The organism is Fictibacillus phosphorivorans (assembly GCF_007673525.1).
In the GTDB taxonomy this organism is placed as follows: Bacteria; Bacillota; Bacilli; order Bacillales; family Fictibacillaceae; genus Fictibacillus; species Fictibacillus phosphorivorans_C.
Map to the genome: position 1 here is coordinate 2430055 of NZ_VDZU01000001.1, position 57671 is coordinate 2487725.

At 39.9% G+C, this 57671-nt stretch carries 53 protein-coding genes and 1 other annotated feature (1 of these 54 running past the window's edge); of the genes, 2 read left to right on the forward strand and 51 right to left on the reverse strand.

The features are described from left to right. Positions 1–109: 109 nt before the first annotated feature. Complete coding sequence (locus FS458_RS12110; RefSeq protein ID WP_144700867.1) at positions 110–2782, reverse strand: calcium-translocating P-type ATPase, SERCA-type; 2673 nt, start codon at positions 2780–2782, stop codon at positions 110–112. Positions 2783–2879: 97 nt separating this feature from the next. Between FS458_RS12110 and FS458_RS12115 the strand changes: the two genes are divergently transcribed. Then, positions 2880–4589, forward strand: a complete 1710-nt coding sequence (locus FS458_RS12115) for an Rqc2 family fibronectin-binding protein (protein ID WP_144700873.1) — start codon at positions 2880–2882, stop codon at positions 4587–4589. A gap of 335 nt (positions 4590–4924) precedes the next feature. Here FS458_RS12115 and FS458_RS12120 read toward each other — a convergent pair whose 3' ends face one another. The 47 genes from FS458_RS12120 to FS458_RS12350 all read right to left on the reverse strand — a co-directional run bounded on the left by FS458_RS12120 (position 4925) and on the right by FS458_RS12350 (position 55339). Then, positions 4925–5584, reverse strand: a complete 660-nt coding sequence (locus tag FS458_RS12120; protein WP_260858767.1) for a class I SAM-dependent methyltransferase — start codon at positions 5582–5584, stop codon at positions 4925–4927. Positions 5585–5615: 31 nt separating this feature from the next. Beyond that, positions 5616–6254: an orotate phosphoribosyltransferase gene (gene pyrE, locus FS458_RS12125; RefSeq protein WP_144700877.1), complete on the reverse strand. Its 639-nt coding sequence runs from the start codon at positions 6252–6254 to the stop codon at positions 5616–5618. Continuing rightward, entirely contained in the window at positions 6223–6957 is a 735-nt protein-coding gene (gene pyrF, locus FS458_RS12130) for an orotidine-5'-phosphate decarboxylase (protein WP_144700879.1), read from the reverse strand. Before pyrF ends, pyrE begins: the two co-directional genes overlap by 32 nt. Beyond that, positions 6930–7868 (reverse strand): dihydroorotate dehydrogenase, encoded by a 939-nt coding sequence (locus FS458_RS12135; RefSeq protein ID WP_144700880.1) that lies wholly within the window; start codon positions 7866–7868, stop codon positions 6930–6932. Before FS458_RS12135 ends, pyrF begins: the two co-directional genes overlap by 28 nt. Further along, positions 7865–8635 carry a dihydroorotate dehydrogenase electron transfer subunit gene (locus FS458_RS12140; RefSeq protein ID WP_144700882.1) on the reverse strand — a complete coding sequence of 257 codons (771 nt, stop codon included), beginning with the start codon at positions 8633–8635 and terminating at the stop codon, positions 7865–7867. Before FS458_RS12140 ends, FS458_RS12135 begins: the two co-directional genes overlap by 4 nt. Further along, positions 8632–11838 carry a carbamoyl-phosphate synthase large subunit gene (carB, locus tag FS458_RS12145; RefSeq protein ID WP_144700884.1) on the reverse strand — a complete coding sequence of 1069 codons (3207 nt, stop codon included), beginning with the start codon at positions 11836–11838 and terminating at the stop codon, positions 8632–8634. Before carB ends, FS458_RS12140 begins: the two co-directional genes overlap by 4 nt. Further along, entirely contained in the window at positions 11831–12928 is a 1098-nt protein-coding gene (locus FS458_RS12150) for a carbamoyl phosphate synthase small subunit (RefSeq protein WP_144700886.1), read from the reverse strand. Before FS458_RS12150 ends, carB begins: the two co-directional genes overlap by 8 nt. Beyond that, positions 12925–14217, reverse strand: coding sequence for a dihydroorotase (locus FS458_RS12155; protein ID WP_144700888.1), 1293 nt, complete (start codon positions 14215–14217; stop codon positions 12925–12927). The genes FS458_RS12150 and FS458_RS12155 overlap by 4 nt, the downstream gene beginning before the upstream one ends. Continuing rightward, positions 14192–15112 carry an aspartate carbamoyltransferase catalytic subunit gene (locus FS458_RS12160; RefSeq protein ID WP_144700890.1) on the reverse strand — a complete coding sequence of 307 codons (921 nt, stop codon included), beginning with the start codon at positions 15110–15112 and terminating at the stop codon, positions 14192–14194. Before FS458_RS12160 ends, FS458_RS12155 begins: the two co-directional genes overlap by 26 nt. A 128-nt stretch (positions 15113–15240) precedes the next feature. After that, the gene (locus FS458_RS12165) at positions 15241–16560 is read right to left on the reverse strand and encodes a solute carrier family 23 protein (RefSeq protein ID WP_144700892.1); all 1320 of its coding nucleotides are present in this window, start codon (positions 16558–16560) and stop codon (positions 15241–15243) included. 182 nt (positions 16561–16742) lie between these two features. After that, positions 16743–17285, reverse strand: a complete 543-nt coding sequence (pyrR, locus tag FS458_RS12170; protein ID WP_066393489.1) for a bifunctional pyr operon transcriptional regulator/uracil phosphoribosyltransferase PyrR — start codon at positions 17283–17285, stop codon at positions 16743–16745. 195 nt (positions 17286–17480) lie between these two features. Beyond that, positions 17481–18395 (reverse strand): RluA family pseudouridine synthase, encoded by a 915-nt coding sequence (locus FS458_RS12175; RefSeq protein WP_144700895.1) that lies wholly within the window; start codon positions 18393–18395, stop codon positions 17481–17483. Continuing rightward, positions 18382–18852: a signal peptidase II gene (gene lspA / locus FS458_RS12180; protein ID WP_144700897.1), complete on the reverse strand. Its 471-nt coding sequence runs from the start codon at positions 18850–18852 to the stop codon at positions 18382–18384. The genes FS458_RS12175 and lspA overlap by 14 nt, the downstream gene beginning before the upstream one ends. A 367-nt stretch (positions 18853–19219) precedes the next feature. After that, complete coding sequence (gene ileS, locus FS458_RS12185) at positions 19220–21982, reverse strand: isoleucine--tRNA ligase (RefSeq protein ID WP_144703541.1); 2763 nt, start codon at positions 21980–21982, stop codon at positions 19220–19222. 92 nt (positions 21983–22074) lie between these two features. Next, positions 22075–22301 (reverse strand) — a binding site (T-box leader). Between the two features lie 45 nt (positions 22302–22346). Then, positions 22347–22850, reverse strand: coding sequence for a DivIVA domain-containing protein (locus FS458_RS12190; protein WP_137789726.1), 504 nt, complete (start codon positions 22848–22850; stop codon positions 22347–22349). A gap of 76 nt (positions 22851–22926) precedes the next feature. After that, a complete protein-coding gene (locus FS458_RS12195) occupies positions 22927–23700 on the reverse strand; it encodes an RNA-binding protein (protein WP_144700899.1) in 774 nt (257 codons plus the stop codon). Between the two features lie 9 nt (positions 23701–23709). Further along, a complete protein-coding gene (locus tag FS458_RS12200; protein ID WP_225218836.1) occupies positions 23710–23985 on the reverse strand; it encodes a YggT family protein in 276 nt (91 codons plus the stop codon). 25 nt (positions 23986–24010) lie between these two features. Continuing rightward, a complete protein-coding gene (locus tag FS458_RS12205; RefSeq protein ID WP_144700902.1) occupies positions 24011–24433 on the reverse strand; it encodes a cell division protein SepF in 423 nt (140 codons plus the stop codon). A gap of 12 nt (positions 24434–24445) precedes the next feature. Next, positions 24446–25126 (reverse strand): YggS family pyridoxal phosphate-dependent enzyme, encoded by a 681-nt coding sequence (locus FS458_RS12210; protein WP_144700903.1) that lies wholly within the window; start codon positions 25124–25126, stop codon positions 24446–24448. Positions 25127–25134: 8 nt separating this feature from the next. Beyond that, the gene (gene pgeF / locus FS458_RS12215) at positions 25135–25956 is read right to left on the reverse strand and encodes a peptidoglycan editing factor PgeF (RefSeq protein ID WP_144700905.1); all 822 of its coding nucleotides are present in this window, start codon (positions 25954–25956) and stop codon (positions 25135–25137) included. 72 nt (positions 25957–26028) lie between these two features. Next, complete coding sequence (locus tag FS458_RS12220) at positions 26029–26313, reverse strand: YlmC/YmxH family sporulation protein (protein WP_066289211.1); 285 nt, start codon at positions 26311–26313, stop codon at positions 26029–26031. Between the two features lie 91 nt (positions 26314–26404). Then, positions 26405–27187: an RNA polymerase sporulation sigma factor SigG gene (sigG, locus tag FS458_RS12225; protein ID WP_066240567.1), complete on the reverse strand. Its 783-nt coding sequence runs from the start codon at positions 27185–27187 to the stop codon at positions 26405–26407. Between the two features lie 121 nt (positions 27188–27308). Then, positions 27309–28031: an RNA polymerase sporulation sigma factor SigE gene (sigE, locus tag FS458_RS12230; RefSeq protein ID WP_137789730.1), complete on the reverse strand. Its 723-nt coding sequence runs from the start codon at positions 28029–28031 to the stop codon at positions 27309–27311. Between the two features lie 54 nt (positions 28032–28085). After that, on the reverse strand, positions 28086–28997 hold the full coding sequence (spoIIGA, locus tag FS458_RS12235; protein ID WP_144700907.1) for a sigma-E processing peptidase SpoIIGA: 912 nt from the start codon (positions 28995–28997) through the stop codon (positions 28086–28088). A gap of 673 nt (positions 28998–29670) precedes the next feature. After that, entirely contained in the window at positions 29671–30855 is a 1185-nt protein-coding gene (gene ftsZ, locus FS458_RS12240; RefSeq protein WP_144700909.1) for a cell division protein FtsZ, read from the reverse strand. A gap of 32 nt (positions 30856–30887) precedes the next feature. Further along, entirely contained in the window at positions 30888–32171 is a 1284-nt protein-coding gene (ftsA, locus tag FS458_RS12245; RefSeq protein ID WP_137789733.1) for a cell division protein FtsA, read from the reverse strand. A gap of 136 nt (positions 32172–32307) precedes the next feature. Beyond that, positions 32308–32661, reverse strand: a complete 354-nt coding sequence (locus FS458_RS12250) for a small basic family protein (RefSeq protein WP_066393455.1) — start codon at positions 32659–32661, stop codon at positions 32308–32310. 1 nt (position 32662) lies between these two features. After that, complete coding sequence (locus FS458_RS12255) at positions 32663–33370, reverse strand: DUF881 domain-containing protein (RefSeq protein WP_144700911.1); 708 nt, start codon at positions 33368–33370, stop codon at positions 32663–32665. Positions 33371–33375: 5 nt separating this feature from the next. Beyond that, positions 33376–34071 (reverse strand): DUF881 domain-containing protein, encoded by a 696-nt coding sequence (locus FS458_RS12260; protein WP_186320533.1) that lies wholly within the window; start codon positions 34069–34071, stop codon positions 33376–33378. Next, positions 34058–34831, reverse strand: coding sequence for a cell division protein FtsQ/DivIB (locus FS458_RS12265; protein WP_144700913.1), 774 nt, complete (start codon positions 34829–34831; stop codon positions 34058–34060). The genes FS458_RS12260 and FS458_RS12265 overlap by 14 nt, the downstream gene beginning before the upstream one ends. A 229-nt stretch (positions 34832–35060) precedes the next feature. Next, positions 35061–35972 carry a UDP-N-acetylmuramate dehydrogenase gene (gene murB / locus FS458_RS12270; protein WP_144700915.1) on the reverse strand — a complete coding sequence of 304 codons (912 nt, stop codon included), beginning with the start codon at positions 35970–35972 and terminating at the stop codon, positions 35061–35063. A 461-nt stretch (positions 35973–36433) separates the two neighbouring features. Beyond that, the gene (spoVE, locus tag FS458_RS12275; protein WP_144700917.1) at positions 36434–37534 is read right to left on the reverse strand and encodes a stage V sporulation protein E; all 1101 of its coding nucleotides are present in this window, start codon (positions 37532–37534) and stop codon (positions 36434–36436) included. Positions 37535–37570: 36 nt separating this feature from the next. Continuing rightward, the gene (gene murD / locus FS458_RS12280) at positions 37571–38923 is read right to left on the reverse strand and encodes a UDP-N-acetylmuramoyl-L-alanine--D-glutamate ligase (RefSeq protein ID WP_144700919.1); all 1353 of its coding nucleotides are present in this window, start codon (positions 38921–38923) and stop codon (positions 37571–37573) included. After that, complete coding sequence (gene mraY / locus FS458_RS12285) at positions 38924–39898, reverse strand: phospho-N-acetylmuramoyl-pentapeptide-transferase (protein ID WP_144700921.1); 975 nt, start codon at positions 39896–39898, stop codon at positions 38924–38926. Continuing rightward, entirely contained in the window at positions 39895–41277 is a 1383-nt protein-coding gene (locus FS458_RS12290) for a UDP-N-acetylmuramoyl-tripeptide--D-alanyl-D-alanine ligase (RefSeq protein ID WP_144700923.1), read from the reverse strand. The genes mraY and FS458_RS12290 overlap by 4 nt, the downstream gene beginning before the upstream one ends. Further along, entirely contained in the window at positions 41274–42740 is a 1467-nt protein-coding gene (locus tag FS458_RS12295; RefSeq protein WP_144700925.1) for a UDP-N-acetylmuramoyl-L-alanyl-D-glutamate--2,6-diaminopimelate ligase, read from the reverse strand. Before FS458_RS12295 ends, FS458_RS12290 begins: the two co-directional genes overlap by 4 nt. Positions 42741–42963: 223 nt before the next feature. Further along, a complete protein-coding gene (locus tag FS458_RS12300) occupies positions 42964–44898 on the reverse strand; it encodes a stage V sporulation protein D (protein ID WP_144700927.1) in 1935 nt (644 codons plus the stop codon). Positions 44899–44961: 63 nt separating this feature from the next. Next, a complete protein-coding gene (locus FS458_RS12305; protein WP_144700929.1) occupies positions 44962–47184 on the reverse strand; it encodes a penicillin-binding protein in 2223 nt (740 codons plus the stop codon). A 15-nt stretch (positions 47185–47199) separates the two neighbouring features. Next, on the reverse strand, positions 47200–47559 hold the full coding sequence (ftsL, locus tag FS458_RS12310; protein WP_144700931.1) for a cell division protein FtsL: 360 nt from the start codon (positions 47557–47559) through the stop codon (positions 47200–47202). 14 nt (positions 47560–47573) lie between these two features. Then, complete coding sequence (gene rsmH, locus FS458_RS12315) at positions 47574–48506, reverse strand: 16S rRNA (cytosine(1402)-N(4))-methyltransferase RsmH (protein ID WP_144700933.1); 933 nt, start codon at positions 48504–48506, stop codon at positions 47574–47576. 31 nt (positions 48507–48537) lie between these two features. Then, complete coding sequence (mraZ, locus tag FS458_RS12320; protein WP_144700935.1) at positions 48538–48969, reverse strand: division/cell wall cluster transcriptional repressor MraZ; 432 nt, start codon at positions 48967–48969, stop codon at positions 48538–48540. A gap of 128 nt (positions 48970–49097) precedes the next feature. Next, positions 49098–50720 (reverse strand): bacillithiol biosynthesis cysteine-adding enzyme BshC, encoded by a 1623-nt coding sequence (bshC, locus tag FS458_RS12325; RefSeq protein ID WP_144700937.1) that lies wholly within the window; start codon positions 50718–50720, stop codon positions 49098–49100. 80 nt (positions 50721–50800) lie between these two features. Further along, the gene (locus tag FS458_RS12330) at positions 50801–51184 is read right to left on the reverse strand and encodes a DUF3397 domain-containing protein (protein WP_186320534.1); all 384 of its coding nucleotides are present in this window, start codon (positions 51182–51184) and stop codon (positions 50801–50803) included. Between the two features lie 4 nt (positions 51185–51188). After that, entirely contained in the window at positions 51189–52076 is an 888-nt protein-coding gene (locus FS458_RS12335) for a ketopantoate reductase family protein (RefSeq protein WP_144700941.1), read from the reverse strand. A 92-nt stretch (positions 52077–52168) separates the two neighbouring features. Next, positions 52169–53707 carry an acyl-CoA carboxylase subunit beta gene (locus FS458_RS12340; protein ID WP_144700943.1) on the reverse strand — a complete coding sequence of 513 codons (1539 nt, stop codon included), beginning with the start codon at positions 53705–53707 and terminating at the stop codon, positions 52169–52171. Positions 53708–53761: 54 nt separating this feature from the next. Continuing rightward, positions 53762–53974: an acetyl-CoA carboxylase biotin carboxyl carrier protein subunit gene (locus FS458_RS12345; protein WP_144700945.1), complete on the reverse strand. Its 213-nt coding sequence runs from the start codon at positions 53972–53974 to the stop codon at positions 53762–53764. 21 nt (positions 53975–53995) lie between these two features. Continuing rightward, on the reverse strand, positions 53996–55339 hold the full coding sequence (locus tag FS458_RS12350) for an acetyl-CoA carboxylase biotin carboxylase subunit (protein WP_144700947.1): 1344 nt from the start codon (positions 55337–55339) through the stop codon (positions 53996–53998). Between the two features lie 166 nt (positions 55340–55505). On the opposite strand from FS458_RS12350, the gene FS458_RS12355 reads away from it, so the two are divergent. Further along, complete coding sequence (locus FS458_RS12355) at positions 55506–55985, forward strand: N-acetyltransferase (protein WP_144700950.1); 480 nt, start codon at positions 55506–55508, stop codon at positions 55983–55985. A 32-nt stretch (positions 55986–56017) separates the two neighbouring features. On the opposite strand, the gene FS458_RS12360 is transcribed toward FS458_RS12355, so the two are convergent. The 3 genes from FS458_RS12360 to rpmF form a co-directional block, all read right to left on the reverse strand. Further along, complete coding sequence (locus tag FS458_RS12360; RefSeq protein ID WP_144700952.1) at positions 56018–56590, reverse strand: RsfA family transcriptional regulator; 573 nt, start codon at positions 56588–56590, stop codon at positions 56018–56020. A gap of 87 nt (positions 56591–56677) precedes the next feature. Next, positions 56678–57439, reverse strand: a complete 762-nt coding sequence (locus FS458_RS12365) for an enoyl-CoA hydratase/isomerase family protein (RefSeq protein ID WP_144700954.1) — start codon at positions 57437–57439, stop codon at positions 56678–56680. An 80-nt stretch (positions 57440–57519) separates the two neighbouring features. Then, a protein-coding gene (rpmF, locus tag FS458_RS12370) for a 50S ribosomal protein L32 (protein ID WP_066240492.1) crosses the window boundary here: on the reverse strand, positions 57520–57671 show its 3' portion. It continues 22 nt past the right edge of the window; the window shows 152 of its 174 coding nt (coding positions 23–174); its start codon lies off the right edge, out of view; the stop codon is at positions 57520–57522.

Genomic DNA, 57671 nt, shown 5'->3' on the forward strand with positions numbered 1-57671 from the left:
ATCGCTCATCCAGCGTGCTTCACAGCCGCTGGACGAGCGCATAAACCCCTTGTCTTGTTAAAAATAATAGAAGCTGGTACCCAAACATACGGGAACCAGCTTTATTTGTTTATCTTGCTTCTTTTTTAAACAATTGAAAGCCTGCTAGAGCAAATGTTGGAATAGATGCCATGCCAAGAACGAGTAGCCATTGTCTTATGGAGAGCGGAACCGTATGGAAAATATCTTGCAATGGTTCTACGTACATGACCACTAGCAATAATAGAATAGATGAAATAACAGCCAAGACTAGGTAACCGTTCTGAAACGGATTTCTATGAAAAACAGAACGCTCACTTCTGCAATCGAACACGTGGATCAATTGTGCCATAACAAGTGTTGCAAAGGCTACGGATTGCGCGACGATCAGTTGATCTGGATTTTCTTTTAACGTGACCCAGAATGCAAGTATTGTCGCTCCACCGATCAAGAATCCCCTTGAAACGATCTTCCATCCTAACCCCCTGGAGAAGACCCCTTCTTTCGCTTGTCTTGGCTTTCTTCTCATAACGTCTTCTTCGGCCTGGTCAACACCTAATGCCATTGCCGGCAAACCATCTGTAACTAAGTTAACCCAAAGTATTTGAATTGGAACTAAAGGAAGTGGTAAGCCCATGATCATCGCAAAAAGCATTACCAGAATCTCACCTACATTGGACGCTAGAAGATAACGAATAAACTTTCTAATATTTTCATAGATGTTCCTTCCTTCTTCAATCGCTGAGCGGATCGTGGCAAAGTTATCGTCACCAAGAACAAGAGAGGATGCTTCTTTCGCCACGTCTGTTCCTGTTATACCCATTGCAATACCGATATTTGCTGACTTGATAGCTGGTGCATCATTGACGCCATCACCAGTCATAGCTACAACGTGACCTCTTCGTTGAAGAGACTTTACGATTTTTAACTTGTGCTCTGGAGATACTCGCGCGTAAACATAAACATCTTCTGAAACTTTGTCCAATTCATCATCGCTTAATTGAGCAAGCTCAGCACCTTCCATCACTCTTCCACCGTTAGGGAGCATGTTTAGTTTTTTCGCTATACTCGCTGCAGTTACTACATGGTCTCCCGTTATCATGACAGTTTTGATACCCGCAGTCTGACAATCCCTGATACTTTCTTCGACTTCAGGACGTGGCGGATCCATCATTCCCTGTAATCCGATAAACGTGAGACTTCTTTCTGCAAAAGAAGCTTGTGAATAGTGCTCGCCTTCTTTTAAAGGTCGGATCGCAACAGCGATCGTCCGCAGTGCTTGGCTACCCAGTGCATAGATCGCTTCTTTTATTCTTTCTTTATGAGCCTGTTTGATCAACTGTTTTTTATCGTCCCATACAATGTAATCACTTTTTTCAAGTAGGACATCTGGTGCTCCTTTTACTACGAGCATCTGATTTCCTTCTGTATCCCTTACAACGACACTCATCATTTTACGGGTAGAGTCAAATGGAAACTCATGCTGAATCGTAAATTGTTCACTTAATGATTCTTTCGTGATTCCTGCTTTGTAAGCACTAACCAGTAATGCGGTTTCTGTTGGATCACCCACTTCTAACAATGAGCCTTTCTTACCTTCTTCTATCGTGGCATTGTTACAAAGAGCGGCATATGCCAAGACTTCTGTGAGCTTATCTTCTCGTTTATTGTTTTCTTGAATACCGCCACCAATGACTTCAAAACCTTCTTCATTAACACTCCACTGTCTGCCTTGAGACCAAATACGTGTAACCGTCATCTTATTTTGAGTCAGTGTGCCCGTTTTATCAGAGCAGATGACAGTTGCACAGCCTAATGTTTCTACAGAAGGAAGCTTTCGGACAATCGCTCGTTTTCGTATCATTTTTTGAACACCTAGCGCGAGTGCAATCGTAACGATAGCTGGAAGTCCTTCTGGAATGGCAGCAACAGCTAACGAGACACCTGCTAAAATCATGCTATAGAGATCATGTCCTTGCATAACACCAGCTAAAACAACCAAGACCGTTAGCAGCAGCGCAAGAGCGATCAAAATTTTCCCAAGCTGTTCAAGTTTCATCTGAAGAGGTGTTGCAATGTTTTCAGCTGTTTGTATTAAATGTGCAATCTTCCCCATCTCTGTTTTCATGCCTGTCGCTACGACTATACCTTGTCCCGTTCCTCTAGTGACCATCGTGCCCATGAACGCCATGTTCTCTTGATCCCCTAGGTTCAAGTCTTCATTAGAAATGATGTTATTGTGTTTTTGTGCAGGAACAGATTCACCCGTTAGAGCTGATTCTTCTATTTGTAACCCTGATGTTTTTAGGAGCCTAATGTCCGCTCCCACACGATCGCCGCTTTTTACTTTTATCACGTCGCCTGCAACAACGTCTTTCGCAGCGATTGAGACCCATTTTCCTTCTCTAAGAACCTGTGCACTTGGTGCAGAAAGTTCTTTTAGTGAAGCTAAGGATCTTTCTGCTTTTCTCTCTTGAATAAAACCTAGAATACCGTTCATCACCACGATTAAAATAATGGCAATCGCGTCTAAATATTCTCCTAAGAAACCGGATAACAATGTAGCCGCTAAGAGGACGAGAACCATGAAGTCTTTAAATTGGGCAAGGAACATTAAAATGGCAGACTGCTTCTTTCCTTCTTCTAGCTGGTTCGGTCCATCTAACTTTAACCTTCGTTCTTGCTCACTTTTTGAGAGCCCTTCTTCCATCCTGCTGTTAAGAATGGATTCAATTTCGTCTTGCGGCAGCTGGTACCAATTCATAGCTTCCACCTCTGATAAGATTAGTTAATAGCATTTATATGCAGGCATGTCCGCAAAAATGCTATACTATGAATCAGAAATAAGAGGTGACCATAACATGAGTTTTGACGGAATAATGACACGTGCCATAACAACTGAACTACAAAACACACTTACTTCAGGACGTATCTCAAAAGTTTATCAGCCACATAAGACAGATCTTGTTTTTACAATCCGTGCGAATGGAAAAAATCATAAACTTTTATTATCTGCGAATCCTTCATTCGCAAGAGTGCATCTCACTGAACATACGTATGAGAATCCAGATACTCCTCCTATGTTCTGTATGCTTCTTAGAAAGCATCTGGAAGGCGCTTTTATTGAAAAAATTGAACAGCTTGATCTTGAGAGAATCATAACAATTACCGTTAAAAATAGAGATGAGATCGGGGACGAAACGACTAAAGTACTTTATATCGAAATCATGGGAAGACACAGCAACATTATTCTAGTCGACCAAAAATCACAGAAGATTGTTGATAGTATCAAGCACATTCCTAGCTTTCAGAACCGTCATCGTACCATCCTTCCAGGCTTTGAGTACATCATGCCTCCTGCGCAAGAAAAAACAGATCCTTTTACAGTGACAAATGTAGATGAATTTGTTTCTAAAATTTCTTGGAACGAAGGAAAATTGGATAAACAACTCGTAACCAGATTCAGCGGTTTCTCTCCTTTAATCGCTAAAGAAATCGTGCATAGAGCAGGACTTTCGGTTAAAAACGAAGTGGCAGACGCCTTTTTCAGTGTGATGAAGCAACTATCAGATCAAAAATATGAACCTCAAATGATCACAAACGATAAGAAAGAATATTTTTCTATTCTCCCTCTTCATCATGTGACAGGGGAGATCCGATCCTTTGATACGGTCAGTCAGATGCTCGATCGGTATTTTTATGGTAAAGCAGATCGTGACCGAATCAAACAGCAAGCAAACGATCTTGAAAAATATCTCTCGAACGAATATGACAAGATAAAGAAAAAGATAGGAAAATTAGAGAAAGAACTTCAGCAAACGCATAATGCCGAGGAGTATCAACGAAAGGGAGAACTTATCACCGCTTATATGTATTTGGCAAAAAAGGGAGATCGTGAAGTTGAGGTAGAAGACTACTTCACTGAAGATCAACCACTTGTAAAAATCACGCTTGATCCTCTTAAAACGCCTGCTGATAATGCGCAGAGCTACTTTAAAAAATATGCGAAACTAAAAAAATCAGTTTCTATTATTAAAGATCAGATCGAAAAAGCAAAGAATGAATTGCTTTATTTTGAGCGTCTGATCGTTCAGATGGATTCAGCATCCATGAAAGATGTTGAAGAAATTAGAGAAGAGCTTGGTGAAGGCGGTTATTTGAAACATAGACAAAGTAAGAACAAGAAAAAGCAAAACAAGACGCCTCAGCCTGAAAAGTTCACATCTACTGATGGAACAGAGATCTTAGTCGGTAAAAATAATAAACAGAACGACTACCTGACCTTTAAGTTATCGAGAGCAAATGAAACATGGCTTCATACGAAGGACATTCCAGGTTCTCATGTTCTGATTCGGTCGTCGAGTCCAAGTGAAACAGCTATTAAGGAAGCTGCTGTTTTGGCAGGTTTTTTCAGCAAAGCTAAAAATTCGAGTTCGGTTCCTGTTGATTTTACGTTAGTAAAACATGTGAAGAAGCCTAATGGGGCAAAGCCTGGATTTGTTATTTATGACAATCAGCAGACGCTTTTCGTGACGCCGGATGAAGATCTTGTTTTCCGTTTAAAAAAGTAGCCTTTTTTGGAAAGACCGTATGCAATGATGTTTTTGAATGTGTTGATTTCCACTTCAGGTTGCTCGCTTTCCGGGGGGCGTGCGGTGAGCCTCTTAGCGCTATGCGCTATTAAGAGTCTCACCTGTCCCGCTAATCCCCCAGGAGTCTCGCACCTTACGCTCCAATCAAGTATTCAGTGAAGTATTTTAATACATTTGAAGTCTAAATACAGGATGTTATTTAAACCGTGCTGTTTTAAATACTCTGAAACTCCTTTGCATCTATCAGAAGTAGATTATGACCATAAAAACACGTTTCAGAAAGCACTAATTAAAAAACGCAGAGCAGCTTAATTTTAGCTGTTCTGCGTTTTTTTTGCTTTACTGATAATGGCGAGGCCACCTAACACTTCATAATGTTGAACCTCAGTAAAATGCAGGTTGTGCAGTAACTCTGTCATTTCATCTGTTGAATAGCGGTGTCTTCTCGTACTTACGTTAGACCATTTTAAAAGTGCTGTTCGTTCGAACCCAGAGATACCGTTTTCCTTTGCGAAAGAAGCAGCGTTTTCTTGACTCATTTTTCCACTCGGATTCAGCATGACGATTTGACCATCATCTTTTATAACGCGATGAACCTCACTGATTCCTTTAGCTGGATCGGGCAATAAAAACATTACACAAGTGGATAATGCTAGATCAAACGAATGATCTGTAAACGGAAGATTCTCAGCATCTGCAACGATAAACTCACTTTTACCACTTAATTCATGATAAAAGAACTGCTGAATACTAGCCTTGATCATCTCTGACGACAGATCTACGCCGACAAGTCGATTCGCTTCCTCAGCTCCACGCAACAGCAATCTTCCTGTTCCGCATCCCACGTCTAGAACTTCTTTTTCACTCCATGACCCTGTTACTTCTTTTAAATGATCATGGACTTCCTTAAGCCAAGTCGTCCTTGCCATGCTATCAAAAAAGGAAACAAGCTCATCAAATTCTTCACCGTTCATTTTTCTCAAAATGTTAATCTCCTTAAGAAAACTATTTGGAAAAAGAGGCAGCTCCCCAGTGTTCTGGGTCTTGTTGCCATTCTTTTAATAAAGAAAGCCCTTGTTCACTTATCTTTCCGCTTTCTTGTGCTTCCTCTATTAATGTACTAAAGTTTGTTACGGTTTGAAAAGAAATATCCAACTCACCGAGTTCTATATCTGCCTTTTTCAGACCATAACTAAAAATGGCTACAACACCGAGCACTTCAATCCCTGCTTCACGAAGAGCTAGTACGGATTGAATAGAGCTTTTGCCGGTTGAGATCAAGTCTTCAACAACAACTGCCTTCTTACTTTTATTCGTTAATCCTTCGATCTGATTCGTTTTCCCATGAGCTTTCGCACTAGATCTTACGTAACACATCGGTAATTCCATCTGATCCGCTACGAAGGCAGCATGAGGAATACCTGCTGTTGCTGTTCCGGCGATAAGATCAGCTTCTGGGTAATGCTTCTCTATTAACGCGGAAAGCTCCCCAGCTACTTGTTTACGAATCTCGGGATACGCAATAATCAACCGGTTATCGCAATAAATGGGAGACTTCATCCCAGAGGACCACGTGTATGGATTTTCAGGTGACAGAGTTACTGCCTCAATGTTAAGCAAATGTTGGGAAGTTGTTGTTTTCATGACTATCTCTCCATTCATTTAATATTTCAGAATAAGTTGTAACAGGTGTGTCTGATTGGGTGATACTTCTGCCGATCACCATATAATCCGATCCTTTTAACGCAGCTTCTCTTGGTGTGGCAACACGAGCTTGGTCATGTGTATCAGCGCCGCCGGGACGAATCCCTGGAGTGACAGTCAAAAAGTTCTTTCCACAAACCTCTTTGATCTTCATAGCTTCCTGCACGGAGCAAACGACACCATCTAATCCTGCCTTTTTCGCAAGATCTGCATAATGAGTCACACACTCTGTCATATCAACATCCTTGATCAAGAGCTCTTCATTCAATACTTTTTCTGTTGTACTTGTAAGCTGTGTGACCGCAATTAATTTTGTATGATGAGCACCTGCTGCTAGTAAACCTTCTTTTGCAGCTCTCATCATTTGAGTTCCGCCTGCGGCATGAACATTCACCATGTCAATATTGAGTCCACCGAGGACATTCATGGCTTTATGAACAGTAGTCGGAATATCATGTAGTTTTAAATCCAAGAAGATACGAAAGTTTTTTTCTTTCAGCCATTTGATAAATGAAGGTCCTTCTGCATAAAAAAGTTCCATACCAACTTTCACATATGGAGACTGTCCTTCAAAGCTTGATAGGAAGGATTTAGCTTGATCTGCATTCTTAAAATCTAACGCGATGATAACGGGGTTTTCCATTGCTTCGTACTCCTTCCTGTCATCTCACTAATATTTTCTACACCAATTTCATCTAACAGCTTAGGAAGTTGCTCGATGATCTCAGGACAAACATAAGGATTTACAAAGTTTGCTGTACCGACTGCAACAGCTGATGCACCAGCAGACATCATCTCAAGAACATCTTCAGCTGTGCTGACACCGCCCATACCGATAATCGGAAGTGATACCTTTTGACTTACTTCATAGATCATCCGAATGGCTACAGGTTTTATGGCTGGTCCTGAAAGTCCGCCCGTCTTATTTGCCAATATTGGATGACCTGTTCTCCAATCGAGCTTCATACCAACTAGTGTATTGATCATTGAAAGACCATCAGCGCCTGCTTCCTCTACTGCTTGTGCCATCTCAACAATGTTAGAGACATTGGGCGAGAGCTTCACGTAAACGGGTTTTTCAGATACGGCTTTCACTTTTCTTGTCAGATCTGCAGCAGATTTGTAGTGTGTTCCAAACTGTATCCCGCCTTCTTTCACGTTTGGACACGAAATGTTAAGTTCTACAGCAGATATTCGAGCGGATGAAGAGATCTGTCTTGTAACTTCGATATACTCTTCTTCTGTAGATCCTGCAATATTAGCTAATATCGGAATGTTATAAGGTTCCAAAGCAGGAATTTCATTTTCTATTATTTTCTTTACGCCTGGGTTTTGAAGTCCGATTGCATTTAACATTCCGCTTTCTGTTTCAGCTACACGAGGGGTAGGATTACCGAAACGTCCCTCTAGAGTAGCTGCTTTTATCGTAATACCACCTAGTACACTTAAGTCATACCACTTGGCATATTCTTTTCCGAATCCAAAACAGCCTGATGCAGGAAGGATAGGATTTTTCATATTTAACCCTGGCAATGCAACATGCAGCCTACTCATAGTACAACCTCCCCCATCTTAAATACCGGTCCATCACTGCAGATTTTCACATATCCTGATTCTCTCGTTTCGGTTGGACATACACAGGCAAAACATGCGCCTATTCCACAGCCCATTCGTTCTTCTAATGAAAGATATCCCCGAAGACCTACCGCTCTCTCTTCTACTGCTTTCAGCATGATCGCCGGTCCAACAGAGTAGATGACAGGTTCATTTTCAACGACGTTCATCATCGCATCTGTTACAAATCCTTTTATTCCAAGAGATCCATCTACAGTAGTCACGATCGTTTCTCCGATATCTTTGAACTTTTCGATGTAGAAGCTGTCCTCAATTGATTGATAACCTAGAATAAATGTTACTTCTATTCCTTTTTTCTTTAGATGTTTACCAAGGTAATACAAGGGGGGCACTCCTATTCCTCCCCCAATGAGCAGTGCATTTTTGTTTTTATCCATATCAGCTAGATCAAATCCGTTACCTAGCGGACCTAGTACATCTACAACTTCACCTGCTGATTTTTGACTAAGCTGTTTTGTACCTTCACCTTGTGCACGGTACAAGAGTGTTACTTCTTCTCGGTCAAGATCGACATCACAGATCGAAAGTGGTCGGCGTAATAGTTTTGAAGAATGATTTCCTACAGAGACATGGAGAAACTGACCAGGTGTAGTCATGTTACCTACACCAGAGCCAGTCAATTTCATCTCAAATATATTTCTAGCGATCTCTATGTTCGATGTAACGTTCAACAAGTGCTTCTTCATACGAGCACCTTGTCTTTTTTTGTGAATGCTGAGAGCGCGTGTGCTGAGAACGAGATAGACTCAAGTACTTCTAATAGAGCGACTGACGTATCTAAGTTTGTCAAACATACTACTCCGTTCTCTGCGCATTCTCTTCGAATGCGGAATCCGTCTCTCGCCGGAATCTTCCCTTTTGTTAACGTGTTCACTACAAATTGCGCTTCGTCTTTACGAATAACATCTAGGAGATTTCTTCCTTCAGACCCGATCTTGCCAACAACGTCGACTGGGATACCTTCTTGTTCAATGATGTTCGCCGTTCCTTCTGTTGCCATAATTGTATAACCGATCTCATAAAATCTCTTTACCATCTCAAGCGCTTCTTCTTTGTCTTTATCTGCTACCGTAAAGAGTACAGTTCCGTGCGTTGGAATTTTCATACCAGATGCGATCAAGCCTTTGTAGAGTGCTTTTTGAAGATTCTTATCTCTTCCCATGACTTCACCTGTTGATTTCATCTCAGGTCCTAAATACGTATCCACACGACGTAGTTTAGCGAACGAGAACACAGGAACCTTAACGGAAACTTCATCTGCTTCCTTCTGATAACCCGTTTCGTATCCTTGACTAACTAGATTCTCACCTAGAATGACTTTTGTAGCGACGTTAGCCATCGGTACACCCGTTATCTTACTTAAAAATGGTACTGTACGGCTTGAGCGCGGATTCACTTCAAGTACATACACTTCATTCTTATGCCAAACGAACTGGATGTTCAAAAGTCCGATAATCTTCAAACCTTTTGCGATTGAAATCGTTCTGTCAATGATCTTCTGTTTGATCTCTTCAGGCAGCGTTTGAGGAGGATAAACGGCGATTGAATCTCCAGAGTGAACACCTGCACGCTCTATATGCTCCATCATTCCTGGGATGAAAACATCTTGTCCGTCTGAGATCGCATCTACTTCGATCTCTTTTCCTTCCAAATATCTATCGACTAGTACCGGATGATCGGGATTTACTTTAGCTGCGTTCTCCATATACTGCAGAAGCTCGCTTTCTTGGTACACGATCTCCATTGCTCTACCACCAAGCACGTATGACGGACGAACGAGAACAGGATATCCGATTGAATTCGCGATAGTAACGGCATCCTTAACGGAAAATGCTGTTTTTCCAGCCGGTTGCGGAATCTCTAGCTGTTTCATCACTTGTTCAAATCGCTCTCTATCTTCAGCTAGGTCCATGCTGTCTAGAGAAGTTCCGAGAATTTTAATTCCTCTTCTTTCAAGCTCTTCTGAGAGATTGATCGCTGTTTGACCACCGAATTGTACGATAACGCCTTCTGGCTTCTCATGATCGATCACATGCATAACATCTTCTACAGTTAGCGGTTCGAAATAGAGCTTGTCTGACATGCTAAAGTCAGTAGAAACTGTTTCTGGGTTGTTATTGATAATGATCGCTTCATAACCTGCTTCTTGAATCGCCCATACCGTATGAACGGTCGCATAATCAAACTCAATACCTTGTCCGATTCTGATCGGACCAGATCCTAGAACGACCACACTCTTTTTGTCAGTGATGATTGACTCATCTTCTTCTGCATAAGTGCCGTAATAATAAGGTGTAGCGGATTCAAACTCTGCCGCACACGTGTCAACCATCTTGAAGACCGGCTTGATTCTCTCGTTCAATCGGAACTGATACAAATCGTACTCGTCCATTTCCCAAGCTTCTGCAATCCAACGATCGCTGAATCCTTTTTCTTTTGCTTTCTTTAAAATGACTGCATCTTTCTTACGTTCTTTTACACGTTTCTCTAAAAGAATAATGCCATGCAGCTTTTCTAAGAAGAAATAATCAATCTTTGTCCATTCATGTATCTGTTCTACCGTAATCCCCATTCTTAGTGCTTCAGCAATGTAGAACAACCTTTCATCATCTGCTCTCAAGATTTTTTCTTGTACTTCAGAATCTGTTAAGTTTTTCTCTTTCACATCAAGGTGGAAAGCGGAAATCTCAAGAGATCGTACCGCTTTTAAAAGTGACTCTTCAAAGTTACGTCCGATCGCCATAACTTCCCCTGTCGCTTTCATCTGTGTTCCAAGCTTACGGTTCGCTCCTTCAAACTTATCAAACGGCCATCTCGGAATCTTTGAAACGATATAATCAAGTGCCGGCTCGAAACATGCATAAGTAGTTCCCGTCACAGGGTTTTTGATCTCATCGAGTGTGTATCCTACTGCGATCTTTGCTGCTAACTTCGCGATCGGATAACCTGTCGCTTTAGAAGCTAATGCAGACGAACGGCTTACACGTGGATTTACTTCGATCACATAATATTGTGAGCTTTCAGGATCTAGCGCAAGCTGTACGTTACAGCCTCCTTCAATTTTTAGTGCTCTTATAATTTTTAAGGACGCGTTTCGTAAAAGCTGATAATCTCTATCCGTAAGCGTTTGACTTGGTGCTACCACGATTGAGTCACCAGTGTGAATACCTACTGGGTCAATGTTTTCCATATTACACACAACGATTGCCGTATCGTTCTTATCACGCATCACTTCATATTCGATCTCTTTGAATCCCGCGATACTTTTTTCGATCAATACTTGTCCTACAGGACTTGCATGCAATCCAGATGGCGTAATCTCCAAGAACTCTTCTTCATTTGTTACGATTCCGCCACCTGTCCCACCAAGCGTAAACGCAGGACGGATGATTACTGGATAGCCGTTCTCGGCAACGAATGCTCTTGCTTCTTCCATGTTATGAACGATTGCACTCTCAGGCACTGGCTCGTTCAACTCTCTCATCAACTCTCTGAACAAGTCACGATCTTCTGCCTGTTGAATCGAAGGAAGTTTTGTACCTAATAGTTCTACGTTGTATTCTTCTAGAACGCCTGAGTTAAAAAGTTCAACTGCTAGGTTAAGACCAGTTTGTCCGCCAAGTGTGGCAAGCAGTCCATCAGGACGTTCTTGACGTATGATACGAGATACAAACTCTAGAGTTAGAGGTTCGATATACACTTTATCCGCCATATTTGGATCTGTCATGATCGTCGCAGGATTAGAGTTTACAAGTACAACTTCATACCCTTCTTCTTTTAAGGCTTGGCAAGCCTGTGTACCCGCATAATCAAATTCTGCAGCTTGTCCAATTACGATCGGCCCAGAACCAATCACTAGTATTTTTCGGATGTCATGTCGTTTAGGCATATTGCATCAAACCTTCTTTCTTCGTTGTTTTTATCATGTTCATGAAGTCATCAAAAATCGGATTCGAGTCTTGTGGTCCTGGTGAAGCTTCTGGATGATACTGAATTGAAAACGCTGGTTTTTCTTTGTGTTTCAACCCTTCTACAGTTCCATCATTTACGGCTTGGTGTGTTAGAACGAGATCTGAATTCTTTAAAGACTCTTCTGTTACAGCATAACCATGGTTTTGTGAAGTGAGGGCAATCTTACCTGTCTCAAGATCTTTTACCGGATGGTTAGAACCTCGGTGTCCAAACTTTAGCTTCTCAGTATCCGCACCGCATGCAAGAGCTAAAAGCTGATGTCCTAAACAGATTCCTAAGATTGGGATGGTATTTTTTAAAAGCTCTTGAATCATTGTTATTCCTGAGTGTACGTCTTTTGGATCTCCAGGTCCGTTACTCAAAAGCACACCATCAGGCTGAAGACGAATGATATCTGCTGCTGATGTGTTGTGCGGAACAACGATCACATCACATAATCTTCTAGATAACTCTCGTAACATTCCACTTTTCACTCCAAAATCTACGACTACTACTCGATAACCGCTGTTTGGTAAGTGATATGGTGTTTTTGTTGATACTTTTGTCACTTGATTCGTTATTCGCTCTTCGGCATTCAAGTTCTTTATCACTTCTTCAGCATTCTCAATAGAATTTGTCATTCTGCCTTTTAGCGTTCCATGCTGTCGAATCTTTCTTGTAAGTTTACGTGTGTCAATGCCATATAAACCTGGAATATCTTTTGCTGTCAGCCAGCTGCTTAAAGACTGCATGCCTTCATGATGATTTGGAAACTCAGCATGCTCATTCACAATGATTCCGCTCGTTGCAGGACGAATCGATTCATAGTCAGAACGGTTGATTCCGTAATTCCCCACTAGTGGATACGTAAAGCAGATAATTTGATCACAATAAGAAGGATCAGTCATCACTTCTTGATATCCTGTCATACTCGTTGTGAATACTACCTCACCACTCGATTCACGTTGTGAACCAAAAGCTAATCCGTTAAAAATCGTTCCATCTTCTAAAATTAAGTAGCGTTTCATACTAAGCTCTCCTCTCGTTGATAAACAAGCTTTCCACCAAAAATGGTAGCAACCGGCCATCCTATACAGTTCCAGCCGTCAAACGGTGTGTTCTTTCCTTTAGAAACAAAATCCTTAGCATTGATTTTTTCTTCTTTTTCTAGGTCGATGATTGTAAGATCTGCAAGTGAACCTTCTTCAAGTTTGCCGTATGGCAGATTAAAGCTTTCAGAAGGCTTCTTCGTCATCTTGTCCACAAGTTCTTGCAGCGTGAATAGATTCTTTTTCACAACAAGCTCTGTATATAGAAGAGGAAAAGCAGTCTCTAGGCCCACGATCCCAAAAGGTGCAAGTTCAACATTCTGTGATTTTTCTTCTTCACTATGTGGAGCATGGTCCGTTGCGATAAAATCTAGCGTGCCATCTTTTAGTCCCTCTATTAATGCCTGGCGATCAGCTTCACTTCTTAAAGGCGGGTTCATTTTATAATGCGTATCGTTAGCCTTAATGTCTTTATCGCTTAAGATTAAATGATGCGGTGTAACTTCTGCAGTGACTTTAATTCCTGCAGATTTCGCATCTCGTATGACTCGAACAGACTCTTTCGTACTCACGTGACAAACATGATATCTAGCATCGGCCGCTTCAGCGAGTAATACATCACGTGCGATGTGAACAGATTCACTTACAGATGGAATTCCCGGCAGGTTTTCCTTCTCTGTAAAATCACCTTCGTGGAACGCGCCTCCTTTAGGAAGAAGCGTATTGTCTTCACAATGTGCTACGATGACAGCTCCATAGCGATTTGCCTCCTTCATCGCGTCAAGCATCATCCCCGCTGACTGCACTCCCACTCCATCATCCGTAAAAGCGAATGCGCCACCCTCTAGAAGTGTTTCAAAGTCTGTGAGTTCACTCCCAATCTGTCTCGTAGTAATAGATGCGTAAGGAAGTACTCTGCAGTTTGCCGTGTCTTTGATCTTACTCTTTACATGAGCTAATGTTTCTTTACTATCTGGTACAGGTCGCGTGTTTGGCATCGCAGCAAGAGTTGTATAGCCACCCTTTATTGCCGCTTTCGTTCCTGATGCGATAGTCTCTTTATGTTCTCCACCAGGCTCTCTCAAGTGAACATGAAGATCTACAAAGCCTGGAGTTACTAACTTTCCTTCAACATCAAACACTTCATGATTCTCTATCGCGATATCTTTCTCTACTTTTTGAATTCTGTTATCCACAATTAAGATATCCGTTTGCAAAAGATTGTTGTTTCCGTCTAGAACCTTAGCGTTTTTTAATAAGTAGCTCATTGTTTATAGCCTCCTGATTCGTATTCAACGCCCATCTCAATACTGCCATTCGTATAAAAACACCATTCTGAACTTGCTTAAATATTCTTGAGCGCTCACACTCAACAAGTTCATCTGCTAGTTCAACGCCTCGATTTACAGGAGCTGGATGCATGATGATGCTGTGTGCTTTCATCCTTTTCTCTCGTTCAACCGTTAGTCCATATTGTTGATGATAATCTTCTTTCGCGAGATGCATTGAAGCGCTATGTCTTTCGTGTTGTATTCTTAGCATCATAAGAGCATCAGCTTCCTCGATTGCCTCATCCATCGGAATAAAGTCATCTTTCCATTCATCTATGAACCATTCTTCTGGACCAGAAAACAACACTCTAGCTCCCATTTTTCTAAGGACTTCTGCGTTTGACCGAGCAACACGGCTATGTAGGATGTCGCCTACAATTACAACCGTTAGTCCCTGTAGTACGATGAATTCTTGTTGAATCGTTAATAGATCTAACAGAGATTGAGTCGGGTGATTGCCACAGCCATCACCTGCGTTGATGATCGGAACATTTATTTTTTCAGCTAAGCCGTCGAAATAGCGATCTTCAGGATGCCTGATAACAAATGCCTCCACGCCTATTTCCTCTAGCGTTCGTAACGTATCGTAAAGCGTCTCTCCTTTTTGCACGGAGGAACCGTTAACTTCTACGTTTAAAGGTTTCATGCCAAGTCTGTGTTCTGCAGCTTCAAAACTGAACCTTGTTCTTGTACTTGGCTCAAAAAATAAATTCGCGATCAACTTTTGCTTGAAGATCTCATCTTGCTTTCCGCTTTTAAACTCTTCTGCTTTTCGCAATATGAACTGAATGTCTTCGTTCGATAACTCATTCATCGTTAGTAAATGGTTCATCCCAATCTCTCCTTTTGACATAAAAATAGCACCCTGAAGTTTTTTCAGGGTGCTCTAAACAGAAGAAGAACATCGTTCCTCTCATGTCGTCACCCTTTTAAGTCTCTCGTACTTAGTTAAAAGGTGTTTTATGCGGCTGTGTCGTTATCGTTTGTTTTGAACATTTTGTTTATCAGATCTTTGTCATCCTCTCGTCCTGGGAGCACCAGATTTAACATGATACCGATAAGCGTTGCTAATGCCATTCCAGCAATTTCAAAGTTCGCATTAATCTTTAATGCTGCTCCACCTATACCTGTTACTAAGATTACGGATGAGATGATTAAGTTTCTTTTGTTTCCAAAATCGATATTGTTGTCTACTAACATACGTAAACCAGAAGATGCGATGATTCCGAATAATAGGATGGATACCCCTCCCATAACCGCTGTAGGAATCGTACTGATCAGTGCTGTTACTTTTCCAGAGAATCCGAACAGAATGGCCGTTACTGCTGCCCCTCCGATCACGAAGACTGAATAGACGCGCGTTATTGCTAACACTCCGATATTTTCACCATACGTTGTTACAGGAGGTCCTCCGATAAATGAACCGATGATTACTCCCATTCCATCACCTAAGATCGAACGATGAAGACCTGGTTTTTCAATAAAGTTTCGGCCGACTACTTTTGAAAGCACGAGCTGATGTCCGATATGTTCTGCTATCGTTACCGCAGCCACTGGCATCATGATTATTGCGATGCTCCATGTAAAGTCAGGTGTATAGTTTACAAAAGGTACGAAGAAATCTGGAGCTTGAATCCATTTCGCTTCTGCTACTTTTGAAAAATCTACGATTCCTCTGAAGTACGCAAAAGTAAAGCCTGCTATGATACCGATCAGAATCGGGATGATTCCTAAAATTCCTCTGAAGAAGATCGAACATACAATCGTTACTCCGAGAGTAAATAATGCTACTGTAAAGTGCATCAAACTATATTTTTCTGTTGCCGGATCGTTCATCGCCATACCCACTGCTACGTTTGCTAATCCTAAACCGATTACGATAATAACCGGACCGACTACAACAGGTGGTAACACTCTCATCAGCCACTTAAAACCGAATCCTTTGATCAAAAGAGCTACAACTCCGTAAACCAAACCCGCTAAAAAGCTTCCTAGCATAGCTGCTTCTGGGCCTCCAAAAGCTTTTACCGTTAAGATCGGTGTTATAAAGGCAAAACTTGATCCGAGATAAGCAGGAATTTGTCCTTTTGTTACTAAAAGATAAGCTAGCGTTGCAAGTCCACTTGATACGAGTGCCACACCTGGGTGAAGACCCACTAAGAATGGTACTAGCACTGTAGCACCAAACATGGCGAATAAGTGCTGCAAGCTCAACGTTAACCACTGAACCGGTGATGGTTTATCATGTACATCTAAAATCGCTTTTGTCTGGTTTTCCATATTATTGACCTCCTGATTGGTAACACTTATATTTGCAAAGGATATAGAGTTTTCAGCTCTTTGCAATAAAAAAACCTCTTCTGCTTTTTGCAAAAGAGGCCGCGGAGGCACAAGTGTACACGTATCGTGCCACTTGATCAATACCTCCCTTGCCAGCCTCTCTGGACTGAATTTAAAGGGACTTATTTAGTTGTTGAGATAGATACTTCATCGAACCCATCTACTTCTATTAAAGAAGCGGAGATGATTTCTTCACTCGATGTTGGAACATTCTTTCCAACATAATCAGCTCGAATCGGAAGCTCTCTATGTCCTCTGTCAATGAGAACCGCAAGCTGTATATTAGAAGCTCGTCCTAGATCCATGATGGCATCCATTCCAGCTCTAACTGTTCTTCCTGTATAAAGAACATCATCTACTAGGATTATCTTTTTGTCTGTCACTTCAACTGGAATATCCGTTCCTTTTACTTCAGGTTCAGAATTATCCGTTTTGATCTTAAGATCATCTCGGTACAATGTGATATCAATGACACCTACTGAAACAGCGTTCCCTTCAATCTGTTCGATGCGTTCAGCTAAGCGCTTTGCAAGAAATTCCCCACGGGTCTTTATGCCAGCTAATACGATGTCTGTAACTCCCTTATTTCGCTCAATAATTTCATGCGCGATCCGAGTAAGTGCTCTTCTGATTGCTTGATCATCCATTAATACTGTTTTTGACATAAACTAACCCTCCTTTTAAAACTTGTTGCCTTTAACCGTTAATTCCAAAAAAAAATCCTCCCGTCACGCATGACGAGAGGATAGAGAAATCCTAAGTAAGAATTCTCATAAAAAACGTTTCCTTCTCAGCCTCACGGGACTAAAGTTAAAGGACTATTTAAGTTACATTGATTATGACAAACCCTTAAACGTTTGTCAACTTCTTTTCTCTAACAGATCCAATAGTTCAATCATGTCAGCTGGGATTTCTCGTTCAAATTCCATATATTCACCCGTGCTAGGATGATCAAATCCTAATGTTTGTGCATGAAGTGCTTGACCTTCGATCTGCAGTGTCTTTGAAGGACCATACTTCGGATCTCCGGCTAATGGGAATCCAATATATTTCATATGAACACGAATTTGGTGTGTACGTCCTGTTTCTAGCTGACATTCCACAAACGTGTAATTCGTAAACCGTTTGATCACATTAAAATGAGTAACAGCATCACGGCTGTTTTCATCGGTTACGGTCATTTTTTGACGATCACTCTTGTCTCTTCCGATCGGTGCATCAATCGTACCTTGGTCATGTGGCATGACTCCATGAACGATCGCTTTATAAACACGTGTTGTGGTTTTGGCTTTAAGCTGATCAACCAGCGATTCATGTGCCTTATCATTTTTTGCAACCATCAATAGACCAGATGTATCTTTATCGATACGGTGGACGATCCCTGGTCGAAGTACACCATTGATGCCAGATAGATCTTTGCAGTGTGCCATAAGACCGTTTACTAGTGTTCCGCTATAATGCCCAGGTGCCGGATGAACAACCATCCCGCGTGGCTTATTCACAACAAGTACATCAGAATCTTCATACACAATATCCAGATTCATCTCTTCTGGTACAACATCAAGTACTTCTGGTTCTGGAATATCAATCTCTATCTCATCACCAGTGGTACATTTATAATTTGACTTTACTGGTTTTCCTTCTAACAATACGATTTTATCTTTGATCCAGTTTTGAATCTGAGAACGTGACCAATCATCTTGTACATCAGATAAAACTTTATCAATACGGTTTCCTGCTTGTTCAGGGGTTACCGTATATTCAAATTTGTTCATTTTCTGGCTCCTTCTTTTTGCTTTCCATAAAACTTTGAATAAAAATCAAACCAACACCTACAACGAGTGCACTGTCGGCTACATTAAAAATCGGGAAGTCATAGCTGCCGATGTAAACATTCAGAAAATCAACAACTTCTCCGCGAAGCAAACGATCGATAAAATTACCAACAGCTCCTCCTAATACAAGTGCTAACGCCGTTTTAAGGAGTGTATCATGTGCGTGTTTTTGTAGGTAATAAACAACTGCACCGACAACAATAACGGTAATAATGATAAAAAAGTATCGCTGATCTTGGAGAATACCAAATGCGGCTCCCCTGTTTCGGTGAGAGGTTATGTAGAATACTTGATCAATAACAGGAATAGATTGCCCTAATTCCATATTCTTTACGATTAGCCACTTTGTCACTTGGTCGATTACCAAGATCAACAAAGCTACAAGATAATAAAACAATAGAACTCCTCCGATACAGAAATTAATGTCTTTATGAATTGTAGCACAGCCATCGGACGTTCTACAATTTAATTTGTGTCTGACATCAATGAAGTACACCATAACAAACAAAAATCCCGCAAAATGCGGGATTTTCTTAATAGGTTGTGTCAACTTTGTTGCTCTTGTAAGTAGTTGATCTCCGTTCCAGGTTACTTCGCTTTCCGCGGGGCGACCGGTGAGCCCCTTGACGCTTCGCGCCCTTAAGGGTCTCACCTGTCCGCTCGTCCCGCAGGAGTCTCGCACCTTACACTCCGATCAACTTTCAAAGAAGAAAAAGAAAGTACAAGAACTTTTATAGATTTATCTGTTTAAATCACTGATACTTTTAAGCGTAGTGCTTCTCAACGATCTCTGCGCAGCTTGCACAAAGTGTTGGATGACTCTCGTTCTGCCCAACATCTTCAGAAACAACCCAGCAGCGTTCACAAGTTTCACCTTCTGCAGAGCTAACTGAAACAGCAACATGCTCATACACACCTGCAGAGTCCGGAGCTTCTGACTTCAATCCTCCAACTTCAGCTTTAGAAACGATAAAGAGCTTATTCAAGTCCCCTACTGATTCTAACCATGGTTTTAAAGCTTCTGTCGGATAAAGAGTAATGGATGCAGTTAATGACTTACCAATTGTTTTTTGGCTTCTTGCTTCTTCAAGTGCTTTTAATACTTCATCACGAACATCCATGAATACATCCCAGTCTTTTTCAAGCTTTTCAGTACCTTGGTAGTTCTTCACTTCTGGCATTGTTGTTAATTGAACACTCACTTCATCAACGCCTGGAATGTATTCCCATACTTCATCAGCTGTATGAGAAAGAACAGGAGCTGAAAGCTTAGTAAGTGCCATTAGTGATTGATAAAGCACAGTTTGGATGCTACGACGTTTATGATCGTCTTCTGCTTGAATATATAGAGTATCTTTTGCCATATCTAGATAGAAAGAACTTAACTCAATCGTACAGAAGTTGTGAATCGTATTATATACCGTGATAAACTGATATTCTTCGTAAGCTTTTTTCACTTTAGCTACTACTTTATCAAGTTTAACCATCATGTATTTTTCAAGATCAGGCATATCTTCAAATTTTACAGAATGCTGCTTCGGATCAAATCCATGCAAGTTACCTAACAAGAAACGAAGTGTATTTCTGATCTTACGGTATACTTCAGCAACTTGTTTTAAGATGTCGTCTGATACACGTACGTCTGATTGGTAATCAACAGACGATACCCATAAACGGATGATATCGGCACCTAACTGCTTCATCACCTTGATCGGATCTAATGTATTACCAATTGACTTACTCATCTTACGTCCTTCTCCATCGAGAACGAAACCATGGCTTAATACAGCTTTGTAAGGAGCTTTACCAGTGATTGCAACAGATGTAGAAAGAGAAGAGTTAAACCATCCACGATATTGGTCAGATCCTTCAAGATAAAGATCAGCAGGTCTTACTAAATTCTCTCTCTCTTCAAGAACACCCCAGTGAGATGTACCCGAATCAAACCAAACGTCCATGATATCTGTCTCTTTTGAGAAACGGCCATTTGGGCTATGTGGTGAAGTAAATCCTTCCGGAAGCAAATCTTTTGCATCTCTTTCAAACCAGATGTTTGATCCATGCTCTCTGAACAATTCTACAACATGACTGATCGTTTCTTCTGTAAGAATTGCTTCGCCATCTTCGCCGTAAAATACTGGAATTGGAACACCCCAAGCTCTTTGACGAGAGATACACCAGTCTTCACGATCTTTGATCATGTTGTGTAAACGTGTTTCACCCCAAGTTGGAACCCAGTTTACTTCTTCAATCGCACGAAGCATATCTTCACGGATTCCTTTGATCGAAGCAAACCATTGAGCAGTTGCACGGAAGATTACCGGTTTTTTCGTTCTCCAATCATGCGGATAAGAGTGTGTGATGAATGAAAGCTTTAGAAGAGCACCCTTTTCTTGTAATTGTTCAGTAATCGGCTTATTCGCTTCATCATAGAACAATCCTTCAAATCCAGGTGCTTCTTTCGTCATAACACCTCTGTCATCAACAGGACACAATACTTCTAATCCGTATTTCTTACCTACTAAAAAGTCATCTTCACCGTGACCAGGAGCTGTATGAACACAACCAGTACCTGCATCCGTTGTTACATGGTCGCCAAGCATAACTAGTGAATCACGGTCATACAAAGGATGACTGGCTACGGCATGCTCAATGTCGGCACCTTTAAAGCGTTTCACTACTTCAGCTTGATCCCACTCAAATTCTTTCGTCAGTGATTCTAATAGTGCTTCAGCTACAACATATTTTCCATTTTCCGTTTGAACAGAAACGTAATCTAATTCTGGATGAACAGAGATTCCTAAGTTCGCTGGAATCGTCCATGGAGTCGTTGTCCAGATTACAAGTTTCTCATCTGCATCAAGAACACCTTTTCCATCCTTTACATCAAATGCTACATAGATAGAAGCTGAACGTTTATCTTGGTACTCAATCTCTGCTTCTGCTAATGCAGATTCCGATGAAGGAGACCAATATACGGGTTTTAAACCTTTGTAGATCAAATCTCTTTTGGCCATTTCGCCAAATACTTCGATCTGTCGAGCTTCGTAACCTTTATTTAACGTGATATAAGGGTTTTCCCAATCTCCACGAACACCTAGACGTTTAAACTGCTCACGTTGATGATCGACTTGTTTCAGCGCATACTCTTCACAAAGCTTACGGAACTCTGCAACTGTTAGTTCTTTGCGTTTTACTTTACCGCTTTTTGTTAGTGCTGTTTCGATCGGCAGCCCGTGAGTATCCCAACCAGGAACGTAAGGAGCATAGTGACCTGTCATCGATTTAAACCGCACGATGATATCTTTTAAAATTTTATTCTCTGCGTGCCCGATGTGGATATCACCGTTTGCATATGGTGGTCCATCATGCAGGATAAAAGGAGGTAAATCCTTCGTATTTTCTAACACCAAATTGTAGATGTCTAGTTCTTTCCACTTGTCTTGCACAACAGGTTCTCTTTGAGGAAGATTTCCTCGCATCGGGAACTCTGTTTTCGGCATTAATAACGTGTCTTTATAATTCATCATCTTTCCTCCTTCATTACGATAAAACGTGACAGATGACCAAAAGTACCATATTAAAACAAAAAACCTTCTCGCCCCTACTGCCTGCTAACAGTAGGGACGAGAAGGTTATCCCGCGGTACCACCCTAATAGGTTCGTATATAAACACGAAACCCGCTTAGTCATCCGTAGCGTGGATGAAGCGCCTAAACTTACTGCCTTTTTTCAGTTCAGGAACTCAAGGGTGATTTTCGAATACTCCTCTATACTAGGCTCACACCATTTCCTAGCTCGCTTTAATAGATAAAAGTAATTTACTGTCCCCGTCTTCGTCACATATTAATCTTAGAAAAGTATATGCGATTTTTTAAAGTAATGTCAAGCTTACGACTTTACTTCCTGTAGTTCATAGCCTTCAAGATTATCAGGTGCATTCAAAGAATCCCAGTCATCATTCTTTAACATTTCAAGTTGAGCTTCGATCAACATTTTGAAACGCGTTCGATAAACAGAAGACTGTTTCTTTAATTCATCGATTTCCATTGAAATCTTTCGAGATTTCGATAACGACTCGTTAATGATTCTATCCGCATTTTTTTCGGCTTCTTTTACAATTAAGCGAGCCTCTTTCGTTGCTGTGCGTTTTACCTCTTCCCCTGTTTCCTGAGCAATTAGAATCGACTTATTTAGAGTTTCCTCAATGTTTTTGAAATAAGAGATTTTTTCTTCAAGGTTCGCTACCGTTTCCTCTAGTTCTTTCTTTTCTCGGATCACTGTTTCATAATCTTTGATGACTTGATCTAAAAAGTCATTCACTTCATCTTCACTATACCCTCTGAAACCTCTTGTGAATTCTTTGTTATGAATATCCAGTGGTGTTAAAGGCACAACGGCCACCTCCATTGATGCATTATTTTTTACCTAATTTCGACAAATTTTCCGTCATTCCTTCTATTTAAGGAAATTATTTTAAAAGGCCGTAACGGATACGCCACTTTTCTTTCTTAGTCGTTCCCTCGATCGCGATGAGTTTACTCCTGCCGAATCCTCTTACTGAGAGCTCATCACCTTCCATCATTTCAGTTGAAACATGGTCAACGATCTTATGATTGAGCTTAACCCGACCTTGTTGGATCAAGGGGGATGCTTTTGCACGAGAAAGGTTGTACACTTCAGCGACAACCACATCTAATCGCAGAGAAGACAACGTCCCGCTCTTTTCGTTATATTCAGCCTTTACTTCTGCTAGTTCATCTTCTGAAATAGTATGTAACGTAATACCCGTCTTACCGACTTTCGTTAAGTTCAATTCAATAAATCCAGATATCTCAGTTGCACAAACGAATTGAACACAATCTCCTGAAACTAAAATATCACCATACTTCCCTCTTTTAACACCTATGTTCATTAAGGCTCCTAAAACATCTCGGTGTTCAATCGTAGAGAATTTAGCAGGATACTGAATGTTATAACAGACTAATTGGAAATCCTCGTTCTGAGCTTCATAATAATCCGGATAGATCAATGCTCTCTTCCGTTCAGAAAAAGAAGAGCCTCCCCATAAAGAGAGGCGAACTTCTGTATCGTTACCAACGATGGTTTTTACGATTTCCTGTTCTCTTGGATCAAGAAAGTCCGTCAATCTCGGACTATACCTCTCGAGCACCTCCGACTTCCAGTGCAAGACCCGATCCACAAATTCATGCTCTTCTGGTCTGTAATGCTGATAGATACTCATATCTTTCTCCTAAAGTGAACGAGCTATCATCTGTGCGATCGCCGATACACCAAAACGAGCAAAGTGCAGAGCCATTAAAGCTACGATTGGTGAGAGATCAATCATGCCAAGAGGCGGAATAATCTTTCGAAAAGGAGATAGATATGGTTCAACGAGTCTAGCGATCACTTGACCGATGGATGACTCACGAGCGTTTGGAAACCAAGATAATAGTATGTACCCGATAATCATGTAGTAGTAGATCTGAATAAGAGTTAGTACTACGTCTTCAACTGCATAGATCATATTCAATAATTTTCACCTGCCTGATTTAATCTTCTTCCATCATTTCAGAAATCGTTCCGGAAACATCAACATTTTCAGGAGTACACAAAAATGTATTCGGCCCTAACTTTTGTATGTCACCACCGATTGCATAAACAGTCCCTGATAAGAAGTCTACGATTCTTTTTGCTTGATCATGCGGAATTCTTTGTAAATTCATAACAACAGCTCGTCGATTCTTTAATTGATCTGCGATATCTTGAGCTTCTGCATATACACGAGGTTCTACAAGAACAACTTTAACTTGTTGTTGAATACTTTGAAGACTTACAACGTTCGGTTTTCCTTTTTTCGTATGAGACGGTGTGATTTCCTCTTCTTCAGGCATTGCTTCTTCCTCGTAATCGTCTTCATACTCATAATCGTCTTCCAGATCAAAAAAGCGCTTGAATTTTGTTTTAATTCCCATCTGTACCACCTCCTAAAATTCTTTTCCTACTAAACTCGTCCCTATTCTAATAAATGTTGCACCTTCTTCAACAGCAATCGAAAAATCGTTAGACATTCCCATAGATAATTCAGTACATGGAGCATGAACCAATTCTAGTTTCTGTATTTCCAATTGAAGTTGCTTTAATGTAGAAAACACGTTTCTGATTAAGGATTCATCATCAGTAAAAGGTGCCATAGTCATGAGTCCGACAACCTTAATACGATCGTAGTCTTTTAATTTATCGACAAAAGCGACTACATCTTTTACTGGCAAACCATGTTTGGAATCTTCTTCGGCTACATTAACTTGTACAAAGCAAGAAATGGGCCTGTCTGCTCGTTTTTGAATCTCACTCGCTAAACTTAAACGGTCTAACGAATGAATATAATCCACATGCTCGATCACTTCTTTTACTTTTCTAGTTTGCAGAGTTCCTATAAAGTGCCATTTAACTGACGTGTCTTTCAAAAATTCTTTTTTGGATAGCAGTCCTTCTATCCTGTTCTCACCGATATGTTCAATACCTGCTAAAACAGCGTCTTTTGTTGTTTCATTACTCACATATTTCGTCACAGCGATCAAATTAACGCCCTTTGAAGATCTGTTTTTTTTCTCGCATGCAATTTGAATTTCATTTAAGATGTGTTCTTTGTTTTCTTTGATACCCAATTTCTTAATTAATCCCCTTTCCTGCCTATATAACTCATCATTCTTCCCGTCTTGCCTCTGTCTTTACGATGTGAAAAGAACAGGTCGTTTCGACAGCTCGTACATTGATCTGAAACGATAATATTTTCAGGCAGTACTCCAGCTCTTAAGAGAAGGATTTCATTTAGTTTTTTCAAGTTTAATTGATAGTTTCCTGCTGCATTCTTCTTATAAACGGTGTCTTCATTATCTCCACCTAATGCTGCTTTTACTTCTTTAATTACTCGATCATCTACCTCATAACAGCAATGCCCTATAGAAGGACCAATTGCGGCTAATACCGCCTTCACGTCAACATTCTCTTTATCTTTCCAAGCTTTGATCATTGCTGGACCGATTTTTGCTACTGTTCCTTTCCATCCCGCGTGTGCGAGTCCGATCAAGTTATCGTTCGGCGAAAAAAAATAGAGAGGTACACAGTCCGCATACAGTGACGTTAAAAGGATGTTTTCATCTGACGTATATAATCCATCTGCATCGGGAATTGCCGTTTCAAAATCTAAAGAACCTAATCCTCTATCTTTTTTAGATACCTTTACAATATTTTCAGCATGAACTTGTTTAGAACCTACCCAATTTTCAACCGGAAAACTGATGTCATCTGAAAATAATCTGCGGTTTTTCCGAACCGTATCTGGATCATCGTTCACATGAAAACCCATGTTCATAGAATGAAAGGGCATTGTACTATTCCCGCCTTCACGTGTTGTGAAACCAGCAATAACCTTAGAATTTATCTTATGCCAAATCTGTATTGCAAGATGCTTTCCAGATTGTTCAAATGTGTTCATAGTATGTACTCCTCCTGGAAAGTTTTATCTTTATTTTACCACAATTTAAAGCAAGAAAGAAAAAAGAACCGTTTATTTCAATTGATCAAACGGTTCTTTAACATATTCATTTAATTCGCTAGCTTCCATATGTCTAACAAGAATAACATCTGCACCGATCTTAACAATATTTCTCCAAGGTATCACGATGTCGTTCTCTCTTGCAAAAAAACCAAGCATCTTTCCAGCACCAGGGATGATGATCGCATCTATCTTTCCTGTATTTAAGTTGATTTCAAGATCAGCTATATGACCTAGTTTTTTTCCATTTGCTACGTTAACCACATCTTTCACTTGAAAATCTGATATTTTATTCATCTACGATCCCCGCCTTTCTTCTTTCAGTATATGAAGGACAAAGCTATTTCATGTTTCTGTCCAAAAATAAAAAAACCCGTTAAAACGGGTTTTAGCTGCTTTGGATATTCTTATTCATCTGAGAGATCGCTGCTTTTTCAAGTCTTGATACTTGCGCCTGTGATATACCGATCTCATCAGCGACTTCCATTTGCGTTTTTCCTTGAAAGAAGCGCATCGTTAAGATCATTTTTTCTCTATCATTCAAACGTCGCATTCCTTCTTTTAAAGCAATTTCCTCAATCCACTGCATGTCTTTTGCTTTATCATCGCTGATTTGATCCATAACAAAGATCGGATCACCGCCATCATTGTAGATCGGTTCGAATAGTGAAACTGGATCTTGAATGGCATCAAGTGCAAAGACCACTTCTTCTTTCGGTACATCTAGAGCTTCTGCAATCTGTTGTGCGGTTGGCTCCCGAGATAGTTTGTTCATAAGCTGATCTCGAACTTGCAGTGCTTTGTATGCGATATCCCTTAAGCTTCTTGAAACTCTTATCGGGTTATTGTCTCGAAGATACCGGCGAATCTCACCAATGATCATCGGAACCGCATAGGTAGAAAACTTAACATTCTGACCTAGATCAAAATTGTCTATGGACTTCATCAGCCCAATACATCCTACTTGAAATAAATCATCTACATGCTCTCCGCGGTTGTTGAACCGTTGAATGACACTCAGAACGAGCCTGAGGTTTCCGTTAACCAAAGTTTCGCGTGCATCAGGATCACCTTTATGCATCTTATCAAAAAGAATACGCATCTCTGGATTTTTTAAAACAGGAAGCTTTGATGTGTCAACTCCGCAAATCTCAACTTTATTTCTTGTCAAGTCTTTTCCCTCCTGCCGGGAGCTAATTTCAAATTAAGTATCACCGAACGGAGGGAAATTTATGCAATTGTAATTTTACAGAAAACGGTCAGAACTGATTAAAAGCTATATTCAATCTGTGTTAAACCATTTTATTAAATTCTTTTTGAAGTCTCTTTATGATCCGCTTTTCCAGCCTTGAAATATAAGACTGAGAAATTCCGAGCATATCTGCTACATCTTTCTGTGTTTTTTCTTCGCCACCTGATAGACCGAAGCGAAGTTCCATGATCTGTTTTTCACGATCGTTTAATGTAAATAGTGCTTTTAATAAAAGTTTACGATCTACATTTGCCTCAATTCTGCGCGTTATTATGTCATCTTCTGTCCCAAGAACATCTGAGAGCAAAAGTTCGTTCCCATCCCAATCCACATTTAACGGTTCATCAAACGATACTTCTGACCTAGTCTTGTTGTTACGGCGTAAATACATCAAGATCTCGTTCTCTATACATCTTGATGCATAAGTCGCGAGCTTGATTTTTTTTTCTGGATTAAACGTGTTTACTGCTTTAATAAGGCCAATTGTTCCGATACTGATTAGATCTTCAATGTTAATCCCTGTGTTCTCAAACTTTCGTGCAATGTATACGACTAAACGAAGGTTTCTTTCGATCAAAAGAGATTTTGCAGCCTGGTCACCAGAAGGAAGTTTTTCAAGCAGAACCGCTTCTTCTTCTTTACTAAGCGGAGGGGGTAAAGCTTCATTTCCACCAATATAATAAATCTCATCTGACTTCAGCCCCAACTTGAATAGTAACTTATACCAGTACATCGTCATTTTTAAACGCCACTTATTAAACATGTTAACTCCCCTTTCACATTATCTTCTTTTAAGTTCTTTCACGTATCTCCTATGTTAGGACGCTTGTACATGTTGCAGGTGCATCTTTGGATGAACGATAGCATCAAACTGACCTTCGCTAGATAATACTGTCCAGCTCAAGCCTATGAGACACTGCGGAGATGCTGCCGATACTCCATCCTTTTCTATTTCTACGGCATCTGGTTTTACACAAGCTAAAAACTGTTGATGTCCTACTGCACGATAAGGCACGATTCGAAGTCTGTTCAACCAAGGGTGTTCATTGTCATCTGTATTCATTGTAAGGACGTTTTTGGCAGCAGTTCGAATGATCTCTGGAAAAGAATCACAGTGTTTGTTCATATCAAGGATCATGACAGGCATTTTAGAAATAGGATCGTATAATTTATTACCGGTATCAATAAGTCCATTTGCAGATATCAAGATCTGGTCTATTTTGATAGTAACTTTGACAAGACTGTTGGAATCCATTTTTTCCACAGAAATATCATCTACTCTTTTCTTTGAAAAGTACCAAAGTAGAGGAACACCTGCTACTACAAAAAGCCAGCTGATCGGGTCACCCATACCTGAACTTTTTGTCGTGATAACGCCATTCATAATCACAGCATCACTTTGCATAAAATAATGAAGACCGAAAATACCTCCACCCGTCACAAAAGAAACAAAATAAAACATGGCGATATTTTTCATTACAAACTTGAAACGCTTAAAGCCAAACGCCACAATCATAATAAAAATGGATAGGATAAATTTCATGATTGGCTGTGAAAATAACATTAGTTCTGGAAAGATTACTAAAAACACATAACTTGAAGCTAATAACGAAGCAGATAGGATTCTCTTTTTCGATGCATTGCGCTTAAGCACATACGCTGTCAGAGAGATTAGAACATAATCAATGCAGAAATTAAGAAACCAAATGACATCCAAATAAAGGGTCATTGGTTTTCTCCTTTCTTAAATTTGAAATCAGTATAACGTATAGGTTGTTTGAAAGTCTGTCAGTTTATGAGAGAAGTAAAGTTCTTATTTTCTCTATTTTTGTCAAAATAACTTATATGTTAGGTATACGCTTTTCGGACAAGAATATGACAAAATCTAAAACATTTTACGTTTGTTTTGTTGTTTTTGGAAGTGGTTGATTTCCGTTTCAGGTGCTCGCTTTCCGCGGGGCAGGCGGTGAGCCACATTCTTACGTTTCACTTTTAAGTGTCTCACCTGCCCGCCTGTCCTAGCCTAGAGTCTCCCATCTTACACTCCAATAAACTATTCAATGAAGCATTTTATTAATCTCTCTGTAGCATCATTCTACTTGTCAACATGCTAGTTGTAGAAAAAGACAAGGGGAATATTTTTTTGAAAGGCTGTTTTCTATAGAGTTGTTGCTTTAAATGTTTTAATCTCTTTTTGTTCTCTTCCTTTGCATGTTGATTGAAGCGTATGGTTGCCGACTCCTACGGGACGAGCGGTCAGGTGGAGACTCCTATGGCGCAAAGCGGTAGGAGGCTCACCGCACGCCCCCGTGGAAAGCGAGCAACCTGGAGCGGGGATCAACCTACTAACAAAACAAAAAAGCATGCTCTCTAAAATAGAGAACATGCTTTCATTTTTGTATTTATCTTCTTCTGTTACGGCTGCGGTTACGCAAGAATGTTGGAATATCAAGTGTATCTGAATCAGCATTCGTGTAAGAAGTATTTCTAGACTCTTGGCTTTCTTCACGAGATTGCCCTTGAGACTGACTTTGTGGTTGTGATTGAGTTTGAGACGAATGAGACTGATTAGATGTTGGAGCTTGCTGCATTCTAGGACGCTCAGCTCTCTGTTGGTTGTTCACCATCTTTTCAGTTTCATCAAATCCAGTTGCGATAACCGTAACTAGAATCTCATCTTTTAGTTCTTCGTTAATTACGGAACCAAAGATCATGTTTACTTCAGGATCTGAAGCAGATGAAACGATATCTGCAGCTTCGTTCACCTCATATAGGCTCAAGTTTGCTCCACCTGTAATGTTCATCAATACACCTTTTGCTCCATCGATAGATGTTTCAAGAAGTGGAGATGAAATGGCTTTTTTCGCAGCCTCAGCAGCACGGTTTTCACCAGTACCTACACCAATACCCATAAGTGCGGAACCGCGTTCAGTCATGATCGTTTTTACATCGGCAAAGTCAAGGTTGATCAATCCTGGTACTGCGATCAAATCAGAAATACCTTGTACACCTTGGCGAAGAACATTGTCCGCTTCACGGAAAGCTTCAAGCATCGGAGTGTTTTTATCTACGATCTCTAATAATCGATCATTCGGGATAACAATCAATGTATCAACTTTTTCTTTTAGTACAGAGATTCCACCTACCGCTTGCGTAGAACGCTTGCGGCCTTCAAAAGTGAACGGTCTTGTAACAACACCAACTGTAAGGGCACCAAGATCTTTAGCGATCTCTGCGACTACAGGTGCTGCACCAGTACCTGTTCCACCACCCATACCAGCTGTTACGAAGACCATATCAGCACCGCTAAGTGCCTCTTCGATCTGCTCTCGGCTTTCTTCAGCAGCTTTTTTACCGATATCAGGATTCGCACCTGCACCTAGTCCTCTTGTTAATTTCGTTCCGATCTGCATTTTTACAGGCGCTTTTGATAGATTCAAAGCTTGTGCATCTGTATTCACACAAATAAATTCTACACCTTGTACACCATGTTCGATCATACGGTTAACAGCGTTACTTCCGCCGCCACCAACACCAATTACTTTAATTGTCGCCAATTGATCCATATTCATATCAAACTCTAACATGAGCGTTCCTCCTAATGACTAGTTCCTTAATGTTATTCAAAAAATAAACCAAACCAGTCTTTGACTTTTGATTTCATGCCACCGGATTGTTTTTCTTGTCCCGATTTTTGGCTGGATTGTTGTTTCTTTTTCGGTAAAGGTTCTCCAGCGTTATCAGCTAACGCAGTGGCAACTTCTTTTCCTTGAACTTTAATATTTTTGTGAGTGAATTGGATTAACCCCACACCTGCTGTAAACTTCGGTTCTCTAACCCCGATATAATCCGGCAAGGAAACACGTACGTTCTGTTGGAAGATATCTTGGGCGAGCTCAAGTACTCCTGGTATTGCAGCAACTCCGCCTGTAATAACAAAACCGCCTGGCAGTTCGGAATATCCGCGCTGATGCAATTCATCATCAATCATCTCAAATATTTCAGCCATACGAGCTTCAATGATTAACGAAAGTTCGTATTGCGAGATTTCTTGTTCTTGTGAAGATCCAATTTGCGATACTGTAAATGTCTCATCTTTTGATGCATAATCCACAAAAGAATGACCATGCTTTAGCTTGATCTTTTCTGCATCTTCAGCAGACGTTCTTAATCCGATGGATATATCTTTTGTGATAAAGTCTCCACCAACAGGAAGAACGGATGTTAACTGCATGGTCCCTTGATCAAAAACAGATAGTGTAGTAGAACCCCCACCAATATCGATCAGTGCTACACCAAGCTCCATCTCATCTCGTGAAAGTGCAATCGATGATGTTGCCAATGGCTCTAAACAAATATCCGCCACTGTAAGTCCAGCTCGTTCTACGCAACGTAATAAATTATGTAAGATTGTCTTGGAACCAGTTATCACTGTTCCTTCCATCTCAAGGCGAACACCTAACATACCTCGAGGATCAATAATCTCATCTGTACCATCAACAATAAATTGTCGAGGAATCACATCTATAATTTCGCGTTCTGGAGGCACTGACATAACCTGAGCTGCCTCTATTACTCTAGCGATGTCTTCATCACCGATCTCTCGGTCTTCTCTTGATACCGCAACTACACCGTGGCAAGGCTGAAGTTGAATATGGTTTCCTTTTACACCTACGATTACAGCATTAATTGGAATACCTAACATTCTTTCTGCTTGCTCTACGGCTTTTCTTATGGAACGAACAGTTTCGTCAATATCTACAATGGAACCTTTTCTGATTCCAGCTGATTTTGCATGGCCAACACCAATAACATTAAAGGACTCACTAGTCATTTCTCCAATGATCACTTTAATATTGGATGTACCGATGTCTAAACTTACATAAATTTCATTGCTGTTCATTCTGTGGCACCTCCTTACCTTTCATCCAAAAAATCTTCTTAAATTTTTAAAAATCCCTTAATTTGCGCTTAATTATGGAATAAATTCCACAAACAACGGGTTATCCCTCTTTTTTTTTACCGTTTTTTCAAATTTTTTAGGCCTTTTTGCGCGAATCTGACCATTTGGAAATAATTAAGCGTCTAATAACAGCGATATTATTAAACAACCTAACACCAAATGCAAAAATTGCAGCTAGATACAGATCGATACCAAGGTGTACCCCTAAGTATGCGAGCCCTGCAGCCAATAAAATGTTAAAGAAAAAACCTGTAATGAACACTTTATCTTCAAAACTGCCTTGAAGATGTGCACGTATACCACCGAATAAGGTATCGAGTGCAGCTAAGACAGCTATTGATAAATAGTTTGCATATTCTGGAGGGACCCGGATATCAGACATGAAACCTAATAGTAGACCTAATAACAGTCCAAGTACCGGCAACCACATCTTACGTTTCCTCCTTTGCCGGTTTCATAAACTTCACCTTCATATCTTTATCGAAAGCTGGCAAAATAACTTTAGCCGTTTGTTTGGATTCGACGAGAAAATTTTCTCGGATAAACTCCTCTACAGCGGGTGAAGCAATGATCTTCTGATGAAGTTTTTCATTGTCTTTTGCCAAAACTCTGATTTCAATCGGAAATGATGAAACAGGCTCATTGTTTATGTAAATGTTTCCATTCACTTCCCGGATCGGGGTTTTAGATACGACGCGTTGGCCATCTATAGAGATCTCATTCGCATCATATCGGTTTAGTTCGTTTACAAGTCTTCTAAGCATATCAGGATCTATTTTAGGAACAGGTTGACCTACTCCAATTAGCTCTTCACTAAAAGGTTCGATCGTTATTACGATTCCTTGTCCGCTAATCGTTGTTAATCCTGCCTGTTTTTTTAAATCCCATAGCGCTTTTTCCATTGCTTGGATTTTTTCGTCCTTACCTTCACCTTTGTATTGGTTCAGGAGTTCACTATAGCGTTCATATTCCTCATTAAGCTCCTGCTGACGCTGTTTTTCTTTTTCCAAATCAGCTCTTAATTCCCATAAATCTCTAGTATCCCGAACAACAGGATTGTTTGTGGTCTCAAATTGGATCGCCAGCATTCCGCCAAGTATGAGGGCAATTGTTGCAAACATGAATTGTCTTTCCTTCAACTAACTCATCCCTCTTCTGTAATAAATGGCTCCATCTCGATCGCGCTTTCTTGCTCCACTCTTACTTCTACACCATCATTAACAATTTTATCGACGATGTATAGATTCAAAGATTTCTCTAGGGTTGTGGAATTACCAATTGCTGTGATAACAAAGGGTGCAGGATATTGGTTGCCATCCACAGAAACGACAGGACCGATACAAGCGATATACGTATCGTGAGAGATTCTTTGACCGTTTATAGCAATGGCTTCTGCACCCGATACGTGAAGTTCGTCAATGACACTTCTTATATGTTCTTCATGGACGATATAATCGTTAGGGTTCTCCCCTTCCGGTATATAGGAGGAATCTTGTAGGGTAACTTCTACCCCCTCCCCTTTCACTTTTACGTTTCCTACTACCATTCTGAGCTCTTTTAAATCTTCTACTAGTTTAGAAGATATCTCCTCTTGATCTGCTAGCTTATTTTCTTTCTTCTCAACATTTTGCTGCAGACTTTGAAGATCGCCTGCTAATTCTCTATTTGTTTTTTGAAGATTTAAGATTTGGCTGCGCAATGAATCTTCCTTTTTCCATTCATTGTTCTGCACAACATTTTGCTTTTCGATCTGCGCTCTCTGATAGGAGAAAGATAATATGAACCCGGTAACGAGTAGGATTAAAGATAGGAAAAGATGCGTCCCTTTAATTTTTCTCATTACTTTCCTCCACTTGGTTGTATCGTTCAAAACGTGTGCTGATTCCTAAATAGAACGTTCCTTTTTCCTCAGGCTTTAACTCGCTCACTAAAGATGGATAAGCTGTCAGCCTTTCTGAAAACTTAGAGATAGTTGTCACCACTTTGTTTCCATCCGTCATAAACAACGTTAGCTGGTTTGAACTGTTGGATGAAGGTGTATGTGTGATTTCAGATATACGATGAATAATTCCTTCAGGCAGCTTCTGCAGTTCCTGTGCCATCATCTCTAGTTGTTCTGGATCTTTCCAGCTGACGATTACAGGTGCATTTACTGGTCTCTCATTTTTCTTTAAAGGCTCTAACATTTTCCCGTTCTGAAGCATCGGGTAGTATACGTTCTCTTTCCTGAAATACCCGACTCGTTGAAATTCACTCACTTTAATTACAACTTGGTTAAAAAATTTCTTTTGGATGGATACAGAACTAACCTCTGAGATATCCTCGAGCCGCTCCATAATTTCATCTTCAGATACATTCAAATACTTTGTCTTTGTTGAAATTTTGCTTTGTTCAAGAATCTCATTGTCGGTTACAAAATAGTTGCCTGAGACGGTAATTTTCTTCACATGACTAAGATCTGATTGAAAATAAACGACGACCAACAATAACAGGAAGAAAAAGGACAAGTAATAAATAAGACGACGATTTGCTTTTTGTTTGCGATGTTCTTTCAGCTTCGGAATTCGGTCCTCAATCTTGACAACCTTTACCTTGTCCATCCTCTTCCTCCGTTTTATAAGTTAGTACAAGAAACATTAACGGTTGACCAGAAATAAAAGAACTTGGCAGATAGACGCCAAGTCTTCAAAAAGGTACTGATAACAGTCCAACTGTCAGAAGATAACGAAATGTATGGTTCGTTTCGAAACGTCAAAAGTTAATTTTTTCTTGTTCTTTGTATTATAGCACGGATAAGCCGCAATTCAGCACTATTTATCCAATTTTTTGTTAATCATTTCTACCAATGATTTCAACTTCTGTATGAAGTTCAACACCATGCTTTTCTTTAATCGTTTTTTGTATATAACTGATAAGATCCAGCACGTCCTTGGCTTTTGCATCTCCAGTATTCACAATAAAATTAGCGTGCATCTCCGAAACTTGTGCTCCACCAATTTGAGTCCCTTTAAGTCCCGATGTTTCAATGAGATGTCCTGCATAATTAGGCAGCGGATTACGGAAAACACTGCCACAGCACGGATAGTTCCATGGCTGTGTGTTTCTGCGATAATCTTTATTCTTCTTAAGCTCTGCCATGATCGTTTCTTTATCCCCTTTATCCAAAACAAGGATGACTTCAACACAGATTCCACCTGTCTCTTGGAGAACAGAAGTACGGTAAGAGAATTTCAGTTCTTCATTAGAAAGCCATGTAAGCTCACCATCAGGTAATAAAATCAAAGCTTTATCAACGATCTTTGACATATCGGATCTATGCGCACCTGCATTCATGAATACAGCTCCGCCAACTGATCCCGGAATACCTGCTGCAAATTCTAGACCCGTATAAGCTTCGCGTGACATTACAGTGGCTAGCGGAATAAGCGAATACCCCCCGCCAACTCTAATCGTGTTATCATTTTTTTCAAGGTGGTTGATCCCCTCCCCTACTTTAATGACAACCCCTTCTATGCCCCCGTCTGCAACTAGGAGGTTAGAGCCTCTTCCAATTGCACGTATTGGTGCGTTGGCTTCTTTTATATAACTTAATGCTTTTTTTAGACTTTCAATGTCTTTCGGTTCATAAAAAAGGTCAGCTGGTCCACCAATTTTTAATGTGGTGTGATTTTTTAATGGTTCATTTACAAGGACAGTTCCTAAATCTTCATTTTTTAATTTCTCAGCTAATTGGCTATACATAATTAAAAACCCCCTACGTTCATACGCATCGTTCTATTTATATGCTATGCGTTAATCTTTTCCATGTTTTCATTGTCCTTAAACATCGACAAAGTAGTATTCGTCAGAACTAACGATTTTGTTTCTTATTTTTGAAAAACTACATCTGATTATCATTGTCGCTCTTGGATGTGGTTGATTTCCGTTACAGGATGCTCGCTTTCCGCGGGGCAGGCGGTGAGCCACATTCGTACGTTTCACGTATAAGTGTCTCACCTGCCCGCCTGTCCCGCAGGAGTCTCGCACCCTCCACTTCAATCAACTGTCGAGATGACAAGAATTTAAGAGCAGAGACTAGCGTATAAGAATCAATAACATTAAAAAACAAATATAGAAAAAGAAGTTACCCTGCCATAATTGACAGGGTAACGTCTTTAAATCGCTATGTTTAGAATAAGAGAATTTCCTTTGAAACTCAAGTATTAATACCTTGAATACCGGCTAATATTGAGGATTACTCCAATTGACGCGAGCATTAGAGTTAATGAAGATCCTCCATAACTTAAAAATGGAAGTGTTATTCCAGTTACAGGCATCAATCCTGTTACAACTCCGATATTAATCATCACTTGAATAGCGACCATCCCTATAATTCCTATCGCTAAAAAGCTACCGAATAGATCTGGAGCTCCTAAAGCGATCCTGATTCCTCGCCATAAGAGAAGACTAAAGAGGATTAATACAAAAACAGCGCCGATAAAACCAAGCTCCTCCGAGAGGATCGCAAAAATAAAATCCGTTTGAGGTTCTGGTAGGTAACCGAATTTTTGTCTGCTCTGCCCTAAACCTAATCCAAGCAATCCACCTGGTCCGAGTGAATAGAGAGATTGGATAATCTGAAATCCGCTGCCTAAAGGATCACTCCAAGGATCAAGGAAAGAAGTAATCCTCTTAATTCGATAAGGAGCAGAAATAATTAATCCCGCAAGTCCGATAAGACCGATTAAAGCCATCCCTACAAAATGGGAGATACGCGCACCTGCAACAAAAACCATCACAATACTTGTTCCGACCATTACTGCTCCTGTTCCTAGGTCGGGCTGAAGCATAATCATGCCAAATGCGATCATCACTAATCCAAGAGTAGGTACTAAACCTTTTTTAAGAGAAGTGATCTTTTTTTGATGCTCTGATAGATACTTAGCCAGGAAAGTAATCATGGCCAGTTTCATAAATTCAGACGGCTGTATAGAAAAAGCACCTACACCAATCCAGCTTCTAGCACCACCACGCACCATACCAATACCTGGGACAAGAACCGCGATCAATAGCACAAAACAAATAATCAGAAGAATCTTAGACCAGACTCTCCACGTCATGTAATTGATGTTCATGATAAAAAACATCGCTGCAATACCAACACCGGCAAATAACAATTGTCGCTTTGCAAAAAAGAACGCATCATCAAACTTGTATAGCCCTAAATCTGCACTAGCGCTATAAACCATTATTATGCCGATCGATAACAACATAAGCGTAACTACAATCATTATGATATCAGGGGTTGATTTCGTTGCAGGCAAAGGGAAACACCTCAACTCTTCTTATTTGTACAAACCTTATTTAAGTTTATGCACAGAGTTGATAAACATGTCCCCTCTTTGTTCAAATGTCTTATATTGATCCCAGCTAGCACATGCAGGAGACAATAAAATGACATCTTCTTCGGCAGATAGACTGTACGCAAGGGGAACAGCATCTTCCACATTATCAGCACGTTTTATCGTTTCTATTCCTGCCTGTTCCGCTGTATCCGCTAATTTATCAGCTGTTTGACCAAAAGTAACGATCGCTTTTACATTTTTTAGTGATGGAAGCAGATCATCAAATGAATTTCCACGATCAAGACCACCAGCTAGTAAGATGACGGGTTGTTCAAATGCAGACAACGCTGCATTCGTCGCTAATATATTCGTAGCTTTTGAATCATTATAAAAACGTCTGCCATTAAACTCTCCTACGTACTGCAGACGGTGTTTAACCCCAGGAAACGAAGTTAGAACTTGATGTATCTGTTTCAACGTAGCACCTGCTAATAAGGATGCCGCGACAGCTGCCATAATATTAGACAGATTATGTTTACCTGGCAACACGACCTCACTTAGATCAATAACTTTTTGGTCCTGAAAATAAAGGGCACCATCTTCAACATAAACCCCACCATCATATTTTTTTGTTACAGAAAATGGGATATGCTGCGCTTTAGAATCCTTCATCAAATGTGAAACACGTTCATCATCTGCGTTATAAATCACATAATCAGATGGATCTTGGTTCTCAGTAATCTTAGCTTTTGCTTTTCCGTATTCATCAAGAGAACCATGATAATCTAAGTGTGCTTCAAATAGGTTCAGAAAAACGGCAATCTGTGGCTTAAAACGCTCTGTTCCCATCAATTGAAAGCTAGAAAGTTCAGCTACTAATATATCTTTCTCTGTCGACTCCGCTGCTACCTCAGAGAACACAGTACCTATATTCCCTGCTACGATAGGTGTCTTATCACTGTTTTTTAACATATCACCAATAAGAGTAGTGGTGGTTGTCTTACCGTTTGAACCTGTAATCGCAATAATTGATGCCTCTGAAATCATACCTGCTATTTCCACTTCAGTATAAACTGGAATGTTACGTTTAACCGCTTCAGCAATCAAAGGATTTTGATATGGAATTCCTGGATTCTTTACAATGAAATCCAACTTTTCATCTAGTAATGTCAGCGGATGATCGCCACATACTACTTTAATTCCAAGCTTCTCAAGTTTTTCTGCTTCCACATTACCTTCTCTAGGGCTTTTATCGTTCACTGTTAATTGTGCCCCAAACGAATGAAGCAGTTTTGCACCAGCAAAACCGCTCTTAGCTAACCCTACGATTAATATCTTTTTGTTTTTAAAAAATGTAGTGTCTTTCATCTATACCCACACCTCTAAATAAATTCCTAGTGCTGCAAATACCAATCCTACAAGCCAAAATGTAACGACGATGCGCCATTCACTCCAGCCTGACAGTTCATAATGATGATGAAGCGGGCTCATCTTAAATACACGCTTACGAGTAAGTTTAAACGATGCTACTTGAATCATTACAGAAAGCGTTTCGATTACAAAAACTCCACCGATAATAACTAGTAAAATCTCAAGCTTTGTTAGAATCGCGACCGCGCTAATCGCACCACCTAATGCAAGTGAGCCAGTGTCTCCCATAAATACTTTTGCTGGGTGTGCATTAAAAACTAAAAAACCTAGTACTGCACCAACCACTGCTACACAAAAAATAGCAGCTTCAAATTGAAGAATAGTAGAAGACAAAACAGCAAACGCACCAAAAGCAATAGCTGCTGTTCCCGCTAACAGTCCATCCAATCCATCCGTAAGGTTTACCGCATTTGAAGCACCGATTAACATGAATACAACTAATATTGGGTAAAACCATCCTAGATCAAACGAAACATCTGTTCCAGGAACCGAAATTTCTGTTGAGAAATCAATGGCTCTTAGCCCAAGGAAGAAAAGAGCTGCAATGATTAATTGACCTACTAATTTTTGTTTTGATGTTAAACCTAGATTTCTTTTCTTAACTACTTTAATAAAATCATCTAAAAATCCTATAAGTCCGTATCCTAATGTAACAAGGATAAGCAAGTGGGTCTCTGCCGTAACAGCAAAAAACTTAGCAGTCATCGCATATGTTGCGATAACTAGGGCTAAGACGATAACAATCCCGCCCATTGTAGGTGTTCCCTGCTTTTTTTGGTGAGATTTTGGGCCTTCATCCCGAATGCTCTGCCCAAATTTTAATCTTCTTAAAAACGGGATAAAAAAGGGTGAACTTAATACCGCGATTAAGAAGGATGCAACTAATGTAAATAATAAGACTTGCTCAATCATTTTTTCGACTCCTGTTCTTTCTCTACAAATTTCGAGACTAGGGTTTCTAATACCATCCCTCTTGATGCTTTAAAAAGAATAGCAGTGTCTTTTGATAATAATTTAGCAATAGGTTCTTCCGCTTCTTCTTTTGTTAGACATTGAATAACCTCAAGTCCGTCATTTTTTTGTTTCTTTAGTTCGTCTGCAATCCAAGCACCTTTTTGCCCCACGCATATCACATGAGAAATCGATTCATTCACATGCTTCGCTATGTTTCGATGCATCTCTTCTTCATTTGAACCTAATTCATACATATCTCCAAGAACTGCAACTTTATTAGAATAATCTTTTAGTTCAGCAAGTGTATCTAGAGCTGCAATCATACTCGTTGGACTAGCGTTATAGGCATCGTTGATAAGAAGAGTATCCTTCTTACCGCTTTTCATTTCAAGACGCATGGAAGTAACTTTAAGGTTCTCAAGTCCTTCTAGTATCTTATTTTCTTCGATATTCAAGTAATGCCCTACAGCTATGGCGTATGCTGCATTTTTTATATTATGTCGTCCTAACATCGGTATGCGATACACAGTTGTACCTTCTTCTAAAGAAAACGTAACACCATGTGCATCTGTCTTAAGGTTAGATAACTTCAATGTGTTGGAATCACCAAATCCAACTTGCAGAACGTTCTCACCTTTTACATGTGAAAGAAGCGGCTCATCTCCATCGATGATAAACAGCCCGCCTTGTTTTAATCCATCTGCAATCTCAAGTTTCGCTTTAGCGATTCCTTCACGACTACCAAGCTGTTCAAGATGGCTTTCACCGATATTTGTAATAACAGCAACATCTGGCTCTGCGATCTTACTTAAAAGTGATATCTCACCATAATCACTCATACCCATTTCTAGGATCAATACTTCTGTAGTATCTTCCATCGCTAGGATGGTCAAAGGCATTCCAATATGATTATTATAATTTCCTTGCGTTTTAAACGTCTTAAAGTTTTCAGAGGAAACACTTTCGATCATATCTTTTGTCGTTGTTTTTCCGTTACTACCCGTTACAGCTACTACAACAGGATTGATCTTCTTCAAGTAATATTTAGAGATATCTTGCAAAAATGTTACTGTGTCTTTTGTGTAAAGGATAGGAAAACCTTCCGGCAATCCTTCTGGAAGATCTTTTCCTTCTTGCCAGACTGTAGCCGTGCAACCTTGCTCGATCGCATTTAACAGAAAATCGTGACCATCAAACCGCTCACCGGCTATCGGTAAATATAGGGCATTCTCGCTTTTATGTCTCGTATCTTTAGAAACACCTTCTAATATTAAGTTCTCATACTTACCACTCGTACGATCTACTAATGAGACCAGTTCTTTAAAATCTAATTTCATTTTTTCACCGCCTTAATTGCTTCCCTTGCAACGATCCTATCATCGAATTCTAATATATCTTTTCCAATGATTTGATAGGTTTCATGACCTTTTCCGGCTATAAGTATAACATCGTTTGCACGAGCCTTTTCAACCGCATGTTCGATTGCCTTTTTTCGGTCAGGGATGGTCACATAATTCCCATCGTCTACACCCTCTTCCATATCTTTTAAGATTTGAAGAGGATCTTCTGTTCGTGGATTATCACTTGTGAAGATGGCATGATCAGCTAAGTTAGCCGCAATTCCTGCCATGAGTGGCCGCTTGGTCTTATCACGGTCACCACCACATCCTACGACCGCTGTTATTTTCCCGGTTGCAAACTCTTTAATCGTTCGTAATACATTCTCTAAACTATCTGGCGTATGTGCGTAATCAACGATTACCGTAAAATCTTGACCTGCAATAACAGGTTCAAATCTGCCAGAAACGCCAGTTACTTCTTTTAGACTAGCAAGAATCTGATCCAGATCTAATCCAGATAACAAACAGGCTGTGGTTGCTGCGAGCACATTATAAACAGAAAACTTTCCGATAAGCTTCAATGTAACTTCTCTTGAACCTATAGGAGTTTGCAGCTTAAACGTAGTGCCTTGCGATCCGATCATTATATCGGTTGCTCGAACGTCGCTATCGTTGTCAATTCCATAAGAAACAACCTGTGCGGAAGTCACTCTTTCAAACATTTTTGAAGCTGGATCATCATTATTAAGAACAGCGACTTTACGATCTGATCTGTTATAAGTATTACCCATTTGTGAGAACAGAAGACTCTTTGCAAACTGGTATTCTTCCATATTCTTATGGTAGTCCAAATGATCTTGTGTCAAGTTCGTGAAAACAGCGATATCAAAGTCACATCCCCATACTCTACCTTGAACGAGAGCATGCGAAGACACTTCCATTACGGCCGCTTCCACTTTTTCTTCGGTCATTTGATAAAAAGCATTCTGCAAAAATAATGAATCAGGTGTAGTATTCGCTACCTTAAAGCTTTGATCTTTTATTTTCATTTCAATCGTGCCGATCATCCCAGTGCTTTTCCCAGCATCTCTTAAAACTTTTTCAATGAGATGAGAAGTTGTCGTCTTCCCATTCGTACCGGTAATCCCAATCAAATGGAGTTTTTGGGAGGGATGACCATAAAAAGCATCTGCTAAAACCGCAAGAGCTTTTTTTGTGTTTTTAACTTTTATAACAGGAATGTTAACATCAATATCTTTCTCGGCTAAAATAGCAGCAGCTCCGTTATTCGCAACGGTTTCTGCAAAATCATGTCCATCAAACAGAAGCCCTTCCATACATACAAAGAGACAGCCTTTCCCAGCTTTCCTGGAATCCATTTCAATGGAGGTAATTTCAGGATTGGCTTGAATATCCATTTCATAGTTCACTAAATATGTAAGCAGTTCTCTTAATTCCATTAATCCTGATCTCTCCTCTAATCATCGTTAAGCGTATAGTCAAAAATAGCGAAATCTCACATGTGTTGCAGCTCATATAAAGGTCTTTTTTGGTGTTATCTTATATGCCGTTCGAATAAGTGCACCAAAATAACATCTTTCTATAAAAGAGCGTTTTATATGCATCTTTAAAGAAAATAAGCCAAGCAAGATTCCGCGCTTGGCTATGTGTACATTCTTTATTTTAATCTTCCACTTCTTTTTTGTCACCCAAAAATAAACGAATCGTTTTACCAGCTTCTAGCTTTACGCCAGCTTTAGGAGCTTGCTGTACGATGTAGTTCCCTTTTCCGGATGTTTCAATTTTGAGATTATACAGCAGGTTCGTAAGCTCTTTCGTTTGTTTTCCGACTAAATCCGGAACGACTACTTCAGGAGCATCGAGCCATGTTTTCTCTTTTTCTATCTGATCTTTTTGCTTTTTAACGCCCATAGCAGAAAGGCTGTCTTCTATAATATTACCAACGATTGGCGCTGCCACAATCCCACCAAACTGCAGTGTTTCTTTTGGATTATCTATAGCAACATAAACAACGATCTCAGGATTGTTAGCAGGAGCCATCCCGATAAAGGAGACGATATGGTTGTTCTTTAAATAAACGCCACCTTCAGCCTTTTGAGCAGTCCCCGTTTTCCCTCCAACCCGGTAACCATCAACGAATGCATTCTTTCCAGTCCCTTGAGCTACAACACTTTCTAATGCGCGTCTAACTTCTTTAGACGTTTTTTCAGAGATCACTTTTCTTTTAAGTTTTGGTGTCTGCTTACTAACGACTTTCCCAGTAATAGGATCCACTAATTCTTTAGCTATATATGGTTCGTACAGATAGCCTCCGTTTACGGCCGCAGACACAGCAGCTACTTGTTGAATTGGAGTCACAGAAACACCTTGCCCGAATGCGGTTGTTGCAAGTTCTAGCGGTCCAACACGATCTAAGGAGAATAAGATTCCTTTACCTTCACCAGCCAAATCAACACCTGTCTTTTCTCCAAATCCAAAGTCTTTAATATATTCAAATAGTTTATCTTTACCTAGACGTTGACCAAGAATAACAAACCCTGGGTTGCATGAATTTTGAACACCTTCTAAGAAGGTCTGACTGCCATGCCCTCCCGCTTTCCAGCATTTAAGCTTTCTCCCTGCAACTTCGATCGATCCAGGATCGTGAAAATGATCTTTATCTAAGTCAACTTTATCTTCTTCGAGTGCTGCAGCAAGCGTGATGATCTTGAAGGTAGAGCCTGGTTCATATTGAGCCCACACTGGTAAATTTCGATTGTATACTTCCGGCGAAACTCGTTTGTACTCTTCCGGGTCAAAATCCGGTCGTGAACTCATTCCAAGGATTTCACCAGTATTCGGATTCATCGCTATAGCGATTGCTCCATCAGGGTCATAGGTAGCTTGTGCGATATCAAGCTCTCGCTCAATAATGGTTTGAACACGTGAATCTGTCGTTAATCTGAGGTCATAGCCATCTTTCGGTTTTTCATACTTGTCCGATAACGATGGCATTCTGCGTCCCCTTGCGTCCGAGAAGAAAGAGATATGACCTTTTTCACCGTTCAGCTGTTCATCATAATAGAGTTCTAGTCCTGTGAGCCCTTGACTGTCAATACCTGCAAATCCAAGTACATGAGAAAGATAGGATCCGTACGGGTAGTGCCTTTTGCTATCTTCCGCAACAAAAACACCTGGTAGATTCAAAGCTTCAACCTCTTTTGCCTTCGTATTGCTGATCTTTCGTCCTCCATTATCGATTCTCACGATAGAGGCTTTCTTTGTGAGTCTTTGGTACACTTCTGTTTTCGATATATTTAACAAAGCAGCCAACTTTTCAGCAGTTTCTTCAGGTTCCTTAATCTGCCTTGGAACGACAAAGACGGTCGGAGCGCTAATATTTGTGGCGAGTACCACGTCATTACGATCTAGAATCTTTCCCCTTTTTGGTTCAAAAGGAATGTCTCTGCTCCAAGAATCAAGGGCTTGATCTGTCAACATATCTCCAAGCACAAATTGAACGTAGCCAAGTCTTACAGAAATAACAAAAAAGAAAGCTATTCCAAAAACAAGAACAAAAATTAAGCGCCTGCGTACAGTTACATTCGAAACTCGCACACACAATACCTCCCTTGTATGTCTCGTTTCAAATATATGCTTGTACACAAGCGCCTAGAACATTTAGTCTGTTAGCGGAAGATCTTCATCTTGTGACTGTTCCTCACTAGAACCTGGGTCTTCCACGTTCTCTTCTTCTTCAGAATCTGTTTCTGATTCTGTTACTTTAGGAGGTTCTAGTTGAACAACAAAGAAATCTCCTTCTTTAACGGGGTTTCCGGGTTTAATGCTTTGTTTTACTGCAAATCCACTTCCCGTTATCGTTTCTTTCAATCCAAGAAGCTTGCTGATCCTTAAGATATCCATGTAAGACCAGTCTTTAACATCAGGCATTTTTGCATCACCAGACGTTCTTAATATGACTCTTTCACCTTTCATAACATAAGCACCCTCATATGGTTCTTGGTTGGTGATATCCTTACCTGAACCAATGACGGAAACCTGCATTCCGAGTTTTTCTAAATCACTCTTTGCTTTCTCAGCAGATTGTCCAGTGTAATCTGGTAATTCTTTACCATAAGATTTCTTTATTTTAGAAGCCTGATTTTTCACTTTAGCTTCAGGCTGAATATTTAAATATTGGAGCCCGCTTTTCATAACGCTTGTAAAAATATTAGCTACTGGTGTAGAACCCATCTCAGGGAACTCAACCTTAGGACGTTCCACAGCTACATATACTAAAAGTTTAGGGTCATCTTTAGGAGCCATTCCCAAGAAAGAGAATACGTTCTCTCCCCAACCAGAGATGTACTTTCCGTCTTTTCCTACAATCTGTGCCGTTCCTGTCTTTCCAGCTACGCTATAACCATCGATCATATAAGGTTTACCTGTTCCATCCGTTACTACTGTTTCTAATATATCTCGTACTTGTTTTGCAGTTTCTTCAGAAATAGGTTTACCCGCTACTTTCGGCTCATTTGATAACACCGTCTTCTTCGTTTCTGGGTCCATGATCTTGTCGATCACGTATGGTCTCATCATCTTACCACCATTTGCAATAGCTGTAGCGGCTTGAATCTGTTGAATCGGAGTTACGGTCGTTCCTTGGCCGAACGCAGTGGTTACTTTTTCGATCTCATAGTTATAAAGAATTGATCCACTCTTCTCATTCGGCAGGTCAATGTTCGTCTTTTGATCTAATCCAAATTTAGAGAGATAACTTCTATATTTCTCATAACCTAGTTTTTCGCGTACAAGTTTTGAGAACGCAACGTTAGAAGAATTTTGAACTCCTTCATTATAAGTAATCGGTCCCCAGCCTCTTTTATTATGATCGTAGATTGGTCTTCCGATGTTCGGAAGCTTGTACGACCCAGATTGGAACACCTCATTACCGTTGTATTTACCTTCTTCAATGGCTGCTGCCAATGTGAAAATCTTCATTGTTGATCCCGGTTCAAACGGATATGAAACAGCGAAGTTCGTATAGTTTTTTATATCCTTTTTGTTCGGATTAAAACTAGGTGAATTACTCATCGCGAGAATTCTTCCCGTCTTCGGATCAGCAACGATGCCAGTAATCTTTTCTGGCTTATATTTCTTAGCAGCTTCTTGCACCGCTTCATCTAAGTACAGTTGAATCTTCTCATCAAGAGTTAAATAGATATCCTGACCATGTTTCGGTGGTGTGATCGATTCTTTATTTGCTGGAATCGCACGACTGAAAGCATCACCAACAAAGGAGATTTTGCCATCCTTTTCTTGTAAATACTTATCTAGGGATTTTTCAAGTCCCATCAGTCCAGTCTGGACGCCTTCTTCACCATTTCCAGTGTATCCTAGTACATGAGCGGCAAAGCCTTGGTTAGGATAATAGCGTCTAGATTCTCTTAAGAAATCTACACCCGGAATCTTCATCTTTTCGATCTGCTCTTTTTTGCGATAAGAAACTTTTCTTCCAGATGGGATCTCAACTTGAAATCTGCCTTCTTTACTCAAAAGCTCTTTTAAGTCTTCTTTGTCAGAATCTAGTACTTTTGAAAGTTTTTCTGCAGCTTCTTCTGGGTCTTTTATATGATTAGGATACTTTTTGTCGAGAATGGCAATCACGCTGTATGATGGAATATCTTGTGCTATCACTTCACCGTTCCGGTCAAACATCGTTCCACGCTTCGCATCTAAGACGTCACTCTTCAACCATTTTCTCTTACCATATTCGATCAAGTCGACCCCTTCTGCGGATTGAGAGGAAGCTACAAGAAAGAACTTACTTGTTAATACAAAAAAGAGCACGGTAAACACAACCATCAGAATACCTGCTCCAACGTTTTTTCTTTTTAATTTCATAACAACACCTGCTTTTTAGTCCTGAACCACTTTTACGTTCTTATCGTCAAAGATGAATCCTTGTTCCTTTGCCAACTTCATGATGCGTTCTGGATTGCTAAGTTCTGTTACTTGAAGGTGATAATCTTCAACGATCTTTGTTTCAGCAGTAAGGTCCTTTTGAATACTCTCAACTTCAGCAGTTGCCTGATAAACAGACGCGTATAGAGAAATGAGCCAAATCAATCCGGCAATTAAGACGACCCCCATAGCTCCCCACAATACGACTTCACCTTTTGTAAATATTTTTCGGGATGGTTGCTGTACCGGTTTTGGGTTTCTTTCTGGCTGTAACTGTACTTGTTGTTTTTGAACTTGATAGGCTAAATTGCTCACTTTAGCTCTCCTCTCTATTTTTGTTTTTCCGCGACCCTCAATTTCGCTGAGCGTGATCTTCTGTTTTCTTCAAGCTCGTTGTCTGTAGGTACGATTGGTTTTCTCGTGATGAGTTTTAATTCTGGTTTGTATTCTTCTGGTATAACCGGCAGTCCTGGAGGGAGTTCCGGACCTGTGCTTGCTTTTTTTAGTATATTTTTACACGCACGATCTTCTAAAGAATGAAATGTGATAACCGCAATCCTGCCACCGACAGCCAATAGTTCAATGGAATCATGCAGCGCATCTTCAAAAGCGTTCAATTCATCATTTACAGCGATACGAATGGCTTGGAAAGTCCGTTTTGCAGGATGGCCACCTGTTCTTCTTGCAGGAGCAGGTATAGCATCCTTTATTATTTCGACAAGTTCGCCAGTTGTTTGAATTTCTTTTTTCTCACGAGCCGCTTCAATCTTTCTAGCGATCTGTTTAGCGAATTTTTCTTCGCCATATCTTGAGATAATCTTCATCAACTCATTGAACGACCATTCATTCACAACTTCTTTTGCTGTAAGATCACTTGATTGATCCATTCGCATATCAAGTTCAGCATCATGCTGGTAGCTAAACCCTCTATCCGCTTCATCTAGTTGCGGAGATGAGACACCTAGATCAAAAAGGATGCCATCCACTTTATGTATGCCACGTTTAGAAAGCTCTTCTTTAATATGACGGAAATTGCTGCGAATAATCGTATACTTTCCTTCATGTTCCTTTAGTACCTGACGGGCGTTTTCAATAGCTATGTCATCTTGATCAAATGCATATAGATGGCCAGTTTCTAATTGAGACAGAATAAGTGCACTATGACCTGCCCCACCTAACGTACAATCAACATAAATTCCATCTGGTCTCACGTGTAAAGCATCTACTGATTCTTGTTTTAAAACGGTTATATGGTCAAACATGGAAAATTCCTCTCTGCAATAAACTTAAGGGTTATAAATCAAAATCCATCAGACTTTCTGCAATTTCTCCAAATGAGTCTTCTGATTTTGAGAAGTATTCTTCCCAAATTGATTTACTCCAAATTTCAATTCTATTCGACACACCTATCACTACGCAATCCTTTTCTAGTTTTGCATAGTCTCTGAGCGGAGATGCAATGTTCACTCTTCCCTGTTTATCTAACTGACATTCAGCAGCTCCAGAAAAGAAAAAACGAGTAAATGCACGTGCATCCTTTTTAGTGAATGGCAAACTCTTCAGTTTATCTTCGATGACTTTCCACTCATTTAAAGGATATCCGAATACACATTGATCCAACCCGCGAGTTAAGATAAACTCTGTGCCTAGTTCTTCACGAAATTTGGAGGGGATGATCATACGTCCTTTTTCGTCGATGCTGTGCTGATACTCTCCCATGAACATATGATCACCCCACTTTCTCCCCTAAATCTACCACAACGCTCCACTTTTCACCACTACAAGTATTATTCGTGTACAAAAAAAAAAATCCTGCTGTAGGACAGGATTTTTTCTAAAATATTTTATCGTTTTTAAACGTATACAATCTTATGTTTTCCATTGAATTGATAAGGGTATTGTACAAGTTTGTTTACCAGATAAGAGCCTTCTTCATTTACGAATTGATAGATGTTCCAAATCCTCTCTTGTAAGATTCCAGTTGGTTTTAATTGGAGCATGATCTCATCAAATTCGGCAAGTGGTTCTTTTACCTTTTTTCGAACACGCTGTTCTAGCTTATCCTCCATATAGTCGATCTCTGATAAAATTCTTTTCAAATTGTGATCCGCAACTGAAAGAAGCTTTGGATCTATATCTTCTGCTAGCTTTATCAGCTTTTCATAAGAAGAAGTAAACTCTGCTCTTACAGACTGCACTGTTTCATTAGTCTCGATGGGACGGTTTAAAGTAAACCACTCGCGTTTATATTCTTCCGTACCATTCTCTAAAACTTGTTTTACTGTTAATTTCTTTGAATGAAGCAATTCGTTAACCTCAGCAGTTACGAGAGTAAAGGAAAGCCTTGGTGTTAATATCGGCATCATCCTATCAAATTGGCTAAAAACCCTTCCAAGAACAGCCCAATAGGCAATTTCACCAGGTCCAGCAACAAACGATAACACAGGTAGAAGAAACTCTTGCATCAAAGGACGTGTCACGACATTATTGCTGAATTTTTCTGGGTGTTCAACCGCTTCTTCAAGTAGTTCTGCTTTTGAGATCGTGAAGTCTTTCTCTTTAGAGGAGAATCCATCTTCATGACGATACAACAAGATCCGTTCCTGATTCTTCGTGTAGAATAGATGTGCGTTGTTGTCTTGAACCTCTATCGGTGCGGAATAACCACTTTTGCACAGTTCTTCCGTACGTACGTTAAAAGCCTTATCGATCTCGCTGTTATGAAGAATCATCTCTTTTAACATCATCGATTGCAGTTTTTTAAACGCAGGATCACCAGAATCTAATACAATTAGGCCGTCTTCAGAAAACCATTTAGCAAGAAGCTTTGCGAAAAATGTAACGATTGAATCTGATTCCTTCAAGATACGTTCTGTCTCTGCAACTAGATCACTAGTAAAAGCTGTTTCACCAAAGGAACGAAATACTTCCTTCAACCAAGGTTGAACCTCATCTCTATTCCATTCCCATTGTGAGGCTGAAGATTTAATGCTGCCCGCTGACTTTAATGATACTTTTTTCGCGGTGTTGTTCTTGGGAACCATAACATGGTTGATCTCATCCATATCATGATCTTCACCAGCTATCCAGAATATTGGAACAACCGGAACATTTAATTCTTTTTCAGCTTGTTTTGCTAGTTGAATAGTACTGATGCACTTGTAGATCACTAAAAGCGGTCCAGTTAGAAGTCCTGCTTGTTGTCCACCAACCACAGCTACACTATCTTCTGCATTCAACTTTTGTATGTTTTCTATTGTTTTAGGAGAGGAACCAACCTTTTGATTATAAGAAGTCAGATAATCCGTAAGACCCTGTCTAGGAAACGAATAACGCTTCAATTCCTGTTGTCTTTTTGTCCATTCATGCTTGTCATAAGGAGATTTATAATCAAAAAAACGGACAACCTCCGCATCTCCGTTGGAGTACCCTTCTAAAAAAGGTGATGTATGAAGCTGCATTTCCTCCAGTCTCATTTATGAACTTCCTTTCTACGTATCAATTACATCCTTAACGAGTATAGCAAAGAACGATTGAAGAACATAAAAAATATGCTCTAAATGTCCAAAATACGTAAAACGATTCCATATGTCATCAACGAAAAGTAACCAATTGAAAGAACAAGAAACTGCAGACGCCAATTTAACCTAAGTATTTTTCCGATAGACAGATCCAAATCATTTTTCCAAATCACATATGTAAAAAGTAAACAGCCGAATAGAAATACGAGTAGAAGAATCCAGTAATAAGAATGGCCCCAAATTTCAATAGTCATTCTTTCAATAGCAAAAAATAAAAATAACGTTGTACTATCAACACCCGCCTTAAAGGCTTTTTTCCTTTTTTTCGTAAGCTTTAGCATGCTCTTATTAACAAGAAAAAAGACAATATAAGGAACGGTTATTAAAGTAGCAATAATCGCACCTAGAACACTTGCCAATCTTTCATCCTCTCCTATCCAATGCACTGATCGCTTCATAAGCAAAACGAGAATAAGGGGTTTGAATCTTCAATTCTTTTCCTCTCTTAATAACCTCACCCGTAATACTCTCAATTTCAGTTTGCTTACCACTCTCTACGCTCTTTAACATAGAAGAGCGGTTTAATGAAGTATTTCTGCATAGGACTAACAATTCCTTCCATAAGACTTCACGCCGTCCAGTCATATTCAATACGGAAACAGCTTCATCAAAAAGTTCTTTCATCATAGAGAATGCATGTGGGTTCGTTAAAAGTTCTCCATTTGTTATTCTTAACAACGCTGTAAGCGGATTGATGGATGCATTCATAATTAACTTTTCATAAACCATCGGCTCCCACTCTTTTTCTAATGCAATTGGAAAACGACTAGAATGAAGCAATCCGCCCCATGTCTGTTCAGAATCTCCTCTATAAGAGGAAACTTTTATCCTTCCTTCTCCAAGATGATGGACGGTTGTAAAATCTTTCTTGATCGCCCCATGCTCAACAACACCAATAGTTATTTGTTTTTGTGGCATGGTTTTCAAAAAAGATAGATGACTGATTCCATTTTGTAAAAAGAGATAGGAAACTTCACTGTATGTAATCAATTCATGTAATTCATTCATCGCCGTTTGTTTAACTGCGATGATACACGATGATTCTTCACCAAAATATTGTGCAAATGGCTTCGCATCGACCTTTACAGTTGTTTCTGAACCATTTGTATCTCTGTAAGTGAGCCCAGACTTTCTAAGTTCCTTTGCTTGTTCAGAGCTTCTTGCATATATAACAGGTTCTTGCCCGTTCTGCTTTAAGAAATAAGAAACTAATAACCCAATTGCCCCGCCGCCAATGACACTTATTCTCATAAAAAAAAATCACCTCTTATATCTCTTACTCGATATTATCATATTCTTAAATCAACCTAAAAAAACCTCCCAAGTTCGGGAGGTCCATCTTATTAAACCGGATAGACAGGATGCTTTCGTTCACTGAATACCATTTCTTTGTTTTCATAAAATGCAAAACGGTTTGCAAGTTCAGATCGCAGGGCTGAAGGCGATACAATATCATCAATGATCATCTCAGACGCAAGCTTATAAATATCTATATGCTCTTTGTATTCTTGTTGTTTTTGCTGAACAAATTGAATACGCTCTTTTACGTCTTCAATCTCGTTAATCTTGTTAGAATATACAGCGTTCACTGCTGCTTCCGGTCCCATAACCGCGATCTGAGCCGTTGGCAACGCAATACAACAATCAGGTTCAAATGCTGGACCCGCCATTGCATATAGACCCGCACCATAAGCTTTTCGGACGATCACTGAAATTTTTGGTACAGTTACATCACTCATAGCCGCTATTAACTTAGCACCATGACGTATAATTCCAGCTCTTTCTACTTTCGTTCCGATCATAAAGCCTGGAACATCCGATAAGAAAAGCAAAGGGATCGAGAATGCATCACAAAGTGTTATGAAGCGTGCTGCTTTGTCTGCAGAGTCAACAAACAGTACGCCGCCTTTTACTTTAGGCTGATTTGCGATAATCCCGACTGGTTTTCCATCAATACGTCCAAATCCAGTCACGATCTCTTGTGCGAATAATTTTTTCATCTCAAAAAAACTACCCTCATCAATGAGCCCATCAATAAATTCATACATATCAAACGGAACGTTCTGATTTTCAGGTACGATCGCTTCTAACTCTCTCCCCGCTTTAGGAGCGAGAGGATCAACAACCGGAGCTTTTAATTTATAGTTACTCGGGAAATAGGATAAATACCTTTTTGATTCTTCAATTGCTTCTGTTTCATCCGCTGCCAAAACGTCGCCGCATCCACTTACAGAGCAGTGCATTCTTGCTCCACCCATTTCTTCAAGCGTCACTTTTTCACCGATTACTTTCTCAGCCATTCGTGGACTTCCTAAGTACATGGATGCATTTTGATCGACCATGATCACGATGTCACAAAAAGCTGGTATATATGCTCCACCTGCTGCTGAAGGACCAAACAGAATACAAACTTGTGGAATCATCCCAGACATTTTTACTTGATTGTAAAAAATCTTGCCCGCTCCCCGGCGGTTAGGAAACATATCTATCTGATCGGTAATTCTAGCACCGGCTGAATCAACAAGATAAAGCATCGGAACTTTTAACTTTTGTGCGGTCTCCTGTATACGAATGATCTTTTCCACTGTTCTAGCTCCCCAAGAACCCGCTTTGACAGTAGAATCGTTAGCCATTACACAGACCGTCTTCCCGCCAACTTTACCTATTGCAGTTACAACTCCATCTGCTGGCAGATCACCTGCTTGATTATTTGCAAACTTAGCATCTTCAACGCTGTATTCACCATCATCAAAAAGAAGTCTTAAGCGGTCGCGTACGAACATCTTATTTTGAGAACTGTTCTTCTCATGATATTTTTGTGCACCACCAGCTTCTATTTGGTCGATCTTTTCTTTTAATTGATTTTCTAATTTTGCTACCATGATATACCTCCTTCAAGAGAGTGAGCGCTCGTTCAGATTGTATGCACGCGAATTTTATTTTAGTGTAACGAGTACGTCGCCCTCATTCACAAAATCTCCAGATGCAAACTTAATATTCTCTACTGTTCCCGCATCAACAGCGTCAACGGGTATTTCCATTTTCATAGATTCTAAGATAATAACGGTTTGTCCTGCTGCTACCTCGTCACCTTCACTCACCAATACTTGCCAAACTGTGCCTGCCATAGATGCTGTAATTTCTTTCATTTCTCTCGCTCCTCTGTCTAATTATGATTTTGAAACTTTTCTCTTACTTAAATAGCTAGTGGTATAGTCACCTTTTATAAAATCCTCTTCTTTCAAGATCATTTGAAAGAGTGGCGTGTTTGTTTTCAATCCATCTATCTCTAGTGCATCAAAAAATTTAACTGCATTCTTAATACATGATTCACGATTGGAATCGCTTACAATTATTTTCGCGATCATTGGATCATAAAAAGGTGTAACAGCATTTCCACTATCATAACCTGAATCGATCCTTACCTTCTCAGAGCTTGGCCATACTAGTTTTTCTATCTTACCAGGTGACGGGAAGAAAGTGATTGGATCTTCTGCATAAAGTCTAAACTCTATCGCATGACCTTTACTCATGATTTCCTCTTGAGTCAATGGAAGCTTTTCACCTCTAGCTACTTGAATCTGCCATCTTACTAGATCAAGCCCTGTAATACTCTCTGTAACGGGATGCTCAACTTGAAGTCTTGTGTTCATCTCTAGAAAATAGAAATCTCCGTTCTCGCTTACGACAAATTCAACTGTTCCCGCATTCACATAGTTTACTGCTTCTGCTGCTTTAACTGCCGAATCAGTAATTTTAGAACGAAGGCTTTCTGTTAAGAATGGTGATGGTGATTCTTCGACAACTTTTTGATTTCTTCGCTGAACGCTGCAATCTCTTTCAAAAAGATGAACGATATTTCCATGTGTATCACCCATGATTTGAACTTCAATATGTCTAGCATTCTCAATACATTTCTCGATAAACATTCTGCCAGAGCCAAAGTAATTCTTTGCGCGTTGTTGTGATGAGACAAAATGTTTACGCAGATCTTCATCGTTATCACATTTCACCATGCCGATTCCGCCACCGCCGCTGCTTGCTTTAAGCATTACTGGATAACCGATCTGCTCGGCAAGTTTTACACCTTCTTCAACATCTTCGATAGGTTCGATCGTTCCAGGTACGATTGGAACACCTGCTTGCTGCATCGTTTTTCTTGCCATGATCTTATCACCCATCCACTCAATGGTTTGAGGGGCGGGACCTATAAAAGTTATTCCAGCTTTCTCTATCTTTTTGGCAAACTCATCATTCTCAGATAATAATCCATAACCTGGATGGATAGCATCTACCTTATGTTTGAGAGCGACTTCTAAGATCACTTCGCTCTGCAGATAAGATTTTGCTACCGGAGGTTCACCAATATGTACCGCCTCATCCGCAGCTTTTACAAAAGGGAGGTCTTTGTCTGCTTCAGAATAAACTGCAACCGTTTGAACGTCCATTGCCTTACACGTTTGAATAATTCGCAGTGCAATCTCACCACGATTAGCGATTAATATTTTTTTCATGTTCATCCTCCTTCCTGATGTCAACATTACCTTTTTCGACATAAAAACCAAAAATCCTTTTTTGTAAGCGTAAACTAAACGAATATTTTATTTTTAAAGAATTTTTTGCATAATTAGTATATACTATAACTATAGAGAAAAGTACAGAAAGACTGGGGGAGAACATATGTTAAAGTATGAAGTGAAAAAATTATTAGTTAACTATAAAACACTTGAAGAATTTAAACAGTTCAAAGAATATGGTGTACAAGAATTGTCAATGCTTGAGGATCTTCAAGAAAATATGATTGAAAACGACAGTGAGTCTCCGTTCTATGGCATTTATTATGGTGATAAACTAGTAGCACGCATGAGCTTGTATCAGATCGAAGCTGCTTATGATCAATATTTTGATCCTCCACAAGATTATTTAGAACTTTGGAAACTAGAAGTATTGCCTCACCATCAGACAAAAGGTCTAGGAAAAGCATTAGTAGAGTTCGCTAAAACGTTCCACCTTCCGATCAAAACGAATGGCAGACAACAATCTGGCGCTTTTTGGGAGAAGATGGGCTTTGAAGCTGTAACTTATAATCAAGAACGTGATCGTGGTCAGAATCCTTATGTATGGTATCCAACAGGCGTAAGTGAACAACGTCTCGCATAAAAAATAAAAAAGATGGCATCTGCCATCTTTTTTTAATTCCTTACAGGAACTTCTACTAACTTCCTTGCTCTATCCATGATCTGCAATACATCTTTATAATCACGGTATACGGTTTCATATTCTTTATTTACTTTACTAAGTTTACTTTTTAAATTTCCGTTTTCTTTTTTAAGATTCTGAAGTTTCAAGAGCAAAGCTTTGTTTTCTGCTTCTAAATTTTTAGAACCTGGCGATTCAGCTTGAAGCTGCTGTAAAAATAATATGATGTCATTCAAAGAGAGAGGCGTATCATTTTTCAAGGCATTTGAATGTTCCCTATGAAGTAATTCTTCTTTATGGTTTTCAATGGTTGAAGCAAACTGTTTAACTTTACGTTTATTTCGCTCTTTACGTACTTTTTTAGCCTCAGTTATCGCTTTATCATATTGTTTACGGATGAGCGAGTTCCACCGGAAACCACAAGCAGCAGGTGTTCTCGTTAATTTCTCTCCTACCTCTTCAAATGCAACCAGCTGTGTACTTCCTTCTCGAATATGCCGCAGTGTTACCTCAGCAAGAATAGCATCTTCCTCTTTTGTCCAGGCATCCTGGCGCAAATTTGTCATTAAGATCCCCCCATTTTAATGGTTTGTAATAAGAATATGCTAGTGCTAGATAAGATAGACTTTTTATTCTACTAAAATGGGGAAAACTTATTTTTTTAAGAAGGCTTCTACTCTTTTATGGTGTTCGTCTGACGCCCATAACTTTGCACAACGTTCGATCTCATTTTGTACGCTCTTCTTTATTTTTCCTACATCAAATCTTTCAAGCTGAAGAGCTTTATAAGATTCAATGACACCAAGAGATTGAGAAGTAAAACGACTTACATAGCGTTCTGTTTCTTTCAAACTGTTTCCTTTAATAACATATTGGATGAATCCATAATCCATGCCTTGTTTAGCTGTAACTGGAGTAGAGCTGTATAAGAGGTCCATCGCTCTTGTCGGGTTGATTCTTTCTAAGAGGTAAGTCCCCCCGCCCCAGCCCGTTGTAATGCCTAAACGACCTTGGATAAACCCTACCTTCGCTTCTGCTCGAGCAAGCCTGATATCGCAGGCTGATGCTATCTCACATCCTCCTCCAACTGCTGATCCATTTAGAAGAGCGACAGTAGGTTTTGGAAAAAAGAATAGTTCATGAAGAATGTTACCCATTTTTGATAACATCCCATATGCTTGTTCTTCAGTCTTTAATGAATGGAAAGCACTAAGGTCTCCTCCTGAACAAAACGCTTTTGAACCTGCTCCCGTTATGATAAGAACTTTTACCTCTTCGTCCTTTTTTGCTGTGTTCAATAGAGTGGATAAGTATTTCATCACATCATAGTTAATCGCATTACGCACTGATGGACGATTCAATGTGATCCACCCTATCCCATTCTTTTTTTCCCATAATACAGGTTGCTCGTTCACTATCTACACCTCCGATACAAAAGAAAACGCTTTATTTATGTATATGAAAAAACAGGAAGCCTATAGCTTCCTGTTTTTCATTACTTGCTAACTACTTCTTTTCCTTTGTAAGATCCACACTCACGGCAAACGCGGTGAGATAACTTGTATTCTCCGCACTGTGGACACTTTACCATACCAGGCATGGAAAGCTTGTAGTGTGTACGACGCTTCGCTTGGCGAGTTTGAGAAG

Excerpts from the sequence above, each read along its gene's own strand:
- FS458_RS12110 (WP_144700867.1), bottom strand. The coding sequence starts at position 2,782 with ATGAATTGGTACCAGCTGCCGCAAGACGAAATTGAATCCATTCTTAAC.
- FS458_RS12115 (WP_144700873.1), top strand. The coding sequence starts at position 2,880 with ATGAGTTTTGACGGAATAATGACACGTGCCATAACAACTGAACTACAA.
- FS458_RS12120 (WP_260858767.1), bottom strand. The coding sequence starts at position 5,584 with ATGAACGGTGAAGAATTTGATGAGCTTGTTTCCTTTTTTGATAGCATG.
- pyrE (WP_144700877.1), bottom strand. The coding sequence starts at position 6,254 with ATGAAAACAACAACTTCCCAACATTTGCTTAACATTGAGGCAGTAACT.
- pyrF (WP_144700879.1), bottom strand. The coding sequence starts at position 6,957 with ATGGAAAACCCCGTTATCATCGCGTTAGATTTTAAGAATGCAGATCAA.
- FS458_RS12135 (WP_144700880.1), bottom strand. The coding sequence starts at position 7,868 with ATGAGTAGGCTGCATGTTGCATTGCCAGGGTTAAATATGAAAAATCCT.
- FS458_RS12140 (WP_144700882.1), bottom strand. The coding sequence starts at position 8,635 with ATGAAGAAGCACTTGTTGAACGTTACATCGAACATAGAGATCGCTAGA.
- carB (WP_144700884.1), bottom strand. The coding sequence starts at position 11,838 with ATGCCTAAACGACATGACATCCGAAAAATACTAGTGATTGGTTCTGGG.
- FS458_RS12150 (WP_144700886.1), bottom strand. The coding sequence starts at position 12,928 with ATGAAACGCTACTTAATTTTAGAAGATGGAACGATTTTTAACGGATTA.
- FS458_RS12155 (WP_144700888.1), bottom strand. The coding sequence starts at position 14,217 with ATGAGCTACTTATTAAAAAACGCTAAGGTTCTAGACGGAAACAACAAT.
- FS458_RS12160 (WP_144700890.1), bottom strand. The coding sequence starts at position 15,112 with ATGAACCATTTACTAACGATGAATGAGTTATCGAACGAAGACATTCAG.
- FS458_RS12165 (WP_144700892.1), bottom strand. The coding sequence starts at position 16,560 with ATGGAAAACCAGACAAAAGCGATTTTAGATGTACATGATAAACCATCA.
- pyrR (WP_066393489.1), bottom strand. The coding sequence starts at position 17,285 with ATGTCAAAAACAGTATTAATGGATGATCAAGCAATCAGAAGAGCACTT.
- FS458_RS12175 (WP_144700895.1), bottom strand. The coding sequence starts at position 18,395 with ATGAACAAATTTGAATATACGGTAACCCCTGAACAAGCAGGAAACCGT.
- ileS (WP_144703541.1), bottom strand. The coding sequence starts at position 21,982 with ATGAATTATAAAGACACGTTATTAATGCCGAAAACAGAGTTCCCGATG.
- FS458_RS12195 (WP_144700899.1), bottom strand. The coding sequence starts at position 23,700 with ATGAGTATCTATCAGCATTACAGACCAGAAGAGCATGAATTTGTGGAT.
- FS458_RS12200 (WP_225218836.1), bottom strand. The coding sequence starts at position 23,985 with ATGATCTATGCAGTTGAAGACGTAGTACTAACTCTTATTCAGATCTAC.
- FS458_RS12205 (WP_144700902.1), bottom strand. The coding sequence starts at position 24,433 with ATGGGAATTAAAACAAAATTCAAGCGCTTTTTTGATCTGGAAGACGAT.
- pgeF (WP_144700905.1), bottom strand. The coding sequence starts at position 25,956 with ATGAACACATTTGAACAATCTGGAAAGCATCTTGCAATACAGATTTGG.
- FS458_RS12220 (WP_066289211.1), bottom strand. The coding sequence starts at position 26,313 with ATGAATAAAATATCAGATTTTCAAGTGAAAGATGTGGTTAACGTAGCA.
- sigE (WP_137789730.1), bottom strand. The coding sequence starts at position 28,031 with ATGTTTAATAAGTGGCGTTTAAAAATGACGATGTACTGGTATAAGTTA.
- spoIIGA (WP_144700907.1), bottom strand. The coding sequence starts at position 28,997 with ATGACCCTTTATTTGGATGTCATTTGGTTTCTTAATTTCTGCATTGAT.
- ftsZ (WP_144700909.1), bottom strand. The coding sequence starts at position 30,855 with ATGTTAGAGTTTGATATGAATATGGATCAATTGGCGACAATTAAAGTA.
- ftsA (WP_137789733.1), bottom strand. The coding sequence starts at position 32,171 with ATGAACAGCAATGAAATTTATGTAAGTTTAGACATCGGTACATCCAAT.
- FS458_RS12250 (WP_066393455.1), bottom strand. The coding sequence starts at position 32,661 with ATGTGGTTGCCGGTACTTGGACTGTTATTAGGTCTACTATTAGGTTTC.
- FS458_RS12260 (WP_186320533.1), bottom strand. The coding sequence starts at position 34,071 with ATGAGAAAAATTAAAGGGACGCATCTTTTCCTATCTTTAATCCTACTC.
- FS458_RS12265 (WP_144700913.1), bottom strand. The coding sequence starts at position 34,831 with ATGGACAAGGTAAAGGTTGTCAAGATTGAGGACCGAATTCCGAAGCTG.
- murB (WP_144700915.1), bottom strand. The coding sequence starts at position 35,972 with ATGTATAGCCAATTAGCTGAGAAATTAAAAAATGAAGATTTAGGAACT.
- murD (WP_144700919.1), bottom strand. The coding sequence starts at position 38,923 with ATGAAAGACACTACATTTTTTAAAAACAAAAAGATATTAATCGTAGGG.
- mraY (WP_144700921.1), bottom strand. The coding sequence starts at position 39,898 with ATGATTGAGCAAGTCTTATTATTTACATTAGTTGCATCCTTCTTAATC.
- FS458_RS12290 (WP_144700923.1), bottom strand. The coding sequence starts at position 41,277 with ATGAAATTAGATTTTAAAGAACTGGTCTCATTAGTAGATCGTACGAGT.
- FS458_RS12295 (WP_144700925.1), bottom strand. The coding sequence starts at position 42,740 with ATGGAATTAAGAGAACTGCTTACATATTTAGTGAACTATGAAATGGAT.
- FS458_RS12305 (WP_144700929.1), bottom strand. The coding sequence starts at position 47,184 with ATGAAATTAAAAAGAAAAAACGTTGGAGCAGGTATTCTGATGGTTGTG.
- rsmH (WP_144700933.1), bottom strand. The coding sequence starts at position 48,506 with ATGTTTGACCATATAACCGTTTTAAAACAAGAATCAGTAGATGCTTTA.
- mraZ (WP_144700935.1), bottom strand. The coding sequence starts at position 48,969 with ATGTTCATGGGAGAGTATCAGCACAGCATCGACGAAAAAGGACGTATG.
- bshC (WP_144700937.1), bottom strand. The coding sequence starts at position 50,720 with ATGAGACTGGAGGAAATGCAGCTTCATACATCACCTTTTTTAGAAGGG.
- FS458_RS12335 (WP_144700941.1), bottom strand. The coding sequence starts at position 52,076 with ATGAGAATAAGTGTCATTGGCGGCGGGGCAATTGGGTTATTAGTTTCT.
- FS458_RS12340 (WP_144700943.1), bottom strand. The coding sequence starts at position 53,707 with ATGGTAGCAAAATTAGAAAATCAATTAAAAGAAAAGATCGACCAAATA.
- FS458_RS12345 (WP_144700945.1), bottom strand. The coding sequence starts at position 53,974 with ATGAAAGAAATTACAGCATCTATGGCAGGCACAGTTTGGCAAGTATTG.
- FS458_RS12350 (WP_144700947.1), bottom strand. The coding sequence starts at position 55,339 with ATGAAAAAAATATTAATCGCTAATCGTGGTGAGATTGCACTGCGAATT.
- FS458_RS12355 (WP_144700950.1), top strand. The coding sequence starts at position 55,506 with ATGTTAAAGTATGAAGTGAAAAAATTATTAGTTAACTATAAAACACTT.
- FS458_RS12360 (WP_144700952.1), bottom strand. The coding sequence starts at position 56,590 with ATGACAAATTTGCGCCAGGATGCCTGGACAAAAGAGGAAGATGCTATT.